The sequence below is a fragment of the Ignavibacteriota bacterium genome (genome assembly GCA_016707525.1).
Classification (GTDB): Bacteria; Bacteroidota; Ignavibacteria; order UBA10030; family UBA6906; genus JAGDMK01.
In genome coordinates, this window is record JADJHP010000011.1 from 173,014 (window position 1) to 225,151 (window position 52,138).

The 52,138-nt window shown below is 58.6% G+C and carries 54 protein-coding genes and 3 pseudogenes (1 of these 57 cut by a window edge); 51 read left to right on the forward strand and 6 right to left on the reverse strand.

The features are described from left to right. On the forward strand, positions 1 to 416 hold the final stretch of the coding sequence (locus IPI01_17260) for an EFR1 family ferrodoxin (GenBank protein MBK7259514.1). The gene continues 631 nt to the left of window position 1, outside the view; 416 of the gene's 1,047 nt are visible here — the last part of the coding sequence; its start codon lies off the left edge, out of view; its stop codon occupies positions 414 to 416. A 164-nt stretch (positions 417 to 580) separates the two neighbouring features. Here IPI01_17260 and IPI01_17265 read toward each other — a convergent pair whose 3' ends face one another. Beyond that, a complete protein-coding gene (locus IPI01_17265) occupies positions 581 to 1,141 on the reverse strand; it encodes a DUF4256 domain-containing protein (protein MBK7259515.1) in 561 nt (186 codons plus the stop codon). A 238-nt stretch (positions 1,142 to 1,379) separates the two neighbouring features. Here IPI01_17265 and IPI01_17270 point away from each other — a divergent pair, with 238 nt between their 5' ends. The 24 genes and pseudogenes from IPI01_17270 (at position 1,380) to IPI01_17385 (ending at position 30,160) form a co-directional block, all read left to right on the forward strand. Next, positions 1,380 to 3,914 (forward strand): T9SS type A sorting domain-containing protein, encoded by a 2,535-nt coding sequence (locus IPI01_17270; protein MBK7259516.1) that lies wholly within the window; start codon positions 1,380 to 1,382, stop codon positions 3,912 to 3,914. Between the two features lie 301 nt (positions 3,915 to 4,215). After that, on the forward strand, positions 4,216 to 4,953 hold the full coding sequence (locus IPI01_17275) for a hypothetical protein (protein ID MBK7259517.1): 738 nt from the start codon (positions 4,216 to 4,218) through the stop codon (positions 4,951 to 4,953). A 315-nt stretch (positions 4,954 to 5,268) separates the two neighbouring features. Next, positions 5,269 to 6,417, forward strand: a complete 1,149-nt coding sequence (locus tag IPI01_17280; GenBank protein MBK7259518.1) for a hypothetical protein — start codon at positions 5,269 to 5,271, stop codon at positions 6,415 to 6,417. 108 nt (positions 6,418 to 6,525) lie between these two features. Further along, entirely contained in the window at positions 6,526 to 7,683 is a 1,158-nt protein-coding gene (locus IPI01_17285; GenBank protein ID MBK7259519.1) for a hypothetical protein, read from the forward strand. Then, positions 7,680 to 8,840, forward strand: a complete 1,161-nt coding sequence (locus IPI01_17290) for an AAA family ATPase (GenBank protein MBK7259520.1) — start codon at positions 7,680 to 7,682, stop codon at positions 8,838 to 8,840. Before IPI01_17285 ends, IPI01_17290 begins: the two co-directional genes overlap by 4 nt. Continuing rightward, positions 8,837 to 10,144, forward strand: coding sequence for a hypothetical protein (locus tag IPI01_17295; GenBank protein ID MBK7259521.1), 1,308 nt, complete (start codon positions 8,837 to 8,839; stop codon positions 10,142 to 10,144). Before IPI01_17290 ends, IPI01_17295 begins: the two co-directional genes overlap by 4 nt. Before the next feature lie 85 nt (positions 10,145 to 10,229). Then, positions 10,230 to 10,817 (forward strand): hypothetical protein, encoded by a 588-nt coding sequence (locus IPI01_17300; GenBank protein MBK7259522.1) that lies wholly within the window; start codon positions 10,230 to 10,232, stop codon positions 10,815 to 10,817. Between the two features lie 179 nt (positions 10,818 to 10,996). Then, complete coding sequence (locus IPI01_17305) at positions 10,997 to 11,782, forward strand: hypothetical protein (GenBank protein MBK7259523.1); 786 nt, start codon at positions 10,997 to 10,999, stop codon at positions 11,780 to 11,782. A 183-nt stretch (positions 11,783 to 11,965) separates the two neighbouring features. Continuing rightward, positions 11,966 to 13,585: an SAM-dependent DNA methyltransferase gene (locus IPI01_17310; protein ID MBK7259524.1), complete on the forward strand. Its 1,620-nt coding sequence runs from the start codon at positions 11,966 to 11,968 to the stop codon at positions 13,583 to 13,585. Then, positions 13,582 to 14,853, forward strand: coding sequence for a restriction endonuclease subunit S (locus IPI01_17315; protein ID MBK7259525.1), 1,272 nt, complete (start codon positions 13,582 to 13,584; stop codon positions 14,851 to 14,853). The genes IPI01_17310 and IPI01_17315 overlap by 4 nt, the downstream gene beginning before the upstream one ends. Continuing rightward, complete coding sequence (locus IPI01_17320; GenBank protein ID MBK7259526.1) at positions 14,819 to 15,421, forward strand: hypothetical protein; 603 nt, start codon at positions 14,819 to 14,821, stop codon at positions 15,419 to 15,421. The genes IPI01_17315 and IPI01_17320 overlap by 35 nt, the downstream gene beginning before the upstream one ends. A gap of 113 nt (positions 15,422 to 15,534) precedes the next feature. Then, the gene (locus IPI01_17325; protein ID MBK7259527.1) at positions 15,535 to 17,505 is read left to right on the forward strand and encodes a hypothetical protein; all 1,971 of its coding nucleotides are present in this window, start codon (positions 15,535 to 15,537) and stop codon (positions 17,503 to 17,505) included. A 4-nt stretch (positions 17,506 to 17,509) separates the two neighbouring features. Then, the gene (locus IPI01_17330) at positions 17,510 to 18,259 is read left to right on the forward strand and encodes an ATP-binding protein (protein ID MBK7259528.1); all 750 of its coding nucleotides are present in this window, start codon (positions 17,510 to 17,512) and stop codon (positions 18,257 to 18,259) included. A 10-nt stretch (positions 18,260 to 18,269) separates the two neighbouring features. Continuing rightward, positions 18,270 to 21,476: pseudogene (locus tag IPI01_17335) on the forward strand (type I restriction endonuclease subunit R). A 959-nt stretch (positions 21,477 to 22,435) separates the two neighbouring features. Then, on the forward strand, positions 22,436 to 22,906 hold the full coding sequence (locus IPI01_17340) for a prolyl oligopeptidase family serine peptidase (protein ID MBK7259529.1): 471 nt from the start codon (positions 22,436 to 22,438) through the stop codon (positions 22,904 to 22,906). A gap of 190 nt (positions 22,907 to 23,096) precedes the next feature. After that, complete coding sequence (locus tag IPI01_17345) at positions 23,097 to 23,348, forward strand: hypothetical protein (GenBank protein MBK7259530.1); 252 nt, start codon at positions 23,097 to 23,099, stop codon at positions 23,346 to 23,348. A gap of 1 nt (position 23,349) precedes the next feature. Next, entirely contained in the window at positions 23,350 to 23,658 is a 309-nt protein-coding gene (locus tag IPI01_17350; protein ID MBK7259531.1) for a hypothetical protein, read from the forward strand. Positions 23,659 to 23,740: 82 nt separating this feature from the next. Continuing rightward, positions 23,741 to 24,136, forward strand: coding sequence for a DUF488 family protein (locus IPI01_17355; protein ID MBK7259532.1), 396 nt, complete (start codon positions 23,741 to 23,743; stop codon positions 24,134 to 24,136). A 118-nt stretch (positions 24,137 to 24,254) separates the two neighbouring features. After that, positions 24,255 to 25,229 (forward strand): ADP-ribosylglycohydrolase family protein, encoded by a 975-nt coding sequence (locus IPI01_17360; GenBank protein MBK7259533.1) that lies wholly within the window; start codon positions 24,255 to 24,257, stop codon positions 25,227 to 25,229. Then, positions 25,226 to 25,846, forward strand: a complete 621-nt coding sequence (locus tag IPI01_17365; GenBank protein ID MBK7259534.1) for a hypothetical protein — start codon at positions 25,226 to 25,228, stop codon at positions 25,844 to 25,846. The genes IPI01_17360 and IPI01_17365 overlap by 4 nt, the downstream gene beginning before the upstream one ends. A 231-nt stretch (positions 25,847 to 26,077) precedes the next feature. Continuing rightward, on the forward strand, positions 26,078 to 26,578 hold the full coding sequence (locus tag IPI01_17370) for a DinB family protein (GenBank protein ID MBK7259535.1): 501 nt from the start codon (positions 26,078 to 26,080) through the stop codon (positions 26,576 to 26,578). A 37-nt stretch (positions 26,579 to 26,615) separates the two neighbouring features. Beyond that, a complete protein-coding gene (locus IPI01_17375; protein ID MBK7259536.1) occupies positions 26,616 to 28,532 on the forward strand; it encodes a glycoside hydrolase family 97 catalytic domain-containing protein in 1,917 nt (638 codons plus the stop codon). 92 nt (positions 28,533 to 28,624) lie between these two features. Then, positions 28,625 to 29,173 carry a plasmid pRiA4b ORF-3 family protein gene (locus IPI01_17380; GenBank protein MBK7259537.1) on the forward strand — a complete coding sequence of 183 codons (549 nt, stop codon included), beginning with the start codon at positions 28,625 to 28,627 and terminating at the stop codon, positions 29,171 to 29,173. 759 nt (positions 29,174 to 29,932) lie between these two features. Next, positions 29,933 to 30,160, forward strand: a complete 228-nt coding sequence (locus IPI01_17385) for a hypothetical protein (protein MBK7259538.1) — start codon at positions 29,933 to 29,935, stop codon at positions 30,158 to 30,160. Between the two features lie 166 nt (positions 30,161 to 30,326). Here IPI01_17385 and IPI01_17390 read toward each other — a convergent pair whose 3' ends face one another. After that, complete coding sequence (locus IPI01_17390) at positions 30,327 to 31,613, reverse strand: serine hydrolase (protein MBK7259539.1); 1,287 nt, start codon at positions 31,611 to 31,613, stop codon at positions 30,327 to 30,329. Positions 31,614 to 32,003: 390 nt separating this feature from the next. Between IPI01_17390 and pabB the strand changes: the two genes are divergently transcribed. The 8 genes from pabB to IPI01_17430 all read left to right on the forward strand — a co-directional run bounded on the left by pabB (position 32,004) and on the right by IPI01_17430 (position 38,488). After that, positions 32,004 to 33,794, forward strand: coding sequence for an aminodeoxychorismate synthase component I (gene pabB, locus IPI01_17395; GenBank protein MBK7259540.1), 1,791 nt, complete (start codon positions 32,004 to 32,006; stop codon positions 33,792 to 33,794). Positions 33,795 to 34,060: 266 nt separating this feature from the next. Next, the gene (locus tag IPI01_17400) at positions 34,061 to 34,582 is read left to right on the forward strand and encodes an N-acetyltransferase (protein MBK7259541.1); all 522 of its coding nucleotides are present in this window, start codon (positions 34,061 to 34,063) and stop codon (positions 34,580 to 34,582) included. Between the two features lie 143 nt (positions 34,583 to 34,725). Then, positions 34,726 to 35,268: a GNAT family N-acetyltransferase gene (locus tag IPI01_17405; GenBank protein MBK7259542.1), complete on the forward strand. Its 543-nt coding sequence runs from the start codon at positions 34,726 to 34,728 to the stop codon at positions 35,266 to 35,268. A gap of 227 nt (positions 35,269 to 35,495) precedes the next feature. Continuing rightward, positions 35,496 to 35,714 (forward strand): helix-turn-helix transcriptional regulator, encoded by a 219-nt coding sequence (locus IPI01_17410; protein ID MBK7259543.1) that lies wholly within the window; start codon positions 35,496 to 35,498, stop codon positions 35,712 to 35,714. Next, complete coding sequence (locus IPI01_17415) at positions 35,707 to 36,033, forward strand: HipA N-terminal domain-containing protein (protein ID MBK7259544.1); 327 nt, start codon at positions 35,707 to 35,709, stop codon at positions 36,031 to 36,033. Before IPI01_17410 ends, IPI01_17415 begins: the two co-directional genes overlap by 8 nt. An 8-nt stretch (positions 36,034 to 36,041) precedes the next feature. After that, positions 36,042 to 36,986 carry a HipA domain-containing protein gene (locus IPI01_17420; GenBank protein MBK7259545.1) on the forward strand — a complete coding sequence of 315 codons (945 nt, stop codon included), beginning with the start codon at positions 36,042 to 36,044 and terminating at the stop codon, positions 36,984 to 36,986. 145 nt (positions 36,987 to 37,131) lie between these two features. Next, the gene (locus IPI01_17425; protein ID MBK7259546.1) at positions 37,132 to 37,584 is read left to right on the forward strand and encodes an SRPBCC family protein; all 453 of its coding nucleotides are present in this window, start codon (positions 37,132 to 37,134) and stop codon (positions 37,582 to 37,584) included. 88 nt (positions 37,585 to 37,672) lie between these two features. Beyond that, complete coding sequence (locus IPI01_17430; GenBank protein MBK7259547.1) at positions 37,673 to 38,488, forward strand: hypothetical protein; 816 nt, start codon at positions 37,673 to 37,675, stop codon at positions 38,486 to 38,488. Positions 38,489 to 38,548: 60 nt separating this feature from the next. Here IPI01_17430 and IPI01_17435 read toward each other — a convergent pair whose 3' ends face one another. Continuing rightward, positions 38,549 to 39,523 carry a T9SS type A sorting domain-containing protein gene (locus IPI01_17435; GenBank protein MBK7259548.1) on the reverse strand — a complete coding sequence of 325 codons (975 nt, stop codon included), beginning with the start codon at positions 39,521 to 39,523 and terminating at the stop codon, positions 38,549 to 38,551. Positions 39,524 to 39,788: 265 nt separating this feature from the next. Here IPI01_17435 and IPI01_17440 point away from each other — a divergent pair, with 265 nt between their 5' ends. The 6 genes and pseudogenes from IPI01_17440 to IPI01_17465 all read left to right on the forward strand — a co-directional run bounded on the left by IPI01_17440 (position 39,789) and on the right by IPI01_17465 (position 43,671). After that, positions 39,789 to 40,454: a TfoX/Sxy family protein gene (locus IPI01_17440; GenBank protein ID MBK7259549.1), complete on the forward strand. Its 666-nt coding sequence runs from the start codon at positions 39,789 to 39,791 to the stop codon at positions 40,452 to 40,454. Positions 40,455 to 40,516: 62 nt separating this feature from the next. Further along, a pseudogene (locus tag IPI01_17445) lies at positions 40,517 to 42,108 on the forward strand (glycoside hydrolase). Positions 42,109 to 42,113: 5 nt separating this feature from the next. Beyond that, complete coding sequence (locus IPI01_17450) at positions 42,114 to 42,377, forward strand: hypothetical protein (protein MBK7259550.1); 264 nt, start codon at positions 42,114 to 42,116, stop codon at positions 42,375 to 42,377. An 84-nt stretch (positions 42,378 to 42,461) separates the two neighbouring features. After that, positions 42,462 to 43,064: a sigma-70 family RNA polymerase sigma factor gene (locus IPI01_17455; protein MBK7259551.1), complete on the forward strand. Its 603-nt coding sequence runs from the start codon at positions 42,462 to 42,464 to the stop codon at positions 43,062 to 43,064. 18 nt (positions 43,065 to 43,082) lie between these two features. Next, positions 43,083 to 43,436 carry a hypothetical protein gene (locus IPI01_17460; protein ID MBK7259552.1) on the forward strand — a complete coding sequence of 118 codons (354 nt, stop codon included), beginning with the start codon at positions 43,083 to 43,085 and terminating at the stop codon, positions 43,434 to 43,436. Positions 43,437 to 43,458: 22 nt separating this feature from the next. Then, positions 43,459 to 43,671: a hypothetical protein gene (locus IPI01_17465; GenBank protein ID MBK7259553.1), complete on the forward strand. Its 213-nt coding sequence runs from the start codon at positions 43,459 to 43,461 to the stop codon at positions 43,669 to 43,671. A gap of 30 nt (positions 43,672 to 43,701) precedes the next feature. Here IPI01_17465 and IPI01_17470 read toward each other — a convergent pair whose 3' ends face one another. Further along, positions 43,702 to 43,851, reverse strand: coding sequence for a hypothetical protein (locus IPI01_17470; GenBank protein ID MBK7259554.1), 150 nt, complete (start codon positions 43,849 to 43,851; stop codon positions 43,702 to 43,704). A gap of 319 nt (positions 43,852 to 44,170) precedes the next feature. Here IPI01_17470 and IPI01_17475 point away from each other — a divergent pair, with 319 nt between their 5' ends. Next, positions 44,171 to 44,431, forward strand: a complete 261-nt coding sequence (locus IPI01_17475) for a hypothetical protein (GenBank protein ID MBK7259555.1) — start codon at positions 44,171 to 44,173, stop codon at positions 44,429 to 44,431. A 25-nt stretch (positions 44,432 to 44,456) separates the two neighbouring features. Here the strand turns inward: IPI01_17475 and IPI01_17480 are convergent, their stop codons facing one another. Next, positions 44,457 to 44,903 (reverse strand): nuclear transport factor 2 family protein, encoded by a 447-nt coding sequence (locus IPI01_17480; GenBank protein ID MBK7259556.1) that lies wholly within the window; start codon positions 44,901 to 44,903, stop codon positions 44,457 to 44,459. A gap of 380 nt (positions 44,904 to 45,283) precedes the next feature. Between IPI01_17480 and IPI01_17485 the strand changes: the two genes are divergently transcribed. From IPI01_17485 to IPI01_17495, 3 genes are all read left to right on the forward strand, one after another. Further along, on the forward strand, positions 45,284 to 45,466 hold the full coding sequence (locus tag IPI01_17485) for a hypothetical protein (GenBank protein MBK7259557.1): 183 nt from the start codon (positions 45,284 to 45,286) through the stop codon (positions 45,464 to 45,466). 167 nt (positions 45,467 to 45,633) lie between these two features. Continuing rightward, entirely contained in the window at positions 45,634 to 45,969 is a 336-nt protein-coding gene (locus tag IPI01_17490; GenBank protein MBK7259558.1) for a hypothetical protein, read from the forward strand. Between the two features lie 433 nt (positions 45,970 to 46,402). Then, the gene (locus IPI01_17495; protein MBK7259559.1) at positions 46,403 to 47,464 is read left to right on the forward strand and encodes a T9SS type A sorting domain-containing protein; all 1,062 of its coding nucleotides are present in this window, start codon (positions 46,403 to 46,405) and stop codon (positions 47,462 to 47,464) included. A 6-nt stretch (positions 47,465 to 47,470) separates the two neighbouring features. Here the strand turns inward: IPI01_17495 and IPI01_17500 are convergent, their stop codons facing one another. Beyond that, complete coding sequence (locus IPI01_17500) at positions 47,471 to 47,908, reverse strand: hypothetical protein (GenBank protein ID MBK7259560.1); 438 nt, start codon at positions 47,906 to 47,908, stop codon at positions 47,471 to 47,473. Positions 47,909 to 48,854: 946 nt separating this feature from the next. On the opposite strand from IPI01_17500, the pseudogene mraZ reads away from it, so the two are divergent. The 8 genes and pseudogenes from mraZ (at position 48,855) to IPI01_17540 (ending at position 52,123) form a co-directional block, all read left to right on the forward strand. Next, a pseudogene (gene mraZ / locus IPI01_17505) lies at positions 48,855 to 49,300 on the forward strand (division/cell wall cluster transcriptional repressor MraZ). Between the two features lie 3 nt (positions 49,301 to 49,303). Continuing rightward, positions 49,304 to 50,011 carry a 16S rRNA (cytosine(1402)-N(4))-methyltransferase RsmH gene (rsmH, locus tag IPI01_17510; protein MBK7259561.1) on the forward strand — a complete coding sequence of 236 codons (708 nt, stop codon included), beginning with the start codon at positions 49,304 to 49,306 and terminating at the stop codon, positions 50,009 to 50,011. Then, on the forward strand, positions 49,918 to 50,250 hold the full coding sequence (mraW, locus tag IPI01_17515; protein MBK7259562.1) for a 16S rRNA (cytosine(1402)-N(4))-methyltransferase: 333 nt from the start codon (positions 49,918 to 49,920) through the stop codon (positions 50,248 to 50,250). The genes rsmH and mraW overlap by 94 nt, the downstream gene beginning before the upstream one ends. 22 nt (positions 50,251 to 50,272) lie before the next feature. After that, the gene (locus tag IPI01_17520) at positions 50,273 to 50,719 is read left to right on the forward strand and encodes a hypothetical protein (GenBank protein MBK7259563.1); all 447 of its coding nucleotides are present in this window, start codon (positions 50,273 to 50,275) and stop codon (positions 50,717 to 50,719) included. Between the two features lie 318 nt (positions 50,720 to 51,037). Next, on the forward strand, positions 51,038 to 51,316 hold the full coding sequence (locus IPI01_17525; protein ID MBK7259564.1) for a hypothetical protein: 279 nt from the start codon (positions 51,038 to 51,040) through the stop codon (positions 51,314 to 51,316). A gap of 106 nt (positions 51,317 to 51,422) precedes the next feature. Continuing rightward, the gene (locus tag IPI01_17530; protein ID MBK7259565.1) at positions 51,423 to 51,704 is read left to right on the forward strand and encodes a hypothetical protein; all 282 of its coding nucleotides are present in this window, start codon (positions 51,423 to 51,425) and stop codon (positions 51,702 to 51,704) included. Between the two features lie 36 nt (positions 51,705 to 51,740). Then, positions 51,741 to 51,881: a hypothetical protein gene (locus tag IPI01_17535; GenBank protein ID MBK7259566.1), complete on the forward strand. Its 141-nt coding sequence runs from the start codon at positions 51,741 to 51,743 to the stop codon at positions 51,879 to 51,881. Then, positions 51,878 to 52,123, forward strand: coding sequence for a hypothetical protein (locus tag IPI01_17540; protein MBK7259567.1), 246 nt, complete (start codon positions 51,878 to 51,880; stop codon positions 52,121 to 52,123). Before IPI01_17535 ends, IPI01_17540 begins: the two co-directional genes overlap by 4 nt. Positions 52,124 to 52,138 lie beyond the last annotated feature (15 nt).

Consider the following 52,138-nt stretch of genomic DNA (forward strand, 5'->3'; position numbering starts at 1 on the left):
CCCGGGCGTGCGACGACTGCGGTGTGTGCATCAAGGGATGTCCCGTGCAGGCCATCAAGGAGATCGATGGCCGTCCATTCTGGACCTTCAGTTGTGAAAGCTGCATGAAGTGCATGAGCACATGTCCGAAGAAGGCGATCGAGACGGCACACGGATTCATCGGGGCCCAGCTGGTTCTGTTCTACGCGGTCCTTGTGGGAATCCTGTACGCGCTCGTGCCGGCGGGTGTAGGCGTTGCGCATGATACCGTTGCGGGGTTCATCGCCGAGACCCTCCTGATGCTGGGTTCGCTCGGGATCCTCTACTACCTGCTGCACCGTCTCCTGCGGATACCGGTCATAGAGAGGGTGATCGTGTTCACCTCTCTGACGTCCTACAGGTTCTGGGGCGGCAAGTACCGTGCCCCGCGGTCGTAACTGCCGCTCTACACCTTGAGCATGCCACGGAACCCGTTCGCCGCGGTCGTAACTGCCGCTCTACACGTTGAGCATGCCCCGGAACCCGCGCGCCGCGGTCGTAACTGCCGTTCTACACCCTGAGCATGCCCCGGAACCCGCGTGCCGCGGTCGTAACTGCCGCTCTACACCTTGAGCATGCCCCGGAACCCGCGTGCCGCGTAGTAGGATTCGGCCCCGTTATGATAGAGGAAGACCGTATCGTACCGGCGGTCGCAGAAGAGCGCGCCACCGAGTTTCCGGATCGCGGGAGGCGTGCGGATCCAGCTTGAGGTCTTCAGGTCGAAGGCGCCGAGCTTCTGGAGTTCGCGGTACTGCTCTTCCGTCAGGATCTCGATGCCCATGGCGGCGGCCACATCCATGGCATTGTTCGCCGGCTTGTTCTCCTTCCTCGACTGCAGCGCTTCGCGGTCGTAGCACAGGCTGCGGCGGCCTGCCGGGCTCTCCGCTGAACAATCATAGAAGATGAACTCGCCCGTCTTCGCGTCCAACCCCACGACATCAGGTTCGCCGCCGCTCTGTTCCATTTCATGGAGCGACCAGAGCCGTTCCTTGTTGGCCTCGAGCCGGGCCTGGACAGCGGCCCAATTGATAGCTTTATGACGGGACATGTTCTTTTCGAAGCGGATCCTCAGCACGTCAATCACGGAATCGCGTCGGTCTGCGGGCAGAGCTTTCCTGGGCATAGGATTGTGAAGTGTGGTTTGTGAAGTGAAGGTCGCTGTATGTTCTGGCAATGTGCGCGAACGCGCAGCGCAGGCTTGTTCACTAGAACACTCCACCAGGGGGATCGTGTTCCTGGCGTAGGACCGTTCCAGGACTTTCTTCAAAAAATACCGTGAACGACCTATTGCCGTTCGGGTGTCTCACGGGTATATTGCGGCACATTCCCTCTTTTCGCCCGCATACTCTCCGGGAGGCCTTATGCACTCTGCAGATGTGCACATGCTCTCCGGATGGCGCAGATCGTTCCTCGTGATGGTGTGCGCTCTCCTCGCCGTTCCCTTGTCCGCCCAGACCAACTCCAACTCAGCATATGATGCCACGAAAGGAAACATCCGGGTCGTCCACGATGCTGCCCTCGATGTTGCACCGCGTGTCACCATCGAGGCCTGGGTGAGGCCGTCTCCCCCTTTGCAGCCGTTCAGTGCCGTCATCGATATGGATCATCCGTGGGGATTCGGCTTTGGCGTGACAGCGATCGCGGGCCGGACCGACAGTGTCGATGCGACCGTCATCCTTGCTGGAAATGCGATCACGGGTCCGCGCCTCGCATCGAATGACACCGTCTGGACCCATCTGGCCGTGACCATCGACACGTTGCTCCATCAGCTTGTCTTCTATATCAACGGTGTTGCGACGGTCCCCCTTGTCGATGCCCGCGTGCGGTTCCCGAACACCACACAGGATCTGCGCATCGGGAGGAGCACATTGGGTGAAGTATACCGGGGGATGTGCGATGAGGTACGCGTCTGGAATGTGGTCCGGACCGCGCCCGAGATCGCCTCGTTGTGGGATCATGAAGCAAAAGGGAACGAGTCCGGCCTCGTTGCCGTGTATCACTTCGAAGATGTGCGCGACACCGTGGCGTGGAACCGTGCTGCAGGCGGTGGGTTGCATGGCATCTTCACCGGTAGCGGACTCATCGTTGCGGAGCCGCGTCCCGATGCGTTCATCGACGAGCAGGAAAGCAACGGATGCTATGCCACCGCAACGCCGGTCGGCTATGGGAGTTACCTGAAGAATGCCGCGATCGCGCCGGCGGACACGGACTGCTTCAAGATCTGGACGCGTGCTGGCGATACATTCAGGATCCAGAGCGCGGCGCGCAATGCCGGCGAGTCTGCGGACCTGATGATCAGCATCTACAGCGTTGATAGCGTCATGCACATCACCTCGTACCTGGGCGGATACCCTGGCCTGTGGTCGTCCGCAAGCGTCACGGGATACCGCTTCATCAGGGTCATCAACCGCGGGACTGCCGACGCTGCATACACACTGAACACCACGCGCCGGAATGAAGTGTTCGTGGCGGACGAATACGAGCCGAACCAGACGCCCATGCAGGCGATGGCGCGGCCGTGGGGTGTCACATCGTACGGCACGATCTTTCCGGGTTGCGATGCGGGCGTTGCCCCACGCGACTCCGACTATTACGCGTATACGGCGAAGGCGGGAGAGATCGGGGTCTTCGTCTATTCGCTTCAGGGCGTGGGCACCGGAAGTGGATACGCGAGGCTCAATGATGGGTCTGTGGATCTCACGAACACATTCCCAAGCCGGAATCTGAACTACAGGTTTCCGACGGACGGCACCTGTTATCTGAAGATCGTGCCCAATGAAGCGGCGTACCGCTACTACTTCGGCGGGTTCAAGGCCCTTGCCGACATCCACGACATGCTCTATGATATGGTTACCACGGGTGCCGGAGCAACGCTGCGGTCCGGGACCAGCTCTGCGTACATCAACGCGTATGTGCTCCTGATCAACGGCTCGCTATTCGAAGGTACACCCGACTATGCTTCAACGGAGGCGGACGGGAGGCAGATCGTGTTCGGGCCGGCAACGGTGAGCGGTCTCACCGTCACGCGGAAATTCTTCGTGCCGACCGCGGCGCAGGGCGACACGCTCGGGTACCTGCGGGTGCAGGATGTGTTCACGAACGCCACCGCGGCGCCGATCACGGTGACGGCGCGTGTGAGCGGGCGGCTTGGAGGGAACCCTGTCAAGATCATCGGATCGTCCAGCGGTGACACGTTGTTCACGGTGGCGGACACCTGGCTCTGGACCGATGATGTGTATCCTTCTTCGGCGATCCCGCACCTGGTGCACATCATGGATGGGATGGGCGGGAGGGACCGGGTGGATTCGGTATCGTTCGCCGGTAGTGATCTCTCCTGGGAGTGGCGGGACATCACCGTGCAGCCCGGGGAAACGAAGATCTATCTGTATTACCTTACACAGGACCTGACCCCCGAGGTTGCTGCGACAAAAGGTCCGGCGTTCTCCGTGGCATCGTTGCCGGCGGCTGCGAAGCTCGGGTTGGGCGGGGACGGTGCGCATGTCATGAACTGGCCGACCGATCTGCTCGTCTCCGTGGAGGAGGAGCGGCCTGTGCCGCGGGTGTATGCATTGGAGCAGAACTATCCGAATCCGTTCAACCCTGTGACCGTGCTGCGCTATCAGCTGGCGGAGGCCGGGCATGTGCGGCTCGTGGTGTACGATCTGCTCGGGCGGGAGGTGGCCGTGCTTGTGGATGAGGCAAGGATGGCGGGGGAACATGTGGCGCGGTTCGATGGATCGGGGTGTGCGAGCGGGGTGTACTTCTGCCGCATGCAGGTCCACGGTTTGGATCCCGCGGAAGGCGCGATGCGTCCTTCGGACTCCGTGCCCGGGCGCGAGGTCAGAGAGGGAGCCGCGAATTTTGTGGCGACGAAAGCCATGATGCTTCTAAGGTGAGGGGTATGATCTTCGAAGCCGGGATCTGACGGCTCGAACTTAAAATAGCCGTCCCGTTATTTTAGGTTGCCGTCATATCCTAAAATAGCGGTCAGAAACTGCAGCAATAGACCGCATTTTTCGACCCACCGGAACCCAATCCGATATAGGGGGCCGCTACTGGCCCCCTTTCGTTCATTTGTATCATTCCGTGATCCGGCGTCTGGATCCGTGGTCCGTACCTTTTGAAAGGAGGCGGGGCAGTTGACCGTCCCCGTGCCGGCGACGGCACCACAGGATCGAGCCACGACCAGGAGCGGCAATGGACAAGCGGAAGAGCACCGTACACAGGACCACGAAGGCGAGCAGCTTCACAGACAGTCTTCAGCCCGGGGACATCATCACCGGGGCGGACATGCTTGGCATCGATGACCGCGTGGCCGATGCATTACCGCCCGTGGGGTGGTTACGTGGCGATGCGAGTCCTTTCCCCATGGACGTATTCGATTGCCGGGCGGCGGCATTGACGCACGTGTCCATGACCGGGGATCCGGCGATCGCGGAGAGCTTCTCGCGTCTGCGGCAGTCCGACGGCACCGAGCACATCGGTACAACACCCGAAGATCCCGCGTACTTTGAGATCGCGTTGCAGATCCCGCTTCATGGTGAAGAACTCCGTGATGGGCCGCTCTTCAAGGCCGAGCAGATGGAGGACAAGTGGGACATCTACCGGTACGGGGACATCTACTACTTCGTGCGTAGTTGGACCGGCACGCTCATCCATCTTGCGCATGGTCATGTGCGCGAAGGTGTTCTGCACATCGACGGCATCATCACGGCATCGCAGATGGTCGATGAGCGGGACAGGACGTTCTTCGCGCGTGAAGTATTCTTCCTGCTCTTCAATCATGTGTTGGGGATTGAATATCCACATCCGATGCCATCCTATCGCGCCGGCGATGAGGACTCCATCGTGCAATTCTCGTTTGCGGAGTTCGGGAGGCGGGGGTGGTATGCCGCGGTACCGGAGGTGGTCAGCCCGGGCGCTACCGGGGGCTGAACTCATATCTTTGGCGCAATAGAGAATATGCGTATGCGATGGCGTGGATTGATTTTCTCAGAGATTCGCACAATATTACGGGTGGCACCTCTCCATTCCGCAGTTCCAGTTACGACCAGGGGGAACGCAAGACGACAGGTTCACAAATGGGCCCACACGACGTGGTTGGCGGCGACCTTCGAGCCCGCTTGAGCCTGACCTGAACCCACCTCACGACGACAGTCCGACACGATTCCCCGATGAGGTGCTCATCATCCATACGCACAACCGCCTCCGGTACACTTCAAGTCTCTGATCAAAGGAAACTGAATCCAGGTGAAACTCTTCCACATTTCGAACACCAACCAGATCGAAGTTATTGATCAAGCCTCCTATCGAGATGAGTCTGCGGGGGGCTTTGGAGAAGTGACATTGCAGGAACTCATCGCTGACCACCCCGAATTGATACCTGGCGACGACATCAACCCATCGGATCCTCCCCGATTCCTTGTGATACGCAGCGAGGCTGGGGTCACGGCGGGGTCAATGGACATTCTGCTCATCGATCACAAGGGTATTCCGACCGTCGTTGAGACGAAACTGATCGATAATCGTGAGATCAGACGGAGCGTGCTCGCCCAGGGGGTTGAATACCTGGCACACTTGAAGACTGAATGGAGCGCTCAGCGAATGATCGACGAAGGGAGAGCATATTGGAGTGATCGCAAAGGAAGTCTGGACAGTCAGGCAATGGATCGGCTCGGATTTGCGCTTGATGGCGATTTTCTTGAACGAATAGACAGCAACATCGGATCGAACAGGATGCGGTTGATCATCGCCTCCGATGAGATCCCTCCGGAGCTCAAACAGATCATTGAATTTCTAAACGACGCGTCTGATTTTGATATCTATGGCATCGAGGTCCAGCTCTTCAGCGGAAAGGATGGGAATCGAAAGATTCTTGCGCCCCGGCTTGTGGGATTGACCGAGGCAGCTCGGGAGCGCAAGGGTTCAAGCGCAGGGTCACGATGGACGTATGAACGGTTCACTGAAGAGCTTCAGAGAGAGACCTCGTCTGAAGCAGTTGCCTTTGCCGATGAGCTTCTTCGCTTTGGTGAACAAGTCAGTGGGCGCCCGGTAGAATGGGGGAACGGCAAAGGACGAGGTTCCTTCACCGCCCGGCTCCTTGCCGGGGGGGATCGCTTTAGCCTCTTCTCGGTGTATACCATCGGGGAACTCAGCATCAATTTCGGATGGTCATATCAAAAGTATCCGGATCTGGGGATCGATGTTTCGGAGAAATACCGTGCGAGGATCAAGAAAGACCTTGGCATCGATTTCGAGCAGTCGAGTTGGGAGCGAGGGTGGCCGATGACGGATCTTCTGCTCCTGGAGCCACACAAGGACGCGCTTTGTCAGATAGTGAGGGATTTCGTGGATGAAATACGCTCGGCCGTTGAGACCACTGCTCAAGGTGACGGGTAAGAAATTCACTCAAACGTCACCAATGATGAATACTCCTCAGAAGCAGGCACGAATCAACACTCAAGCGCCTTGTGCGCACGGAGAATATACCCAGAGAGGCTGCGTTCGATGATCAATCTCGATCCTCGTATTGAACAAGACCTTAAGAAGTTCCACGACGATCTCGCCCGTACTGGCAAGCTCCACTCTTCCGGAAGATTGCGGGCTGCATACAATGCCTTTCGGGATCGGTTCGGCCCGGAAAAGCTCGCCTCACTTGATGGAACCGCTTTGCTCCACTATATGCATCTGCATGGCAATAAGGAAAGTCTGGTGTATTGGCTCGAGTTCAAGGACGATGAGGAGTTCCCGGGGATCAGCTTTGGCAGTATCGCAGGAGGAAGCGCCCACAAGTTCGGACTCTTCCGGCACAAGGAAAGCGGCCAATGGGTAACTGGGGCACCCCAGGCTGAGATCCCTTTGACGGAAGCCGAAGCCATCGTCGTTGCACGAAAACATCGTGATCAACTTCTCGCCGGCGTGGCGCTGCTCGACAAGTTCCACACTAATTCCGATGACGAGGCCTACTTACGTCTCCAACACGATCTTGACGAATCCTGTCCGGATGTCAGTGGCCTCGCTTGGGGACATAAGTATTTCTCCATCCTCTTCCCGGACAAGTTGGACGACTATCAGAACCACAAGTGGCAACGGTTCCATCTCCTCAAGTTGCTTCAGTTACCTCCGGAGACAGAAGGATTGTACGTCTGTGGTGGCCGTTTCGTGAACCTGGCTGCACAATTGGGCTGGCCCATGCAACACCTGTCGTCGACATTGAACGCGCGGAATGGGCGGCCCACAAAGTACTGGCGCATCGACACGTCCCTGGAAGGGAAGACCAATATTTGGGGAGAGATGTACAAGGGCGGCTACATCGCGATAGGATGGGGTGGATTAGGGGACCTTTCTCACATTGTCGCTGGGGCGGAACAGAAAGCTGCTTTAGGGAAATTGCTGGAGCCATACTTTCCCGGGGATCCGAAGAAAGCCCTTCAGAAGGGTGGTGAAATAAGAAACTTTGTCGTTGGGATCAATGATGAGGAAAAAGAAGTTGTTGTCGCTGCGGACGGGGCGAAGATCCTTGGAATCGGGCGGGTGGTTGGGCCGTACCGCTTTGACGAGACTCCTCCCAAGGGCGCAGCCCACCGGAGAGAAGGTCGAATGAAATCGACCGAACAGTGGAAATTCCCAACTCCCGAGGGCAGAATACGACAGTCTTCTCGTTGAGAAAGGATGAACGCAACATCCTTGAGATCGAACAGAGATTGTTATCCTCACGTATAACTAAGCCTGGCACCGAATCCGTTGACTCGCCTGGAGAACCTCCCAAGACCAGTCGGCTGATTGGCATCCCTGGAAGATTGCAGGCGATTCTTGAACGGAAAGGGCAGGCGATACTGTACGGTCCACCGGGGACGGGGAAAACCCATTGGGCCCGATCCGCCGCGATTGATCTTGCAAGTCTTCGTGCTTTCAGCAGAACCTTTTCAGAACTCACCAAGCCGGAGAAAGCTGAAGTTACTGGAGAGAATTCCGCAGCCGGACTTGTTCGTTCGTGCACATTCCATCCGAATTACGGATACGAGGATTTCCTGGAAGGATTCCGTCCGGCGGCAAATTCCTCTGGCCAACTCATCTTCCATCCGAAGGATGGGATATTCAAACGCCTATGTGGTGACGCCCGGACAAGGTCTGATCGAACCTACATTCTGCTCATCGACGAGATCAATCGAGGTGACATTCCCCGGATCTTCGGTGAGTTGTTGACCCTGCTGGAATCTGACAAGCGTGGACTCACCGTCAGTCTTCCTGTTTCCGGAGAGGACTTCTCGGTTCCCCCGAATGTCTATGTGATCGGAACCATGAACACGGCAGATCGATCGATAGCTTTGCTCGATACAGCATTGCGCCGGCGTTTCGGTTTCGTTGAGCTCATGCCAGATATGACGGTGTTCGGCGGTGCATCAGTGGACGGGAAAATACCTTTGGGACCATGGCTGAGCGCCCTCAACGATCGGATCCGCGGGGAGCTGGGACGGGATGGACGGAATCTCCAGATCGGCCACGCATACCTCCTTGAAGGGAAGAAGCCCGTTACGGACCTTTCGAGATTTGTCCGTATCCTTTCTGAGGATATCATCCCGCTGATCGAGGAATACTGCTATGAAGATTATGATGCTCTTTCCAAGATCATCGGAGGAAAACTCGTTGACGCGGAGAAACAGCGCATCAGAGAAGAACTGTTTATCCCCGCGCATCGCGATGAACTCGTGCAAGCCCTGCTCGAGCCAACTCCAGACATCTCAACCGGTTCTGAGGCGGCTGTGGCAGTCGCGGCTCCAGAAGATGCAGAAGATGGAGAGCCGATAGACGGAAAGAAGTGACCACGGAAAACGTCATATTGAGTGAATGGGAAACGAGAGGTCCGGAGGCTGGCGCCCCCCTTGCCGGATGGCAATTCAGAGACAGAGCGAGTCATGATCTTGCTGAACGGCTGACCGCCCTTGGTTGGATCGAGATCCTTGAATTGGCTCAGGGGATCGAACTCCGCGCAACGTCGTTCGTTGGCAGGTTCAGCATTGGCGATCTGACCATCACGATCCAACCGAAGATTCAGGGAGCGCCATTCCTGAGTTTGCTTCGATACGCGTATGGATTTCGGCAGCTTAAGCTCCTCAAACCGACAGCATATGGCTCATCCGAGTGGGATCTCTGCGAGTTGCTTGTTCAGCAATTGATCGCGGAGGCGCGGGATCTGATAGGCCGTGGGGTACACAGGGACTATGAGCGAAGAACAGCTCGCCTATCCGACCTGCGTGGCAGAATCGATTTTGATAAGTACGTCCGAACGATGGGTACGGGCGGTGCGGAGGTACCGTGCACATATTATCCGCGGACTGACGACACCGTTCTCAATCAGGCAATGCTTGCAGGGCTTGAGTTCGCCGCTCAACAAACGATTGATGTTGACCTTCGATATCAGGTCAATCATCTGGTCAAGGATCTACGATCGTCGATCTCCCTCAGGAGGCTGAGTGGCAGCCTGATCGAAGATGCGAAGGGTGCGATTGACCGGCGTACTGTGGCGTACGGCCCGCTGCTATCTCTGATCGAGCTGCTCTATGCCGGACACGGGCTTTCCTTGGACGAGGGAGGGAATCACATCCGGCTTTCCGGATTTCTGTTCGATATGAACCGCTTCTTTCAGGCCCTGGTGTCACGCTTTCTCCATGAAAACCTGGAAGGCTATGTGATTCACGATGAACACAAGATGAAAGGATTCTTTGAATACGAACCGGCGCACAATCCCAGGGGATATCCCGATTCCGTTCTCCGGCCCGACTTTGCTGTGATGGACTCCTCTCGTCTGGTGACCATCGCGGATGCCAAGTACAGGGACTTATGGGACACCCGGTTACCGCGATCGATGCTGTACCAACTGGCATTGTATGCCATCGCCCAGGGAAATCACACACGAGAGAGTGTGATCCTGTATCCCACGCTTTTCAGGGGCGCACGGGAACAAAAGATCAATGTCCGGGAGCCGGTCGCAGGTCATCATCAAGCACGAGTCATTCTCAGGCCAATCAACTTGACGGATATGGAGAGGCTCATCCACCGCAGTGATCCAATGGGACAGGTTGAACGTAACCAAATGGCGTCTCAGCTTCTATTCGGCGAAGCATAACTTGCTTGTGCCTTGCGGCGATCGGTGTCTCGTTGTGGAGCGGCACAATGTGCAATAACCTACTGAGTGATCGCATCTGATACCTATGCAATCTGATCTTCTTCTGGAGTTTCAAGGTCCGTACTCTTGGTTTGCGGCGGGGCCTGTCGGCTCAATTCTGGATCCTCCTCAGGGCAAGGGCCATGGCATATACCTGTGGACGGTCCCCACTGAAAGTGGGGAATTGGTCTACTATGTCGGTGAAACCGGGCGTCAATTTTCTATTCGGTTCAGGGAACACCTGGTGGCCCAACTGTCAGGAATGTATCATGTCCATGACCCCGCAGCCTTCCAACTTGGAAAGAAATCCATGCTGTGGCCAGGTCTTTATGATAGATGCCATCGCGTCGACCTATGCGATTTTGTTCAAAGGCTGCCTGAATTGGCAGAACCAATCCAGAAATTCGTGAAAGTATTTCATTTCTTTATTGCTGAGATTGACGTAGACAATCGACTTCGTAAACGCATTGAAGGGGCCATAGCCGATCACCTTATCCGACAGCCCGGCATCGTGGGTTCATTCCAGGAAGCGGGAATCAAATATGTTCGCCGCCGCAAAGATGAGCCTTCCGTTCAGATAGGTCTACGTTCATCCAAAGAAATTTGTGGGCTCCCGGCGTGTTTGGAGGCATAGACTCCGAGCGATTCCATCGAACAGGAACCTCGAATCGCCCCCGCGGGAGCGGAGGGTTCCTTGCAAACTCGACGCGGGGATTTTAACAATGCAATGATCTATAGGTGGAATCTCCAGGATTTCGATTCGTGGACAGTTGTGAGGCATAGGGCCGACCCTGACAAGGAAGGGATACTGCGATGAAGAGCTTTCCATTTGGGAATCCAATTCTTCCGGTTCAACAATCCGATCGGACCCCGAAGAGGGTATTCGTCCTTGGTGTGTATGCGAGTGCCGTTCACGCACGGTGGCTTCGCGCCGATGGGTCGATTGCCGTGCGAGCTCTTGCGGTAGCATCGGAGCCAGAGATCTTCTGGAGGGGTGACGGAGAGGATGAGATAATTGCCAGCATTCCGGTTCCGGAAGGAGCCGGTCGTCTTGTTTCACCCGGGGAAGGATTGAACGGCCCCTCCGGCCAAACCCTTGATCAGGACTTTCTCCGACCAATGGGTCTGGATCGTAGTTCCGTTTGGCTTTGCGATCTGTTGCCCGAGAGCCGATGCAATCCCAATCAAGCGAATGCCATCAAGCGCGAGTACGATACGATGAAGACGGCCTATTCTTTGCCAGACTTTGACTTTCCGCCTCTGCCGAAAGTTCTGGCCGATGAGAATAGAGTACGCGCCATCGAAACGGAACTCGAAGAGGCGGGATCCCGTGTGTTGGTTACTCTCGGCGATCTGCCATTGCAGTGGTTTGCGAGTCGACATGGAGCTCCTTCACGGTTGGCAGACTATGGATTGACAAATGAGTCGTATGGCCGGCTACACGAGATTCGAATAGGAGACAAGCAGCTGCTCTTGTTGCCACTCGTCCATCCCCGACAGGCCGGCCAGCTTGGTGGTTACTCGGAGACGTGGTGGCAGCTCCACCAGCATTGGATGACTACTGTTGCTCCAGCGATTCTGCGTGATGTCCCGGCCTGATTACCTACGGTGCGTTGCCCCAGTGTTTGCCCGCTCTTGACTGACCCCGGGTGAGAGGGGTCGAGTCTTCAACAAGAGAATATGGATGTTGGGTTGTCGCAATCACGGTTTGTTGCCCAGCATGAGGAATGGCTTGAGTAGTCCTAACACAATGTCAGACAGCCTATTCTATAGAGAGATACCGTGAACTGGATCGCCGCCTCTGAAAAGACACCGCTGCCGCAACAGCTTGAAAAGCGCCTGTGGGACGCCGCCGATCAGTTCCGCGCAAACTCGGGGCTCAAGGCCCAGGAGTATTCCGGCCCCATTCTCGGACTGATCTTTCTGCGCTTTGCCGAGGTACGCTTCGCCGCCCAGCGGACCAAGCTGGAGAAAGCCGGTGCTTCCTCCCGCCGGGGCAGTCGCGTTGATGAGCCCGCCGCCTACCACGCCGACAACGTTCTGTATCTGGCCCCTGAGGCGCGCTTCGATTTTCTGCTGACACTGCCAGAGGCGGCCGACATCGGTGGCAAGGTCAACGCTGCCATGCGCGAGGTAGAGAAGCACAACCCGCAGCTCGCCGGCGTGTTGCCCAAGACCTTCAACCGCTTCACAGGCACCCTGCTCAAAGAGTTGCTGAAGAAGATCTCCGAGATCCCGGCCACGCTCGACTTCGACGCCTTCGGGCGCATCTACGAATACTTCCTCGGCGAGTTCGCCATGAGCGAAGGGCAGGGTGGCGGCGAGTTCTACACCCCGGCAAGCATCGTGCGGCTCCTGGCGCAGGTGATCGAGCCTTTCCACGGTCGCATCCTCGACCCCGCCTGCGGCTCGGGCGGTATGTTTGTGCAGTCGGCCCGCTTCGTGGCCGAGCACCACAAGAACCCTACCGCCGAGCTGTCCATCTGCGGGGTCGAGAAAACCGACGAGACCGGCCGCCTCGCCCGCCTGAACCTCGCCGTGCACGGGCTGGAGGGCGACATCCGCCACGGCGGCAACGTCAACAGCTACTACGACGACCCGCATGCCGCCACCGGCGCGTTCGACTTCGTCCTGGCCAATCCGCCCTTCAACGTCAACGCGGTGGACAAGGAGCGCCTCAAGGATCTGGTCGGCGCCGGTCGCCGCTACCCCTTCGGCCTGCCGCGCACCGACAATGCCAACTACCTGTGGATCCAGCTTTTCTATTCGGCGCTCAATGCCAAGGGCCGCGCTGGCTTCGTCATGGCCAACTCGGCCTCCGACGCCCGCTCCAGCGAGCAGGAGCTGCGGCAGAAGCTGATCGAGGCGCGGGCGGTGGATGTGATGGTCGCCGTCGGCCCCAACATGTTCTACACCGTCACGCTGCCCTGCACGCTGTGGTTCCTCGACCGGGGCAAGGCGAAGACGAAGCGCGCCGACACCGTGCTCTTCATCGACGCCCGCCACATCTACCGGCAGGTGGACCGCGCCCACCGCGACTGGACGCCCGCGCAGATCAGCTTTCTCGCCAACGTGGTACGACTGTATCGCAGCGAGGCGCCTGACCTGACCGTGGGCGGGGAGGAGACGGCGGCCATGTTGAAGGAGGTGTTCGGCAAGAAGACCGTCTATGCGGACATCCCCGGCCTGTGTAAGGCAGCGACGATCGCGGAGATCGAGGCGCAGGGCTGGTCGCTCAACCCCGGCCGCTATGTGGGCGTGGCCCCGGGCGAGGAAGTGAGCGACGAGGACTTCAAGGCGCAGCTCGAAACTCTGAACGAAGAACTGGAAACCCTCAACGCCCAGGCACGGACGCTGGAGCAAACCATCGCCGCCAATGTGGCGGGGATTTTGTCTGATTGAAGACCGTGAATTGGGACCGGAAGCCTTTGGGGGCTGTGGCAGACCTCTGTCTCGGCAAGATGCTTGACCAGAACAAGAATCGCGGGGACCTGTTTCCGTATCTTGCGAACGTCAATGTCCGCTGGGGCGAGTTTGATCTGAATGACCTGCGCACTATGCGCTTTGAAGCTCACGAAATGGAACGGTATGGCCTTAAGTTCGGTGACATCATGTGCGAAGGCGGCGAGCCTGGCCGCTGTGCCATCTGGAGAGACCAACTCCCAGGAATGATGATTCAAAAGGCTCTCCATAGAATCAGGCCGAAAGAACTTCTGGACTACCAATTTCTTTTCTATAACCTTCTGCATATTGGCAAGACCAAGCAATTTGATCAGTACTTCACAGGCGCGACCATCAAACACTTGCCGGGAGAAAAACTGGCAAAGGTCGAAGTTGACATTCCCCCCCTCCCGATCCAGCGACGGATCGCGGGCATCCTGTCGTCATACGACGAGCTGATCGAGAACAGCCAGCGGCGCATCAAGATTCTGGAGGCGATGGCCCGCGCCCTCTACCGCGAGTGGTTCGTCCACTTCCGCTTCCCCGGCCACGAATCCGTCCCGCGCGTCCCGTCCCCCCTCGGCGACATTCCGAAAGGTTGGGAGGTGAAAACAGTTGCCGATGCGTTTGAAATTTCCGGTGGGGGCACTCCATCTCGGAAGGTGGAGGCGTTCTGGGAAGGCGGCACCATCCAGTGGTATTCGCCAAGCGACCTGACTGGCGCAGGCACGATGTTCATGGACGATTCAAGCGATCACATCACCAATGAAGGACTTGCGCAGAGTTCTGCACGGATGTTCCCGGCGCGCAGCGTGATGCTGACCAGCCGCGCCACGATTGGTGCGATCGCGATCAATACTCAACCGGCCTGTACGAATCAGGGATTCATCACTTGCCTGCCAAATGACCGGGTGCCCCTGTACCTCCAATTCCACTGGCTGAAGGAAAACGTGCCGACGTATCAGCGCATGGCATCGGGCGCGACGTTCAAGGAAATCAGCCGGGGTGTGTTCAAGACCATCGAGTTTCTACAACCGACGGATGATTTGAGCGAGAAGTTCGAAGCCACGGCCGCACCAATGGCTGAGCAGATCCTGGCCCCTCCAACGCCAAATCCAAAAACCTCCGCCGCACCCGCGATCTGCTGCTGCCGCGGTTGCTGTTGGGGCAGGTGGACCTCGCAACGGAGGCCGCATGACCACGTTCCCCGCCTACGCCACCAACTTTGAGCTTCACCCGAAGGATGGTGTAGCAACGCGGCATCTTGCACCTCTCGTGTCTGGATTGGAAAGGATAGATTTCGAGTTCCGTGTGGCCAATCCGACGGTGAACCAAGGGCAGACGGATTCAGATTTCGACGCCAAGCTGGAGGCCGCTCTCCGATCCCGCGCCGTGACGCCAATGACATTGGCGCTGCCTGTCGGAGTGCCGCAAGAGTTGGATTTCGCATTTCAGTTCGCCGGGCGCAGTGTGGCAGTCGAGATTGAGAAGGCGAACCGCGAAAAGATTCTGCGCGACTTCCTAAAGTGCCACATCTACCTGCACGCTGGAGCAGATTTTGGCTTGGTCGTGCTCCCCAGAAATTACGCGCACAAACACGGAGAGTGGAATCTGTTCGAGTTCGGCATCGAGCGTTTCGACGAATGTCGCACCTTCGGTTTCGGATCGCCGGACAAGCTGGGGCGGATTGCGCTCCTCGGCTTTGACCAACATGAAGCAGGGACGAATCGGCTGTTAACCAGAACCATCCGGGAGCAATGGCGCACGAAAGCTTCCGGATCAGTAGAGGCGACCTGAAATGACCATGCGACGCCATGTCCATTGCTTGCGCCGCACCCGCGACCTGCTCCTGCCGCGCCTGCTGTCGAGGAGGGGGAAATTGCGTAACCAAACGGTAAGGAATCGATAGTATGAACGACCCGAGAGGCTCAGTTTGGCGAAAGTGGGACTTGCACGTCCACACACCTGCTTCATTCCACTGGAACGAGGGAATCAACATCGCGAAACGCACTCCCGAAGACCGAGACAAGGTGCTCGACGAGCTCATTGAAAAGGTCGTGGCAAGCGATGTCGCCGTCTTTGGCATTATGGACTACTGGACTTTCGACGGATACCTAGCAATCAGGGCGCGGCTCGCGGCGCGTAACCTCACGATTCCAAAGACGATCTTTCCCGGTATGGAACTGCGAATCGAAGCGCCGGTGGATTTTCGCCTGAACATTCAGGTTGTGCTCTCGGATGCGTTGACCGAGCAACAGTTGCAGGATTTCAAAGCTGCACTCCGTATTGGCGCGATTGACCGAGCCTTGTCCAATGAGTCGCTAATTGCATTCGCTCGAACCCTTGACCCGAGCAAAGCACAAGTTCACGGGTTTCAGGAAGCCGATCTGAAGGACGAGCAAAAATTGATTCAACTTGGAAGCATGACGGCGTTAGTGACACGCGAGTCGCTCCGTTCGGCAATTAAGCAAGTGCCACCAGACACGTGCTTGGTAATCCTACCCTACGATACTTCGATGGGTTGTCGAAGCTCGATTGGGAGAAGCACCCGCACGATGACAACTACTTCATGCAAACGGCGCACATGTTCGAGACCCGCGAACCAGAAAATGTTGACCTCTTTCACGGGCGCGAGACGGAAAAGAACCAGAAATTCTTGCGGGAATTTCCTCAAGACAATGGGAGGTAAACCAAAGCCTGCAATCTCAGGTAGCGATGCTCACAAAATCGCAGATTACGGGGCGTTTCCTAGCAATCGGATCACTTGGATCAAGGCTGACCCGACGTTCGAGGGTCTCCGGCAAACACTTTACGAACCTCTGAGTCGAGTCGCCATTTCTACCGACAGGCCGCTTGAACCCCTTCTCGCCATTCGCAAAGTCGTGCTGAACTTCCCCGCCGACACGAAGTTGGTGAGCGAGGTCCTGAACGACAATCAACCTGACCTCTTCTGCCTTCGCGGGACGACGGAGGTCGCATTTAGCCCCTACCTCACATGTCTGATAGGTGGCAGAGGCTCGGGGAAAAGCACACTGCTGAACCTGATCCACGAGAAGCTTGAGCCCGGGAAGACGAAGTTCTTTGCCGAAAACAGTCTGACATCTGCGGAAACCGTCACAATTGCCTCTTGTGTGTCCATTGACGGTGACGCTGAACAGAAGGTGGTAGAGTTTCTTCAGCAAAATGAAATTGAGCAGTTCGCCACCGCCCCGCTTGGCTTCACCGAGGCGATCTTCAACCGCCTAGCGAAGCGGGACAGGGAGGGGAAACTCGCCGCCGTCGAGGCCGAACTCCTCCCGGCGATGATCGATACCAGTGCCCAGGCTGACCGGATCAAGGCGCACGATGCCCTGGTTACGCAGATTGCGACCGCCGAAAAGGAACGCGCCACCGCACAGACTCTCATCGCTTCGTTTGAAAACGAAGAATACCGGAACATCAATACTGAGCTAGGAAACCTGAACAAGGAGCTCCAAGGCCTGCGTAACTGGCGCTTCCGTTTGGAGACACTGATCAGCGAGCTTGGCGTGCTGCGGGGGAAGCAGAACTTCCCACCTACTGAGAATCCGAACGCATACGAGGCCGAGTTCTTCGCTCTGCTGAAATCAATCGATGGCATATCTGTGCCAATTCAAGGACGCTCGCATCTTGCGGCTGCTGTGGCTCGTGAAGCGGAGCTTTCAGAGTCAGTGGCTAACTTGAGGCAGAAGTTGGAAGCATTTCTGAAGGGGCGCGGCCTCTCACAGGAGAACCTGGCAGACGTTGGCAAAGCCAACGAACGCGTCGCGCAGATTGAACAGGAGTTGCCGGGGCTGAAAGTGAAGGAGGCTGAACTGGCAGCTCAGATTGGAGCTTTCTCCACTAAGCGCGACCACGGCTAAGCGTGTGACTGCAGTGACGGGATTGCTCGAACCTCTGAACAAGACCTTGTCCGAACTTGGCAAAGAGGTTCAGGCGATTGAACTGCGCTATGAGTTCGACGAGATAAAGTTCGATCAGGCCATGACGAAGCACGTCCAGGAACTGCTGGGCACGAATGCTCCGCGCATCGACCACCTGGGAAGCATGTTGAATGACATCGATTTTTCGAATCTGACGACGCGAGAAGAGTTTGTATCGAAACTCCCAGAGAAGCAGGCGACTGCAAAGCTGCTGCATGACTATTTCTCTCTCCCACTGAACTTCGCACTGCTCAAGGTAGAGGCCGAGAATAAGCTGATGGACTATCGTGCATTCGGCAGAATCCGGGTGTCATACGATGGAAAACCAGTGGAAAGTTCCTCTTTTGGCCAACGATGCACGACCGCGATAGTAATCCTGATTCTCCTTGGAAATACGCCTATCGTGATCGATGAGCCGGAGGCTCATTTGGACAGCGCCTTGATTGCTAACTACCTCGTGGAATTAGTCAAGACGGCAAAGCTTAACAGGCAGATCATCTTTGCAACTCACAACGCCAACTTTGTAGTCAACGGTGACGCGGAGTTGATACTTGGTTTGGAAATGGGCAACGACAAACTGACCAAGATTCAGAGTATCACGATTGAAGATTTGCAGCATCGGGAAAAACTCCTGGCCTTGGAGGGTGGTCCTGAAGCGTTTCTGAAGCGCGAGCACAGATACGGTATCGCATAGAATCCACGCCATGTCACACGCCTACACCGAAGACCAACTCGTCGAGCAGCCCGCCATCGGGCTTTTTGCCGCGCTTGGCTGGCAGACGGTGTCGGCAATGGAAGAGATCTTCGGCCCCGGCGGCACGCTCGGTCGCGAGACCAAGAGCGAGGTGGTGCTGGTGGACCGCCTGCGCGCGGCGCTTACCACGCTCAACCCCGGACTGCCGCCGGAGGCGATCCAAACCGCGATCGACGAACTCGTCCGCGACCGCTCCGCCATGAGCCTGGAGGCCGCCAACCGCGAGGTCTACCGGCTGCTGAAGGATGGCATCCCGGTCTCCATTCCCGACCGCGAGCATGGTGGGCAAAAGACCGAACGCCTGCGCGCGGTGGATTGGGCACACCCGGAGAAGAACGACTTCCTGCTGGTCAGCCAGTTCAGCGTCGTCGGCAGCCTCTACACCTGCCGGCCTGACTTGGTGGGCTTCGTCAACGGTCTGCCCTGGGTGGTAATCGAACTCAAGAAACCCGGTGTGCCGGCGCGGTCGGCCTTCGACGAAAACCTGACGCATTACAAGAAGGAAATTCCGCAGCTCTTCTGGTTCAACGCCTTCCTCATCGCCAGCAACGGCACCGACAGCCGCGTAGGTTCTCTCACAGCCGACTGGGAACGCTTCTTCGAGTGGAAACGCATTGAGCGCGAGGACGAGCCGCGCCGCGTGTCGCTGGAAGTAATGCTCCGCGGTACCTGCGACCGCGCCCGTCTGCTCGACCTGGTGGAGAACTTCACCCTGTTCTCCGAGCACAAGGCCGGGTTGGTGAAGGTGCTCGGTCAGAACCACCAGTTCCTCGGCGTCAACAACGCCATCGCATCCATGCTGGAAGCCCGCAAGCTGGGCCACGGGCGCGGCGGCGTGTTCTGGCAGACCCAAGGCAGCGGCAAGAGTTTTTCCATGGTGTTCTTCGCGCAGAAAATATTGCGCAAGCTCGCCGGCAACTGGACCTTCGTGGTCGTCACCGATCGGGTGGAGCTAGACGAGCAGATCGCCAGGACCTTCAAGACCGTGGGCGCGGTGAGCGAGGCCGAGGGCGACCAGTGCCACGCCGTCAGCGGCGCACACCTGCGCGAGCTGCTGCGCGGAAATCACCGCTACGTGTTCACGCTGATCCATAAGTTCCAGTTGCTGGAGGTCCTGACAGAACGCACGGATGTTATCGTACTTCACCGATGAGGCGCACCGCAGCCAGTACGACACCCTTGCGTTGAACATGCGGCCGCCCTGCCGAATGCGATGTTCCTGGCCTTCACCGGCACACCGTTGATCGCACGCGAAGAACGTACCCGGGAGGTGTTCGGCGATTACGTGTCGATCTACGACTTCCAACAGTCGGTGGAGGACGGCGCTACGGTGCCGCTCTTCTACGAGAACCGTACGCCGGAGCTGCACCTGATCAACCCCGACCTCAACGAGGATATCTACCGACTGATCGAAGATGCAGCCCTCGATGAGGACCAGGAGACCGCCCTGGAACGGGTGCTGGGGCGGCAATATCACCTGATCACGCGCGACGACCGGCTGGAGACGGTGGCTCAGGATATCGTGCAGAACTACCTCGGTCGCAGTCCACTCGGCGGGACGGTTGGCAAGGCGATGGTGATCTCCATCGACAAGGCTACGGCGCTGAAGATGTACAACAAGGTACAGGCGTACTGGGCCGCGGAAACGGATCGGGTTCAGAAGGAACTTGGCGAGCTCGCATATCTCCCACGCAGCAAAGATCTGACCGTGGAACAAACGCGCCGCGATGCGCGCATTGCAGAACTGAAAGCGCGGCTGAAGGTGCTCACAACAACGGATATGGCGGTCGTCGTCTCGCCCGGACAGAACGAGATCGCCCAGATGAAGGCGCTTGGCCTCGATATCGAACCGCATCGCCGGCGGATGAACGAGTCGCAACCGGGACTCGACGAGAAGTTCAAGGACACCGAAGACCCGCTGCGCCTGGTGTTTGTCTGCGCAATGTGGCTCACGGGGTTCGATGCGCCGGGTTGCGCGGCGATCTACCTCGACAAGCCGATGCGCAACCACACGCTGATGCAGACGATCGCCCGCGCGAACCGGGTCTTCCCCGGCAAACACAGCGGCATGATCGTGGACTACGCGAATGTCTTCGCCTCGCTGGAGAAGGCGCTGGCGATCTATGGCGCGGGCAAGGGGGGTGCGAGTCCGATACAGGACAAAAAGCAATTGGTCGTGGCCCTGCGGGAAGCAATCAAGGAGACCACATCGTTCTGCGCACGGCAGAAGGTGGATCTTACCGCTCTTGAGGCGCTGCCCCCGGGTGGCATGGAACGGCTGGAGGCGGTGGAACGCGCCATCGATGTGCTGATTGCTCCCGAAGATGTGCGGCGTGATTTCTTCAGTCACGAGCGTTTGGTGAGCACGCTTTATCATGCCGTTAAGCCCGATCTGTCCGCACTGGAGTTCTCGCTCCGCGTGTGGCCGGGATCGTGACGCTGGCTGCGGCCATTCGGGCAAAACTCAGTCCTGACCCGCCTGATATTGCCGTGATCCTGAGGCAGATCTCCACGCTACTGGATGATTCCATCACCGGACTCACCATCCGTGATGGCGGAACACCGGCAATGGATCTCTCGAAGATCAACTTCGAGGCTCTTGCGAAGCGGTTCAAAGATTCGAAGCACAGGAACACGGACCTGGAAGCACTGAAGGCAGCGATCCGCGCCAGACTGGAAGTGCTCTTACAGCAAAACCGCACTCGTACCGACTTCTCGGAGATCTTTGAGGAACTGATCGAGAGCTACAATGCCGGCAGCCGGAATATCCAGGAACTGTTCGATGAATTGCTGAAGCTCTCGAACAGTCTGAATGAGGAGCAGGAGCGGCATGTGCGTGAGAACCTGACCGAAGAAGAATTGGTTATCTTCGACATCCTTACCCGTCCCACTCCCGAGCTGACGACCAAAAAGCGGAATGAGGTGAAGAAGGTTGCCCGGCAACTGCTCGCGCGACTCAAGGAACTGCTGGTTCCACTCGGCGGCTGAAGGCCGCGGCGCGTCCTCGCGTTGAAGCTCGCCATCGAAGATACCTGACTCAGGCCTCCCGCGGGCCTACGCGCCGGAGATCTATCGTCAGAAGTGTTCAGCGGTATTCGAGCACATCTATGAGAGCTACCCGGAGCGGAATGCCGGGATCTACGGCGGGATGTCATAGGAAAGAGATGGCATCTCTTTCCAGGCAATCTCAGACTCTCACACTCATTCGATTCGGCCTGGGTCCAACCCCTAACTAGCGATGCGGTTTCTTCAACCTGTTATGATGTTAGGGCGCTTGATGCACAGATGCACGTAGAGATCGAAGTCCGAAATCTCCGTAAAACACGACGGTCACCAACGGCGAGGGCTTCGGGCCGGACCAGGCTCCATCGCGTGGACGATGGCGATACACACGTCACCTCATTCAGCAGAGCCCACCTCGTGAGGTTCAGCTTGCCAGACATAAAGTGCGCACGGTCACTCTTCTCTCGATGTTGTTCTGCCTGGAGCTGATGCACGCTCAGGTACCCGACTCGTTGACATTGCGCCACGCCGTCTCAATTCGTGATACCATTGTATACACACGCGTTGTCCGTTTCGACGATCGGACGCATCTGTTCCACGTCCGGGACTACTTCGAAAGTGGACAGATCCAGATGAATGCCTTTATAGCTCCTTCGACAAACGGGTGAAGGAGGAGTATCAGTGCAACTACCACACGAATACCAAGGAAGGGCCGTACACGGAGTGGTACCGAAACGGCCACAAGAGATTTGAGGGCCGATTCGCGAGGGGGAGACGAAACGGCGCGAGCACGTCCTGGTATGAGAGTGGGCAGAAGGAAGCGGAGGAACACTGGCTCAAGGGACAATTGCACGGCCAGGTCACGTATTGGTCGCGCACTGGGGACGTACAGTTCGTTTCGACGTTCCGACACGGCATGAACAAGCATCCCAGGTCCGTCAGCTATCGATACCTGTCGTACCTCCCGGACGATTACGGGGCGGACACCCTTAAGAAGTGGCCGCTTGTCATTTACCTGCACGGAGGATCAGACCGGGGTGCCGATCTGAACAAGCTTTGTACTCATCCGGGATTCCTGATCAGGTATACAGGGGACGGAAGTTCACGTTCATCATGCTCGCCCCTCAGTGTCCCGAACACCTCAGATGGTCGACCGATGACTGGTTTGAGAACTTCTACAAGGAAGCAAATACCAGTTTCAGGATCGATGCAGACAGGGTCTATCTGACCGGGCCGAGCCTGGGAGGTTCGGGTACCTGGTACATTGCTGCCCGGTATCCAGAGAAATTTGCAGCCGTTGTCTCGATAAGCGGCTTCACGAGTACCCTCAGTTACATCGATGAGAACATTGACAAACTGCTTGACATGCCGGTGTGGGCCTTCCACGGGAGGCTGGACACCGTCGTCCCGTTCGAGGAGACGGAGCGAATCGTGAAGAGACTGGAGAGAAGGAACAGGAACCTGCGATTTTCGGCGGAACCTGATGTCGGCCACGAGATCCACTGGCAGGTCTATCCGGGTCAGGACATCTACGACTGGTTCCTACGACAGGACAAGGGATCGTCGGGTGCCTCCGCGCCCTAATCAGCGGCTGCAACCCGCCAAAATGCAGGCGGGATCTACGCCCTGGCGCGGCGTCGGGGGCACCGAGGTTGTGACTGACCCTGTAATAGGTTCTGGTTGTTTGCGATTACACAGCCGTTTCGCGGCGCAGGTGAGCCGCGAGCCGTGAGTCGATCACCGTCATCCGGCACGTACGTAGCGAAGGTTCACAATGGCAATTGACAAGATCCCGTATGCGTCACTCTCCGACCTCCTGGCCAATGAGCCTATGGCAGAGGAGGATATTCCGACCGCAAAGATCATCAAACGATTGAAACATGTCCGGGTTGACAAGGAGCTTTCACGGGGCGAGTTTCTGGACATCTGCTATTGGAAGAGCCCTCGTGGTATCCAGGCGATGCGAGAGGAATTCTGGAACAGTTGTCGAACAGACCACGCAAAAGGTCTTCGCAACAAGGAGTGAGATGCGAAAGATCGAACTCCTGACCAGTCTGGAGGGGGTCAGTATTCCGACAGCGTCAGCGATCATGACCCTGACCGATCCATTGAGGTACGGAGTGATCGACATCAGGGTCTGGCAATTGCTGCACACATTGGGGTCGGTACCATCGAATCCCAAAGGGCAGAAGTTCTCTTTTCAGCATTGGGATCAATTCCTCCAGATCTTACGCCACCATGCACGCCAACGCAAGATGCCGACGAGGCTGATCGAGTTGACACTCTTTGAATATCACCGCGATCACCAATTGGGAACACTCTATGGTGGCGGGTAGGGGGCAGAGGCCGTGCGAATAGTCTCATTTGTGAGCTTGGCAGTAATCCAGCAATTGCAGAAGTTCGGAAGGAGGTAACAGCATGATTCGAACAAAGAGCGTATTCTCTCCGATTGACAAAAAGCGAGATGGCCTTCGGCTTCTCGTGACCAGGTATCGTGGGAGGTATATGCCGACTTCTCGATACGACGTTTGGATGCCAAATCTTGCTCCGAGCGAGCGGCTTCTAAAACAGATGCAGACCGGACGGATGGCCTGGTCTTCGTTCGCAAAGAGATATCGCGCGGAGATCTTCGAAGGAGGCTCCTTCGATGGACGGAATGCAACCATCAAGAATCATGGACAAAAGTTCACCCTTCGTTTGCTGAAATCCCTTTCGATAAAGGGCTCCGTGACCCTCCTTTGTCATTGCGCTGAAGACCAGACGCAATGTCATCGGCACATTCTGGCAAAGATCATCGGAAGCAAGAAAGTCTGACGGATCTCTCACGCAGACCAATCATTAAGCAATACTTAAGAGTTCACGTTGAGAAATTCTTGCAGATGAACCACTGAAGTATGAAGCCCATTCCAATAGTTGATTCTGGAGGGGTGCAGTGATCTCCCGCGCTCAGGGCTGCCTCCTCGGCCAACTCGCCGGCGACGCGCTCGGCAGCCTTGTCGAGTTCCGTTCAGCCGCGGATATCCGCCGCGCATATCCGAACGGCGTGCGCGATCTCGCCGACGGCGGTACGTGGAACACGATCGCCGGCCAGCCGACGGACGATTCCGAGATGGCACTCCTTCTTGCCCGCATGCTGGTCGAGCGCGGAACGTACGATCCCCACGCGGCTCTCGAGGCATACAAGTTTTGGCTGAACTCTGGCCCATTCGACTGCGGCTCTACGATACGGTCCGCCCTCCACGGTCACCTGAATCCCGAGAGCCAGGCGAATGGGGCATTGATGCGGATCAGCCCCCTCGGGATCTTCGGCGCCAACCACCCCCTCGAATCAGTTGCAGAATGGGCGCGTCAGGATGCAGCGCTGACACACCAGCACCCGGTGTGCCTGCAGGTCAATGCACTCTATAGTATGGCGGTCGCGCACGCGATCAAGACCGGCCCCGAACCGGGCACGCTTTACGAGTGCATCGCAGGATGGGCCTCGGACCTCGATGTGGATCGATCCCTCCGCGACGTGATCAAGGCGGCTGCCGGAGATCCACACCCAGAATACACCCGCCAACAGGGCTGGGTGCTGATCGCTTTCCACAACGCCCTCTGGCAACTGCTCCACGCTCCCAATCTCGAAGAGGGTGTGGTGGATACGGTGATGCGCGGCGGTGATACCGATACGAATGCCGCGATCTGCGGCGCACTCCTGGGCGCGGTGTACGGCCTCGATGCCGTCCCCCAACGATGGGTGGAACGCCTCCTCCATTGCCGCCCGGAAGCAGGCCAACCCGGCGTACACCACCCGCGGCCAGCATGCTTCTGGCCTGTGGATGCTCTGGATCTCGCGATGCACCTGGTCTCAGGTCAGGGTACGGTACGAACCGCTACTGCAAATGTGGAGAGAACTCTCTCATGAACCATCTGCTGACCACATTCGAAATACTCGTCACCGTCGTTGCTCCTCTCCTCGTGCTCTACCTGAGGGGAAGGTGGAAACAACAAACGATGTTGGCGTGCGTGTCGACGATTCCGGTCTTGTGGTATTTCGTCTACGCGCCTATACATGAGCTGAGTCACCTGCTCGCCGCGTACCTCGTTGGTGCCCGGATCCTCGATGTCAAACTCATTCCCAGCTTCTGGCTCGGAGAAACTGCCGTGGCATGGATCAGAGCAGAGGGCTTCACGAGCGAATGGACCCGGTTGATCATGACCGCCTCGCCCTACGTTCTCGATCTCGTGAGTATTGCTGTTGGCATGTACATCCTTCAACGGAAACTCTCCCGAAACGCGTTTCTTATCGGGTTCCTGTTCATGGTGCTGTGTCTGAGACCCGCCTTTGACCTTGTATGCGAAACCATTGGATATGCCTCAGGCTTCCGGGGCGATCTGTATCATATCGCTCTCTCAATCGGTGGCCCCGCTACGTGGACCCTCCTGACACTCTCAATTGTGTTTTCAGCGTATGCTATTGTCATCGTTCTGGAGAGGTTCAAGGGATTTCCACCGGCTGACGCACCGGTGGTGGCAACCTGATCGGCGATCGTTCCCGCCACCAGGTTGGCTGGCTCGATGGCGCCGCTATTAAAATTTAGCCACGAACTCTGAATAGCACGTTCCGCTATTCACGTGAGTTAAGTACTGTTCTCAGTCCCCCGAATTCGCTACGTTTATGTGATTCCGGCATCGGCCGGGACCAAAGAAGAATGCCGCCACCGCTTCCCTCCCCGAAGGCATTCGGACATCCACCATGGACGGAGGAAACATATGATCGCCTTGACCGAACTGCTTGCCTACGACCGCTGGGCCAATCACAAGATCCTCGAGGCGGTCACGAAACTCGACACCGTCCAGTTCACAAAACCGATGGGTGGGAGCTTCGGCTCGGTGCGCGATACACTCGTGCATCTGGTCTGGGCGGAATGGATATGGACGAAACGCTGGAAGGGGACATCACCCCAGGAACGCGCCGATCCACGGGATTTCCCGACCGCCGAGTCCATTGCGAAATACATGGAAGAGATCGAAGCCGTCCAGGCAAAGATCTTCGTTAACGGCGATCCGTATATGCGCGGCATACACGTCCGGTACACCAATCTGAAACAGGAGATCTGGGAATACAGCCTCGAGGATATGGTCCACCACCTCACGTTCCATTCCGCATACCACCGCGGACAGATCGCCACGTTGCTCCGCCAACTCGGCGAGGTGCCGCCAACAACGGACTACCTCGTCTATCTGGATGAGACACGCGGCCCGAAACAGTAACGACAATCGATTCCAGACACCACTGCCCCCGAGGGACATGAAGACGACCGCGCTCCTCCTTCTTACAGCATTGACAATTGCGCCGCTGTTTGCGCAGACCACGACGATCGATTCCCCCGATCATCACATCGGGATATCCCTGCAGAACGGACACGATGCTGACGCCGGGTCCTGGTTCATGACGGTGAGCGCCAAACGATCTGACAGATCAACCGTCATCATCCCCCGCATTGCGCTCGGCCTCTCACGCAGCGATCTGGACTTCTCCAAAGACCTTCGCCTCGTTTCCACGAGTGCGCCGACAACGATCACCGAAGACTACACCGCCCTCCACGGGAAGCGCTCGCACTGCACGAACTCCGCGACGGAGATCGTGGCGACGTTCGAGAATGTGAAGAGGTCGCGCATGGACGTCCGCATCCGCGTCTACAACGATGGTATCACATTCCGGTATGAGTTCCTGCGGGGCAAGGGTTCGCAGACCGTCCTCGATGAACTCACGTCCTACGAGATCCCCCACAACGCCCTCCGCTGGCTTGAACGCTGGACGCCCGGGAACGAGAATCTCTACTCCGCGCTGACAAGCGATTCGCTCCAGCAGGACTGGGGGCTGCCGGCACTCTTCTGCACCGCCGACACGTCCGTCTGGTTCCTCATCCACGAAGCGGATCTGGATCGTAACTACTGCGGCACAAAGCTGAGCAACAGGAACGAACGGTCGCGCTACAAGGTGACGTTCCCCGATCAGCAGGATGGCCCGGGCCCTTCCACCCCAACGATCACACTCCCATGGCACTCGCCCTGGCGTACGGTGATCATGGGCTCACTCGCGGATGTGACCGCCTCGACGCTCATCGATGACGTATCGAGGCCGTCTATACTAAGGAAGACGGACTGGATCCGTCCGGGCCTTGCGTCCTGGAACTACTGGTCGCATAACCACGGCACGCGCGACTTCAAAACAGTGTGCGAGTTCACCGATCTCGCCGTGACGATGGGCTGGCCCTATACGCTCTTCGACTGGGAATGGGATGCGATGACGAACGGCGGTGATCTGGAAGACGCGGTGAAGTACGCCCGTGACCGCGGCATCACCCCTCTGATGTGGTACAACGGCGGCGTGGAACCGTGGGCAACGATGACGCCCATCGATCGCATGCGCACGCACGAGAACCGCATAAAGGAGTTCGCCTGGCTCCGGAAGCTGGGCGTGGCAGGCGTGAAGGTGGATTTCATCATGAGCGAAAAGCAGGAGATGATCCGCTACTACCTGGATATCCTCGAGGATGCGGCGCAATTCGAGATCATGGTGTATTTCCACGGCTGCCTGGTGCCGCGCGGATGGACGCGCACGTATCCGCACCTGATGACGTACGAAGGGGTGCGCGGCGCGGAATGGTACAACAACGGCCCGGACCTCACGACGGCCGCTCCGCAACACAACGCGATCCTGCCGTTCACACGCAACGTGATCGGTCCGATGGACTATACGCCGGTGACGTTCACGAATTCCCAATACCCGCACACGACGTCGTTCGGCCATGAGCTCGCGCTCGGTGTGGTCTTCGAATCCGGGATCCAGCATATGGCGGACCGCCCGGCGGGCTACCTGGCCCTCCCCGATACGGTGCGCGACTTCCTGAAGACGCTCCCCTGCGCATGGGACGATACACAACTGCTCGACGCCTTCCCCGGCCGCGACCTCATCATGGCCCGGCGCCATGGTGACGATTGGTACATCGGCGGACTCAATGCGGAACAGGTGGAGAAATCGAAGACGCTGACATTCCCGTTCCTCCCGGCAAACACGTGCTACACGCTGACCCTCATCGCAGATGGTGCATATGATTCGGTGTTCGATGTTCGTACATTGACGGTCGAGCGATCCAGCCTCGTGGATGTGCGCCTGCTGCGCCGGGGCGGCTTCGCGGCGCGGCTCACCCCGCTGAAGTGATGATCTCTCCGGAGAATGACACGATGGCCACGAAAGTGACAGACGGTTTGTCTGATACCAGACTCCCGAAGACGAGACAGGAGATCCATCTGATGATCACCCTCGCAGAGATCGATCCCCTGATCTGGAGGCGGGTGATCGTCGATGCGTCCATGACCCTCGATGATCTCCATCGTGTCATCCAACTGATGTTCGAATGGTACGACTACCACCTCTATATGTTCACGATCGGTGGAAAGCGGTATGAGGCTCCCGGCGAGGAGGCTGATGGCGTGGATGCCAAACGGACACGGCTTTCATCGCTGCACCTTACGGCGGGCTCGACATTCACGTACGAGTATGACTTCGGGGATGACTGGCATCACCATGTCACGGTTGAATCCATCGGGCCGGCAAAGGAAGGTGCGATCCTTCCATACGTTGTGTCGGGAGAGCGCCGGGGCCCGCCGGAAGACTGCGGTGGAACAGGTGGCTTCGAAGAGCTTCGCGACGCACTGCGGAACCCGCGGCATCCGGAGCACGAGGACATGAAGACGTGGGCCGGCAAAGAATATGATCCAGACCGCCTTGATATCCTGACCGTGCGTCACGCGGTCGCTCTCCATTTTGCATGGGCGCAGTGGGATCGTCAGCGGAAGTAGTCACTATCGATCACCCAGGCACTGTGGATACTGAGCATACCGATCTGTCATGCGACATCGAAACTTGACCATGCACCCCAACCCTCCGACTGGGCCGGAAGAGGCCCTGAGAAGATCGCTTCTCGGATTTGCCGGCTACCATGATGACCTGCCGCCTGCTGCATCTCCTGCCCATGCGCTTTCGCGTTTCAAGAGGGGACTTGCCGGTGCGAAACGTCGAAAGCGTTTCGTGCGGTACGCCGAATCAGGACCGTACGCAGATGAAATTGCGGAACTCCTGGTCTGCCTCTTTGATGCACGGCTTCCTGGCCCGGAGGGTGTTGAAGAAACGTGCCTGTTCTTCGAAGCGGATGCAGCGATCATGAATGCCTGCGATGATTCCGACGGGAGCGTGGGCAATGTGTTCACGATCGCTGCCTGCGGGCGGGGGGGGGCGGGGGGCGGGCGCCAAGGGGGCCGGGGCCCGGGTCTCGGGGGGTCCGGCGCTGGGGCGATTCCGGAAGAGATCCTTCGTGGATACGCATCGGCGTTGCCCTTGATATTCATAAGCGGGCCCGGGGCACGGGGGGGGGGGGCGCGGCCGGGGGGGGGGGGCGGGGGGGGGGCCTTCTCGGGGGGGGGGGGGACACTCCCCCCCCCCGGGGGGGGGGCCGCCGGGGGGGGGGGGGCCCCGGGGGGGGGGGGGGGGGGGGGGGGGGGGGGGAGGACACAAGCCTTCTGAGACTCGCCGACGCCATGGAAACAGCGGAGATGTTTCTTGTGACGAACCTGCTGTACCGGGCACTCCTGGATGCCATCCTCACCAGAGGCATTTCGAAGTATTACGTCTATGGCGTTCGATATCTTCGGAAACTCGACAAGCTCGCAGCATCCGTTCAAACCTGGCAAGGCTTTGAGCCGCACCCGAAGTACGTGAAAGAACTGGAAATCGCCCATGCGCGGAAATCGGCGTTTTGGGGGCGGTATGCTGGTACAGGAAGAAGATAGGTTCATCTCAGATACGTTTCAGAAAGAATGCAGAGGGTTCCAATGACGATGCGGATCCTCCCGTGATCCCGTCGCCCCGAATCGCCGTCCCTCCAGTACATGATCCCGAGCTACTCCAAAGAGATGAACAAGCCTTTGTGTTCGCGAATGGAAGGGTGTCCCCTCTTCATTTCCATGCCTCCGATGGCCAGCGATATTCCGCGCAATACGTGTATGTCTGATCCAATGCCCCTTTGATCACACCCTGCGAGGTGTTGGCGAGGATCACAATGCCGATACGCGTTGACGGGTCGAAGTACATGGCAGCATGGACTCCGGGATCCGAGCCGCCATGCCCCCACAGTACCCGTCCTGCTCCGATCGAACGCGCATTCCACGCCAACCCCTGACCCGGAGACCCGTCTAGCCCCTGTTCCGTCAGGATCGACTTCACCGTCTCCTCGCGCAAAATGCGTTCCCTTCCGATGTGTCCACCGTTCACGTAGGCCGTCAGGAATCTCGCCAGATCGATCGCCGTCGTGCGCAAGCCGCCATCAGGATACGTGGCGAACTCATACGCGCAGTGAGCGAATTGTGAACCCGTGGGCGGTGGCCAGGCCGTGGAAACGCCGGCTGCGGGCAGCATATCCGACGCGGACCAGCCTTCCGGCAGTTTGGTGAAACTGCTATCGACAAAAGAATACGGCACAGCATGGCGCGCAGCAGGAACGTTCGTCAAACGCCAATGGGTGTCGCGCATGCCGAGTGAAGCAAAGATACGCTCGGTACAGTAGTCAGGAAACGGCCGCCCTGATACATGTTCCACCAGGTAACCCAGGACACCGAAACCGATGTTCGAGTAGCTGCGTGGCCTCGGTGGAATGCGACTCTGTCCCGGGGCCCAGGTGTGGAAATTGTCATCCGGATTGTATCGTTCCCCGCCAGGACAGAGATAGGACCTCAGCCATTCGCCGAGGTCGTGACGCGTCGGCCCGCATCCATAGGAGCGTCCATACGCCATACCATCTTTGATCGATGAGCGATGGACAAGAAGTTGCCATATCGTGATCGGCGTTTCCGGATGAAGGGGGTTGCGTAACGGAAAGGGCAACCACGTGTTGACGTCTTCCGTAAGGGACAGCTTCCCCTGCTCACATAACTGAAGCACCGCCGTGGCAGTGATGGTCTTGGACACAGATCCGATGTTGATGATGGTCTTCTCCGGGCTCATTTCCGTCCGTAGCGCCAGGTCGGCATATCCATATCCCCGGGACCACGCGGTCCCATGCTGTCCGATGATCGCCACGGCAATGCCCGGAACATGCTGCTCCCGAAGGAGGTCCTCAAAGTAGTTGTCGATCGGCGGATCCGCCGTTGATACGGCCCAGGCAGCCGGCATGACAAGCGATTGTAGGGCGAAGCCGCCCGTCAGTTCAAGAAACCTCCTCCGGTCGAGGCGATGATCCGAGTACATGCACCTTCTCCTTCTACAATAGACAGATCGTGAGTTGCATTGGCCTGAGTTGCGAGACCTGCTTCGGCGCCCTCGATAGGCCGCGGGATGGTCTGAGTGCGGGCGTCTTCGTATAGTATTCGACGCGGAATTCACCCGACATGTTGCACTTTCGGCAGGGTGGATCTTGGGTCGGCCTCCCTAAGGGCAAGGCTGTGGCACCCGAACCAGGTACGCATGGCGGACAAGGCCGGTGGTGCGCATTGCGATCACTCGAAGAGGCGATCTCAGTGTGTTGTTCACTCTCCCATTTGATTGTGGAGTTCGGATTCGTTTATTATGTTGGTGGTCGCCGGATGAGGTGGTCCGGTATGCCGCGAATACAATGAAAGTCTCATTGAAAGTAGTGCGTTGACGGAAGCGCAGAGGGATCCATATCCGGCGCGGGTCGTTGTACGCGACGAAGCCAGCGGCACGTGGCTGGAGTTCGCATCGCCGCGCCGCATCCTTGTGACCCATCGTATCGCGGAGGTGCTCCCTCTCATCCGCGACATCGAGGAGACCGTGCGGCGTGAGGGGTCGTATGCCGCCGGTTTCATCTCCTATGAGGCATCCCCCGCGTTCGATCCGTCGTTGCCTGTGCGCGAAGATGGCGCGTTCCCGCTCCTCTGGTTCGGACTCTTCGATAAAGTGAACGAGCTCTCGCTTCCCATTGTACCTGCGAAGTCCGGCCCCTCGATAGCATGGCATCCGTCTGTCTCCCGCGAGGAATACGAACGATGCATCCACGCCATCCGCGAGCATATCCGGAATGGCGACACCTACCAGGTCAATTTCACGTACCGTCTCCGCGCGGCGGCGGAACCTGACCCCTGGGAGTTGTTCCTCCGGATCGCCGGCGACGGACAGGCGCCGTACGCAGCGTTCGTGGATACCGGTGAGTGGGCCATCTGCAGCGCATCGCCCGAACTCTTTCTCCGGATCGACGGCACGCGGATCGAGTCGCGCCCGATGAAGGGGACATCGGCCCGCGGGCTGTGGTACGAGGACGACCAGGCGAAGAAGGATGAGCTCATCAGTTCGGAGAAGCAGCGCGCGGAGAATGTGATGATCGTTGACATGGTCCGCAACGACCTCGGACGGGTGGCGCAGTATGGCACCGTACAGGTCCCTCACCTGTTCACTCCCGAACAGTATCCGACGGTATGGCAGTTGACGTCGACCGTGGTTGCGCGGACGGACGAGCCGCTGGACCGGATACTGCAGGCAACGTTCCCTCCTGCCTCCATCACGGGCGCGCCAAAGCGTCGCACGATGGAGATCATCACGGATCTTGAATCCGATCCGAGGCGCATCTACACAGGCACGATCGGATTCATCGCTCCCGACAGGCAGGCGCAATTGAATGTCGCCATTCGTACGGTGCTGATGCACCGGCCCACCGGTCACGTGGAGTACGGTGTGGGAGGCGGAGTGGTGTGGGACTCCACGGCGGCGGGCGAGTACGAAGAGAGTCTGACAAAGACAAAAGCGCTTGCGTCCCTCCCGCGGGACTTCGATCTTCTGGAGACCATGCTGTGGTCACCCGGTACCGGCTATGCGCTTCTGGAGTATCACCTGACCCGCCTTTCCCACTCGGCGGCGTTCTTCAACTTCGCGTTCGATCCCCGAAAAGTGCGGGATGAGCTGGCAGTGTTCGCTGCAGGACTCGCAGCCAGGTCTCACAGGGTCCGCCTGCTGGTCTCACGCCTGGGGCATGCCCGTTGCGAAGCGGTGCCGGTGGATGCGGCGGCGTTGCGGTTCCGGGACATCGTGCTGGCGGCGGGCCCGATCGACAGGAACGACGTCTTTCTCTATCATAAGACCACGCGGCGCGTAGTGTATGAGGCGGCGGTCAAAGCCTGTCCGGGCAACGACGACGTTCTCCTGTTCAACGAAGCCGGAGAGGTGACCGAGACAACGGTCGCGAACATCGCCGTGGAGATCGGTGGCATACTGTATACGCCGCCTGTGCGAAGCGGACTCTTGCAGGGAACACAGCGTGCAATGATGCTCGAGCAGGGGCTTCTGCGGGAGAGGGTCCTGACGATCGACGAGGTGCTCAGAAGTCCGGACATTCACCTTCTGAACTCTGTACGGGGGATGCAACGGGTGCGCATCCGCAGGGCAGGAAATGGGCCCGGACGGGATCGGGGTGTGTAACCGGCGAAACGCGGATGCGGCCGGCACCCAGGAGCATCCGGGCATGTGCCGCGACCGGCGGTGCGTAGCGGAACGGCGGCAATGGATCCTTGTGGCATATACAAAATGCAACTGATACATTCAATATGTATAACGCAAGGGTGTACTGCGGAGATGTTCAACGCGTCGTGCATCCAGGCGTATCTGGATCATAGCATGATGTCGTTCGCGACAGGTATCTGTTGCAGTCGCTTCCCCCCACAGTTCTTCAATTCAAACCAGAGATCATGAACACAACGACAACTATCCGACCCGAGTCCACCACCGACCATGCCGCCATCACCGACGTGACCATCGCCGCATTTAAAACAATGGAGGTCAGTCAACAGACGGAGCACTTCATCGTTGACGCGCTGCGCGCCGCCGGTGCGCTCACCATCTCCCTCGTTGCCGAGCAGGATGGCCGCGTGGTCGGACATATCGCCTTCTCGCCCATCACTACTTCCGATGGCACGGCCGGTTGGTACGGGCTCGGACCTGTGTCCGTGCTGCCGGAACTCCAGCGACAGGGGATCGGCAAGGCGCTGATCAATGATGGGCTCGCACGGCTCCGGAAGATCGGTGCGAAAGGGTGCTGTCTCGTCGGACATCCGGAGTACTATCGCCAGTTCGGGTTCGAGAATACGCCGGATCTCTCGCACGAAGGCGTTCCGCCGGAGGTTTTCTTCGCACTTGCATTCGAAGGCCCGGTGCCACAGGGGACTGTACGGTTCCACGATGCCTTCGCTGTCACAGGTCCGCAGTCATGAATGACGGGATGACATTCGATGCAACATCTGGCCCAACGTCTGACTCAACGTCCAGGCCGGCATCAAGCACGGCGCCCGGCGCAATGTCCGGTCAATCATCCAGCCCTGCGTCCGATGCAAGGCCCGATCCAGCCTCCGGCCTCATGCGTATCACGTCGCCACGGTTGGAGCTGATCGCGTCGACGACAGCACTTCTGGAGATGGAGTTGGTGTCTCCGCAACAACTCGGTGTAGCTCTTGGTGCGCAGGTTCCCGACGGATGGCCGCCGGGGGAGTACGATGAGAACGCCATCCGCTGGCTCCTCGACCGGTTGAAGGCGCAGCCCGAGGCCGCCGGATGGTTCGCATGGTACGCGTTGTTGAAGGGTGAACCTGCGCCCGGTGCGATGCCGCATCTTGTTGCCGCGGGAGGGTATACGGGTCCGCCTGATGAAGAGAACAAGGTGGAGATCGGCTACTCGGTTGTTCCCGCGTTCGGCAAGAGGGGGATCGCCACCGAGATGGTGGCCGCGCTCGTGCAACATGCCTTTACCGATGTCCGCACTACTCGCGTCATCGCTCATACGTATCCGTCCAATGTGGGTTCGATCAGGGTGTTGGAGAAGAATGGGTTTATGTTGGAAGGTCCCGGGAGTGAAGAGGGGACGGTTCGGTATGGGAGGGAACGGAATGCTACTGCTCCTTGAACTGGAAGAGACAAGGATGGAGCACCAACTGGTCTTTTGATTAACCGGCGGACTATTCGGCGCAGGAGTCCTTCATACGCTGATGATTTTTCTTGTCGTGTATTGTGCTTAAGAATATACCTTATAGGGTATAATAATTACTTCCGTATTCTATATTATACCCTTTAGGGTATTGTCTTCTATACAAACTTGACTTTTATACCCTTAAGGGTATATATTGCTTTCACATGGATAACCCGCTTATCACATTCGTAAAATCGCGTCGCAAGACGTTAGGTATGACACAGGAGGACCTTGCGCTCCGCGCAGGCGTTGGACTCCGTTTCGTGCGCGACCTGGAGCAAGGGAAGAAGACCCTGCGCGTGGACAAGGTTAATCAGGTGCTCGCCCTCTTCGGTCACGAGTTGGGTCCAGTACGGTCAATGCAGGAACCGAGCGATGAGTAGGACCGGGATCGTCTATTTCAGAGAAGCGCGTGCCGGACAGATCGTCGAAGACGAGCGTGGGTATCACTTCGTGTATGATCCAGGCTATGTGAAGGCCCCGGATTCGAAACCAGTAAGCCTGACACTTCCGTTGCGTGAAGAAGAATATCTCAGCCGTACGATGCTTCCATTCTTCGATGGTCTGATCCCGGAAGGATGGCTCCTCGATGTCGCACAGAAGAACTGGAAACTCGATTCCCGGGACAGGATGGGACTCCTCCTTGCCTGCTGCAAGGATTGCATCGGCGCGGTGAGCGTTCAGCGCAATGAGGAAGCATGACCGCATCCATGACCGATCGGAGGTGTTTGGCGTGTTATGAGCCGATACCGGAAGGGGACTTCCATCCTGCATGCAGCCGGAGATTTTTTGGGACGCCTGATCCGCCGGAGTTCCCGTATGAACTGCAGCAGATGCACGAGCTTGCACAAGAGGTTATCAGGAGCAGTGTGAGCATCACAGGGGTCCAGGCGAAACTCTCGGTGGATCTGACGGCAGCTGCCGGGGCGCACAAGAGAAAACGACTTACGATCGTTGGCATGTGGGGGCGGTACGTTTTGAAGCCTCCGACTACGGACTATTCCTCGTTGCCGGAGATCGAAGACCTGAGCATGCACATCGCGGGCGCGTTCAAACTGCGGACGGTCCCCCACACGCTTATCCGTATCGCTACGGGGGAACTTGCCTATCTGACCCGGCGCGTTGACCGTCATGGCGGTCTGAAGCTGCACATGGAAGACATGTGTCAACTCACGGAACGGCTCACCGAAGACAAGTACAAGGGATCGCTTGAACAGGTCGGAAAGAGAATACAGCGGTACTCCGACAATCCGGGCTTCGATCTGGTGGAGCTTCTCCGTCTCAGTCTCGCCTGCTTCCTTACCGGCAACGCAGATATGCACCTGAAGAATTTCTCTCTCCTGCATGCAGCCGACGGCACTGTCGGTCTTGCTCCTGCCTACGATGTGGTCTCAACAACGCTTGTCTTACCCGAAGACACAGAGGAGTCCGCACTCGCGATCAACGGAAAGAAGAGTAGACTTCGTAGCGACGACTTTGCCGCCCTGGCAAACACCCTGAACATTCCGGCGAATGTGTATGGCAACACGCTCCAGGAACTTCACGATCTCATGCCGGAGGCTCATGCCTTGATCGACACAAGTTTTCTGAACAGGGAGGACAAGTCCCGATACCGCAGCCTTCTGGCAGAGCGCAGCTCCCGGCTTGGGATCTGAACACATTGTTCAACCCTGCCGGCACATGGATATGCCCATCACCCGGCGTTCCTAGACCTGCAGCGGTACCAGGGCGCGATCGGCAAAGACTCCGGGCCACATCGCAGCACACCACAGAACGATGCCTAACTTCTGAGGCGAAAGCATGGAGATATTGGAGGGTGGAGAGGGGAAAGACATCGTCACGACGCGAGTGCTGCACGCTCCGCGTGAACGCGTGTTCCGCGCATGGACCGAGCCGGAGCACCTCGCACGGTGGTGGGGTCCCAAAGGCTTCACGAACACGTTCTCCGAGTACGATCTGCGTCCGGGCGGCAAGTGGCGCTTCGTGATGCATGGCCCCGAAGGTGGCAACTACAATAACGAATGCACCTTCATCCGGATCGAACCACCCGGCTTCATCGCATGGGAACATGTCTCGCCACCGTACTTTCATATCATTGCTCGCTTCGATGAGGCACCCGGCGGAAACACTGATCTGACGTGGACGATGCGCTTTCGTACCACGGAGGAACGTGCAAAGATCATCGCGTTCGTCCAGGGTAAGAATGAAGAGAACCTGGACCGCCTGGAAGCTGAGCTGGCGGTGATCCAGTGAAGTTCACCTCCAAACCACCTTTCACGCCCCGGGAGAATGGAATACAATCGCACCCGCAAAGGCGGCAGCACATCCTATGAACGCTCGAATGCTCCGTAGAACGCTCCCCGCAGGAGTCCTGCTGGTTCTGCTGCTGGTCATCTCCTACCAGCTCGTGTGGGGAAAGCTGTTTCCGTACTCTCCCGTCAGGCCAGGTTTCACACGCCACGACCTGGCACGGGCCGTTGTTTCTGTGGAGGAGGGGTCTCCGTTCGCCAGGTTCGCGGAGATCGACTCCCTCATCGTCGGCGTTGAACAGGCACATGGCCTCACCTTCACTGCGCGACCCCATATCCTGATCTTCGCAGACTCGTCGTCCTACCTCCGCCGGTCGACGACCCGGGCAAGGTTCTGTGCGTATCCGAATGGCTCGCTTGTCGTCTCGCCGTGGGCAGTGCGGGAGGCACACGAAGGGACCATTTCGATGGAGATCTACCTCAGCCATGAGCTGTCGCACACCCTTCTGTACCAGCACATGGACGCAGTGAATGCCTACTGCTGCTTCCCCTCCTGGTTCATGGAGGGCGTTGCGGTGTACAACGCCCGACAGATGGGAACATCCTGGTATCCATCCAGGGAAGAAACATACAGACTTATCCGGAAGGGGAATTTCGTGCCGCCGGACTGGTTCGGAACCTCCCGGGAGGATGGCCTGCAGCTCACGGTGCCGTACCGGAGCACGTTCGCCTACTCGGAATTCGCCTGTCTCGTCGATCATCTCATCGAACAGCATGGGAAGGAGAAGTTCGGCCGGTACATGAGCGGACTCCTGAGCACCTATCGGCACGATGCATTGTTCCAGGACGTCTATGGGATGGAATTCGAGGCGTTCATTGAAGAGTTCAAGGCACACGTGAATCACTGAGATCGATCCACGACGCTGGCCGGGTTCGAAGCGGAAGCTTTCCTCACCGCCGCGGAGTGATCACCGCACCATCACCATCGTCCGCGCGAGCTGTACTCTCCCTGCGCTCATACGATAGATGTACACCCCCGACGCAAGTCCCGTCGCATTGAAGGGTACGTCTCTTCTTCCCGCCGCCATCATGCCATCGATCAGCACCGCCACTTCTCTCCCGATCATATCGTACACGCGCAGGTCCACATGCTCGTCGGCGGCAAGATCGATGGGGATCATGGTCAGCGGGTTGAATGGGTTGGGATAGTTGTATCCAAGTCGATGATCCGCCGGGAGACCACGGGGGTCCTTCACATCCGTGGCTGCGTCGAAGATCACGGTGATGCGATCGAAGTACAACGTCGTCGTTGCCTCGAACCCCGAGTCGGTGCCGATGCAGATCCAGACCGCGCCGGAGGCATCGGCGGTGACCGTGCATGGATGCGCGGCGTTGGTCCGCCGGATCATCGTGTACGCGGTCGTGGTGTCGGTCACACCCGCATGGCCAATGGTGTCCATGTCAGCGCCGCGCTGCGACTGGTCGCCCTTATCGATGTTCATCCTGTAGTTGCCACCATCCTGGACCTTCATAGGTTCATCCATCACCGCACCGGCCTTGAATACCACCCCCTCCCCGGGGGCGCCTCCCACGCCGGCAGCATTGGTTGGGTAGCGCGAGGCAACATCCACCGTGATCGTGACCCGATACGCATGGTGCGGGGTGAGTCCCGTGATCCTCTTCTTGAGGAACATGAACAGATCGTCACTGTGATTGTTCCCCGAGATCCTGATGGTGGAATCCGCAGTGCTCAAGGGCCAGGGAAGCGCCGCATGCCCCCACGACAACTCATAGAAAAGCGAGTCGGTCACGGGATAGTCTGCAAAGTCACAGGTCCATCCGTCCAGCCCGCTTTCAAAAGTGAAAAGATGGGTCTGCGCACCAGCAGGGACCGCCGATAGCGATACAATGGCCACCAACACCATCCACATTCTTATAGACATCGTTCCGTCCTCCCCTCGCTTTCTTTTGAATAGAAATGATCTGCACGGGTCCGGGCAGTACGCCCCCGCGCCCTCCGATCTGGCCGTGACAGGCGCATATAGAGGAGAACGGATGAGACGGCGAATCCCCCCATTCCGCCGGAGATCCCCCTCGTGGCAACCGGCATGATCCGGAGGCATTGTCCGGTTGACTTTCTCGTGCATCCGCATATCATGTAGAGGTACTTCCCCCCGGAACCCCATTCATAGGATAAGGAGCGCTTCGATGGCATCCGATGCCAGCTTCGTCCAGTTCGTCGTCGATCAGGTCAATGGCGCCGGCGCGATCACCTCGCGCTACATGTTCGGCGAATACGCACTCTATTGTAATGAGAAAGTGGTCGGACTCATCTGCGACAACAAGCTGTTCGTGAAGCCGACGGATGCCGGCAGGGCATTCATCGGCACGCCCGTGGAAGCTCCGGCCTATACCGGCGCGAAGCCGAGCTTCCTCATCGAGGACAAGCTGGAAGACCGCGCGTGGCTGACGGAACTCATCCGCATCACGGAGCGGGAAGTGTCGATGCCCACAAGGAAAAGCAAGAACAAGGATGCTACGCAGCCTGCTGGTGCGAAGCCGCCCGCAGCCAGACCGGCGACGAAGAGCAGCCCCCAAAACGCGAAGAAAAAGGCGGCAACAGGCGCGAAGAAAGCCCCAAAGCAGAGCGCAGTGAAGACCACGAAGAAGAGTTCAAAGAGCACTTCAAAGAACTCTTCAAAGACAACTTCGAAGAAGACTCCAAAGAAGACCACAAAGAAAACCCCCCCAAAGAAGACCCTGAAGAAGACCCCAAAGAAGACACTGAAGAAGACCACAACGAAGGCTGGTGGGAAAATCGCGACCACCACCACGAAGAAGAACGTGAAGACAAAGAAGTCCTCCCGCCGATGACGGAACCTGTCGATATCACACAGGCGAAGCACCATCGATACTCTGACAGAGAGAATACGAACATGCACCTGACCACCGGTCACCTCCTCGCTGTGACGCTCTGCTGCCTCGTCGCTGCGACCGTTTCCGTACACGCACAGAAGAAGCCCCCCTCTGCCGACCGCGTGATCGCGGTGGACTACAATGCCGTGCGCGGCCCCCTCAATACGATGTTCAATGCCTGCGTCGGCGCAGGTCGCGCCAATGAAGGACTGCGTGCCGACTGGCAACAGCAGCTCGCGCGGGCGCACACAGAATGCGGCTTCCGCTACATCCGCTTCCACGGCCTCCTCGCGGACGATATGGGGATCTACTTCGAAGACGCGAAGGGGAACCCCATCTACAACTTCCAGTACATGGACGTCCTCTTCGACTACATCCTGAGCATCGGGATGAAACCGTTCGTCGAACTGGGATTCATGCCGAACGCGCTGGCCAGCGGCACGAAGACGATCTTCTGGTGGCGCGGGAATGTGACGCCCCCGAAGGACTATTCGAAATGGGCGGGACTCGTCCGCGCACTGACGCAGCACGTGACCGACCGCTATGGCGCCGAAGAGGTGAAGAGCTGGTACTTCGAAGTCTGGAACGAGCCGAACCTGGACATCTTCTGGGCGGGAACACAGCAGGAGTACTTCACCCTGTACCGGCACAGCGCGGAAGCGATCAAGAGCGTGAATAGGGCCTACCGCGTGGGTGGACCCGCGACCGCAGGCGCTGCATGGGTGCCGGAGATGATCACCTTCGCGCACACCACCAGGCTCCCGCTGGATTTCGTGAGCACGCATTCCTATGGCGTGAAGGCGGGGTACGTGGATGAGTACGGACAGAATGGCACGGTCCTGGACAAGGACCCGTGGAGCGTGAGCCGCGACATCCTCCGCTCGCGTACCGAGATCACTGCGTCGCCCATGCCGGACCTCGAACTGCACTACACCGAATGGAGTTCATCGTACACGCCCGCCGACCCGATCCACGATTCATACCACGAGGCGGCGTATATCCTCGACCGCATCAGGAAAGCCAGACGGCCATGCAGTCGATGTCCTACTGGACCTTCACCGATATCTTCGAGGAACCCGGCCCGCGTACGACGCCGTTCCATGGAGGCTTCGGACTGCTCAACTACCAGGGGATCGCCAAGCCTGCGTATCACGCGTTCGCCTTCATGAACAAACTCGGCGGGACCGAACTCGCCACCACGGACAGCACGTCCTGGGTTACGCGGAGCGCGGATGGCGGCGTGCAACTGCTCCTCTGGGACTTCACGAACACCCATCCGGGCGACTCGGTGAATGATCAGGTGTACTATCTGCGCGATCTTCCGGCAAAGCCGAAGGGGAAGGTCCGCATCGAGCTCACCGGCGTCCCCGCGGGATCGTATACGCTCGAACTCTCGCAGATCGGGTACCGCGTGAACGATGCCTACTCCACCTATCTGTCCATGGGCCGTCCGGCACAGCTCACGCGCGCGCAGGTGGAGACCATCACGGCCCTGAACGACGGTGCGCCGTTGAAGCGCGAGTTGGTGACCATCGGAGCGAACGGCGTGCTATCGAAGCAGCTCGAACTCCGCGAGAACGATGTGTTCCTCCTGCGGCTCATCAGGTCCTGAGTGCCTTGGCGATCTTCTTCATTCTGATCATGCCCGCGTTCTTCATCACCGCGGTGATGGCCCTGCGGAAGTTTCCCCTGGGTATCCTGATGGGTCCGGCCCTGATGATCCTCGGGTTCTTCGTGATCTTCCCGCTCGGGTTGAATGAACTCGGGAAGCCTGCATTCGGCATGGCGGTCGAGGTTGGCCCGATGGTGATGTCGTTCGCGTTCGCGTCGTTCATGCTTGCCGTGGCGTATGTCCACTTGCGGAAGTTGCGGGTGGGATGAACCCCCGGACGGGTTCTTGATATCTGAAGTTCTTCCGATCCGCACAATATCCTATCGGCATATACGTCTACCACAATACCAACGCTGGCGAACAAGGCCACTTCCCGGGCAGAGGCGAACGCGGAAACAGCACTTCCACATACAGGTACGGCAGCACAGCTCGGCAGCACGGTTGAGGCGCATCGCCCGCGGCTGCTGGAGTTCATCCGCCGGCGCGTGCGCACCGATGAGGATGCGGAGGATATCCTCCAGGATGTCTTCATGCAGCTTGTGGCAAGCTGGAGTGTGACCGAACCGATCGACAAGATGGCGGCATGGCTCTTCACTGTTGCCCGGAACCGTATCACCGATTGGTACCGGAAGAAGCGGCATGTTTCCATGCCACGCGACCCGAACGATGAACTCCTCCCGCTGAATCTGGAGGATGTGCTGCCCGACCCGGCCGGGACGCCGGAGAATGAACTGGTTCGCTCGCTCATCCGCGACGCGCTGGAGGAGGCCCTGGAGGAGATGCCGCAAAAACAACGCGACGTCTTTGTGTGGCACGAACTCGAAGGACGACCGTTCAAAGAGATCGCCGCGCTGACGGGCGAACCGGTGAATACCCTGATCTCCCGCAAGCGCTATGCGGTGCTCTATCTGCGCGAGCGGTTACAGGATGTCTACGACGATATTGACATGGCGTAATACCAAACGAGGGATGATATGAAAACATGGTGGGCGGTACGCATACTCAAAGGACTTATGATCGGAGCGGTGATCGGTCTCGTGGTGGGGTTCGTGGTGATGGGACTGTGGAATGCATTGATACCCGAACTGTTCCATGGGCCGGTGATCACATTCTGGCAGGCGGTGGGACTTCTTGTGCTTTCGCATATCCTGTTCCGCGGGCCGGGCGCCAGGTTCGGCGGGTGGCGGCATGACAACTGGCGTAAGAAGTTCGAGGCGAAGCTGGCAGCGATGACGCCCGAGGAGCGTGAGAAGTTCAGGGGCCAGTGGCACCACCGGTGCTACCCCTGGGACGATGGCGGCAAGGAACAGCCTGCCGCCGGCGAGTGATCAGCAGAACATGGGGAATAGTATGGACATCTTCGTATTCCGAACGAACATTTTCTCGGCACAGACCGCGCACCCGGTGGCCAAGCGCCTGGACCATCACCAGAGTGTAGCTCGTTGGACCATCGACTACGGCGACCGGGACAAGGTGCTGCGTGTGGAAGCGGAGGGGACAGACCCTGCGGAGATCACGGAGCTCGTGGCCTCCGTGGGATTTGAATGCGAAGAATTGCTCTAGCCATGTCAGTTCAGAAGGTCCGGAGTTCCGTCAGGATACAAGAGGGATCGCATCCGCACTTGGATGGAACTGGAAGGACTCGCCTCCGGCATGCACGACGATCACGCGGTGTAACCGGAGGTTGCTCGTCGCACCGCGCATCGATGGAGTGAGCCGTGGCGACCCAAGCATCAGGGTCACCGCAGGGGCATCCGTGCGGCCGGGTCGGGGTGTTTGACAATGCAGAATCGCTGGCAGCTCCTTCTGCGGGAAGGCTTGACTCAGTAGCGAAAAAATTCTATAGTATATACATGAAACACGTCCGACATCAGATCCTGTGTCATCTGCAGCGCGCGCAGCAGCATCAACCCCAGCAGCAGTGCGTGGTGGCAGGCCACGTTTTCGCACAGGACGGGACGGCATGATCTAAGATCATAACGAATGTTGTACCACCGAACCCTCCGGCGAAAACGCCGGAGGGTTTTTCTATTATGACCATAGACGACGGGATACGAGAGCGATGGAACATGACAGGTGCGGGGTACACGAGTGCGAGAGCGATGTGATCGCGCGGGGGATGTGCTGGAAACATTATCAGAGGCACCGGCGCCATGGGAGCCCGGAAACCGCTCACCGGCGGTTCGCCGACACGCATGAATGCAGGTATTGCGGGACGCGGAACCCGGAGGACTTCTATGCCTCGTACAAGGGGATCTGCAAGACCTGCCGGAAGATCCGGCGCATCCAGGGTGTGCAGCGCGTCCAGCGCAAGGCCGCCTGATCCGTATTCCCCGTCAGCGGGGAGGTCAATCGACGCGGTTGAAGATATCGACGGTCAGCCGGTAGACCCCGGCGGCGTCGCGCTTCCAGACGTTGGTATACTTCGCTTTGTGCACGACCACCGAGTCCGGTGTGTCGGTTCTGATCACGTTCCGGACGACACCGATCTCGTACAGAACGTCCGGTGTGCCACTGATCTCAAGGGATTCCGAATGCAGAGAAACGATCTTCTCGAGTCCATCGCCCCAGAGAGCGATGATGCTGTCGCGTCCGTGGACGGGTGCGAGGCCGGGTGCCATGAACCATGCATCCTCAGCGTACACCTCGCGCAGGAGCGCGAGGTTCTTCGTCGCGGCAACAGTATGGAGTTTCTCGTTCTGCAGGTGAATAAGGGCCTTTGCCTCTTCCAGGGAGGGCGTGTGTGTACAGCCTGTGAGGGCGAGCAATAGGCACGTGGCTGTCAGGAACCTCATGGGGCAACTCCTTCTGTAAGGGAGGGAACCGTCCAATGTAACCGCCATTGTGGAAGGATGCAAGCAAGCGGTTTGAGACGTTCATTTCTCACCACTCCGCGTGGATCGCGTCCGCCGGCGTCAAAACGCAAGCGCAGGTCGCCGGAAGAATCTGAAGTAACCACCCATCGACGTGGGCTTCGGGCCCTGCACTGTGCACGCTCGCTGGCTTCAACGCATGCGAACCCGCGAACGCCATAGTTGCCGCCTGAACTCCCCTTGCATCCAATGGACCACGGGTGTACATTGCGATACGGCAGGCTGCCATGTGCAGCTGTGCCATCGCTCCTCATCACCCGAGCAACCAGGCATCAGGACACAGCGTATTCCGGGGACACTGCATGGACTCACAGATCCTCATTCCGACCAGCCGGTTGAAGGTCCCCGACCTGGAACGCTTCAGAAACGCTCCGTTTGAGAACATGATCAAGTTCACCGTGGACGTCAGTCTGCGGAAGATCGCCCTGGGCGGAGAAATGTACGCCGATTCGGAAGAGGTACTCCTGAGCACAGGATCAAGTTAGGTTGACATTTGGGGGGGGAACCTCTGGCCCTGGGCACAGCCGCCGCGGATCGAATACATCTCGCTGATCAATATCCGCCCGGCCCTTGAGAACCGTGGAATGGAGATCCAACTGGAAAGTGTGCGCGATGCGGTCCATGCGATCGTCCGTGCATGGGTGGAGATCGCATGACCATCTGGCACAAGTCCATGGATCCCGAAAAATGGGGTCGCTACCCGGTCGAACGACAGATCCTGATGATCGGCAGCGAATTCGCCCGTGCGAAGAATCTCCTGCATGCCGGACTCCCTGATGAAGTGCAGCAGTGTTTTGAGCGTGCGTTCGAACTTCTGGATCTCTGCACAACGGACCCGAAGTGGAAGTCCCGGACCAAGGAACTGCTCCGGTTCAGGGAGATGCTCGGCGAGCTCTATTTGGGCTGTCCCCCGGGAGACACGCGGTTCATGATGATGTATCGGACCCTCATGTCATGGACGGGAAGCACATCGCAAGTGGAGATCTAACGGCGTGATCGTACCCACTCACCGCACGCTGCTCCCTCACCGCAGACAGGCGGGATGAGAGATGGAAAAAGGCGCCCTCACGCACTTTGCTACAAACAAAGCTCCGAATTCGTTTTGGATCCGCACATGCGGACTTGGGTAATGTCTTTGACGAGGGACGCGTATATGAAAACTCCGATCTCCCGGCCGCTCGCAACGATCCTCCTCCTCTTCCTGGCGCCTTTCGCGGGTATCGAAGCACAGACAGGCACCGGCGTCTGGAGACAGCTTGCCGTTCCGGCATCGCCGGGGATGGCCTACTCGTTCATTGACTTCTCTGACTCGTTGCACGGATGGTTGATGTCGCCGGACCGGTACTTCTCGCTGACCACGGACGGAGGGCAGACCTGGCGGGGTCCGCACATGGTGGGAGACTCCGGGAGCCGTACGTTCGATGAAATGGCTCGGAGGAGACACCGGGGTGGTAGCGGTCGATGCGGGGTCAGGGCTGAATGGCGTGTCGCAGCTCCTGCGCACAACGGACCGCGGGCAGAGCTGGATCTCCTCGTTGGCAGCTGCGGGCAAGCGATTCAACAGTCTGGTCTCGCTGCTCAACAGATCCCTGATCGGATATGTTGCGTTGGGGCGTGAATGGGGTGAGGTGTGGCTGTGCACATCGACCGATCTGGGCACCACGTGGCGGGTGGATAGTCTTCCGGATGGCAGACTCCGAAAAACGAAGGACTTCGGCATCCTCTCGGCGGACCGGATGATCTTCTGTTCGGGTTTTGGAGGGATGGTAGGAGACGGCATGATCGTCCGCAGCGCGGACTTCGGGAAGACCTGTTCGACCATGGTCTCGCCGCCCGACCTGACCTTCAGCGAGGGCCAGTTCATGAGCGCCGAGTTGAGCTATTTTAGCTATAGTCGGGGGGACGAATATCCGAGGCCCGAATCGTTCGCATACAATGCTGTCCTCGATAGGGCGGTCTCCATTCCTGTATGGAGCATGGGTGCGCTGTTCCGTGACCTGACCGTATTCTCGGTGCCGCAAAGTGCGAGCATGACCGCGCGGACCCTGGATCCTTTGGATTCGACGTACACGGTCGGTCCGTACATCTCCATAAACGATTGCCTGGTGGATCTCTGCATGATATCCCCGACGTGCGGATGGCTGTTGGATGGTCGGGGGCGGGTCTTCCGGCGCGTGGACCTGCTCACTGCGGTCCCGGGCCACCGGTTCATTGTGCCGGAGAGGTTCATTCTCTTGCAGAACTATCCCAACCCATTCAACCCGAGCACGACGGTCCGGTATGAGTTGCCCTCGGCAGGTGAGGTGGATCTCCGTGTGACGGATGTGCTGGGGAGGGAGGTGTACCGTGCCGTGGGGAGACAGGCCGCCGGGGAGCACGCCGAGACGATCGAACTTCCGGGCCACGCATCGGGCGTCTACTATTGTATCGTGCAGTTCAACAGCGGTGCGCGGCAAACGGTGAAGATGGCGTTGGTGCGGTGACGCCCTCTAGTGCCGGGACACGAACGAAAGTCGTTCGCTCTTGATGTACATGAAAGAGGAATGGGCGTAGAAGTACTTGATCAATCCATTCCGGTGCTGGTACACCGCGTAGGGCGCGACGTATCCATCACCGCCGACGCGGACTGAATCCGGCAGTTGCTGGTACGCCCGACGGAATATCCCGTACGAGCTCTGGCCGGTCTTGAAGAGTGCCGCCAGATCGACCCTCATCGTGTCCGCGGTATACGAGGTGATGAACGTCGTGGATACCGTAACGATGGCCGTATCAATTGCTCCCGGATGGACCATATCCGGGGTGTTCTTCTGTGTGATCACGGTGTCCCTGCCGGTCACCAGGACAGTCACCGTGCCGGCCGTAGAGTCACCCGTGACACCCGTGACCTGCCATGAGCGCGTCCCCCGCGATTCCGTCCTTGCGGTCATGGTCCCCCAATACATATTTCCTTCCTCATACCAATAGGTGTAATCAATAACGGTCCCCACGGTCGAAGGGAACTCCATTCTGGCGACAGAGGGCGAGGGGGGCTCAGGAGTACCTCCGGTTGGCGCTGCCGGGTCATCTTTGCAGCCGGCGGAAAGGACCAGGATCCCCAGGGATGCAAGGCGGAACAGCGGGACCAGGGAGTGAAGCAGATGAGTTGTGGACGAGGCCATGTCATTTTCCCCCATATCATTAGTGGTACACACCGCCTTCAATATAGAGCAGCAGTGATGGATTGTCAATGCCGCTTGCTGGCGCTATGAATGGCGGTGCCGGCCGGTGCAGGGCGGTGCATGCACCGCCCCTACAAATGGATACACGATCCCCGACGGCCGTTGATCTCCGATCCACCAGTCCTGGCTAAAACAGGTACTCGAGATGGCATGATGTATGAACGACACGATGGACCTCGATGTGCGCCTGCCGAACGATGGAGAACACGAGGTGCGGACCGTGGCAGGGGCGGTCCCGGTAGTCGCACCGGCGGTGCCGGTCATCGTGGGGGGCGGTGCATGCACCGCCCCTACACATGGATACGGAATCGCGGGGGCCCGGCGATCGCCGATCGTGAATTCGGGTTTCCCCCACCCCCGCAAGCAGGTTCCAGCGCTTCTCATTATCCGTTGTCCATGGATCATGGATAATCAAAGTGGGGAATCTACCCTTTTTGCATCCGTTATGGCGAAACCACCCACCCGCAGAATCCCCCAAAACAGCGCGTATCGCGCAAGTATCACTTGACTTTCAGCCTCAATTCCGTATCTTAGGTTCCTAGCGTGGGTAAAAGTGGGTAATCGTTGGGAACCGTAGCTTCCCTCTCGCGGGTGACGAGTCGCGCCCGCACCACTATCCCATTCTCCAACTGTTCCACTCCGAACGGAGCATCAGGTGTCGTCCTTCAAAGGATCGTACGCATACTCTGCCGACAGCAAAGGGCGCGTGAACATCCCCGCCCGGCTGCGCAAGTACGTCTCGAGCGAGGCGAATGATACATTCGTCATCACACGGGGCTTCGAGCAATGCCTGTTCGTGTATCCGCTCGATGAGTGGAACAAACTCGAGGAAAGCATCCGTCAATTGTCGCCGACGAATGCGCAACACCGTTTCTTCATGCGTGTGCTGCTCGAGCGTGCGACAGAGTCGCAGCTCGACGGCCAGTTCCGCATTTCCATTCCGAAAGAACTCCTTCAGTTCGCAGGATAGAGAACGAGGTTCTGATCATCGGTGTGCTCGAGCACATCGAGATCTGGAACCCGCAGCAGTACGAACAGTACCTGAAGACTCAGGCCCAGAGCTACGAGTCCGTCGCACAAACCGTTCTGCAAAAAACATAGCGAGTGAACGGAACGGCCTATCACACCCCGGCCCTGTGCCGGGAAGCAGTTGACCTGCTGATGGCCGATACCGGGGGATCATTTGTCGACGGAACGGTCGGAGGAGGAGGACACGCGTGGGAGATCTGCTCCCACCTCCAGGGCCCCGGCCGTCTGCTCTGTCTCGATGCGGACGACGAAGCACTTGCCTCTGCCCGGTCCCGGCTTGCGGGATTCGCGGACCGCACGACGTTCGTCCGGACCAACTTCCGGTTCCTCCGCGCAGCGATGCAGGAAGCGGGGTGGACCGGCGCCAGCGGGATACTCCTGGATCTGGGCATCTCGTCGCATCAGATCGATGCTGTGGAACGCGGGTTCACGTTCCGCGGCGATGAGCGTTTGGATATGCGCATGGACCGGCGTCAGCCGCTCAGCGCGTGGGATATTGTGAACACGTACGACGAGCGCAGACTCGCCGATGTGATCTATCAGTACGGCGAGGAACAGAATGCGCGCCGCATCGCACGGTCGATCGTGGGCCACCGCCCGGTGCATACCACCGGCGAGCTCCGCGATGTGGTGGCGGCGTTCACGCCGGACCGATTTTTGAACAAGTCACTTGCGCGCGTCTTCAGGCGCTGCGCATCGAAAGTGAATGGGAACTCGACAGCCCCAGGGCTGTCCTCGCAGATGCCCGCGACCTGCTCGCACCGGGTGGCCGGATCGTGGTGATCTCGTACCATTCTCTCGAAGACCGTATCGTGAAGGAATTCTTCCGTGCGGTGTCCACGGTTCCGTTCGACCGTGATGTGCCGGTGATGCCGGGAGAGGAACCCGAGCCGGAGTTCCGCCTCATCACCCGCAAGCCGGTCGTACCGACAGAGCAGGAGATCAGCGACAATCCGAGGGCACGCAGCGCAAAGATGCGTGCCGCCGAACGACGATATGTGGGAACGCAGGCATCACATTAAGCGGAATGCACCGCCGCCGCCGATGGAACCGACCCGGGAGAACCGGTACGTGTACGGAGGCGGACAGCAGGGCACCGGCTCCGGCACGGGAAGCAGCAGCGGCACGGGCACCGGCAATGTGTCCGGCTACGCAGTGCGCCAGAACAAGCACGGCGTGCGCAAGCGGATGTCGACGTTCAATTTCATCGTCGGCTCTTCGCCCTCGCGGATCCTGGTCGTCCTCTATATCAACACGATCGCGGTGGATGAGCTGACGGGTGAGCAACGGACTGCGGCGCAGAGGCAGCGGCAGCTGGATCTCAATGCTGCGCTGCAGGCCGAAGTGAACAAGTCGTCGCTCGAACGTGTCGGACGCATCGCCGTCGAGAAGCTCGGGATGCAATACCCCCGCGAGCAACCACAGGTGTTCGAAGTACCGTCGGATCTGAAAGACCGCGCCGAGGAAGTGCGTGGGGAGTTCCAGCAGTGATCGGCCAGCCTGCCGGGCTTAAGACAGGCCTGGTGCCGCTCGAGCGTCACCGCCGGCGGCCGCTCGGCATCAAGATCGGTCTGCTCCTGCTCTTTGTCATACGTGCCCTGCGCCTGCTACATATCCAGCTGGTCCGGGCGTCGGAGTTCCGGGAGATCGCCCGGAAGCAATACGAAGCACCCATCGTGCTTCGCGGCACGCGAGCCATCATGGACCGCAACGCCAAGGTGTGGTCTCGAACGCCACGTCCGTGTCGTTCTGCGCCGACCCGAAGGTCGCCGGAAGTGAACAGGATGATATCGCGATCGCCCTTGCGCGGTGTTCAAGCGGCCGAAGCAGGTGTATCTCGACCTGATGCGCGATCCGGCAGAAGCGGTTCGTCGTCCTCGAACGGCAATGTCGAGGCCCTCGCGTGCAGCGAAGGTGCCGGTCGCCGAACTGCGCGGGCTGATCGTGATGAACGAACCACGGCGCATCTATCATTACGAGCATGTCGCCGGACAGCTCCTGGGTGTGACCGGTGTGGAGCACACGGGCCTCAAAGGACTCGAGATGCAGTACGACCGGTGGCTCGGGGCGAGCCTGGCAGCGTCATGATGCAGCGCGACGCACCCAACCGCACGCGCGCTTCGGCCGAGTATCCGCGCATCGATCCGGAGGACGGGCTCAATCTCGAACTGACGATCGACGCCAGTATCAGCAGGTGGCAGAAGAAGAACTCGCCAGGGGCGTGGCGAAGATGCGGGCCGAGGCCGGGCTCGTGGTGATGGTGGACCCGTCCACCGGCGAGATCCTTGCGCTGGCGCATGTACCGCGTGTGGACCCGAACAATACGGCGACACTCGACCAGGCGACGCTGCGCAACCGGTCGATCACGGACATGTTCGAACCGGGCTCCGTCTTCAAGATCGTTACGGCCACCGCGGCGCTCGAAAAAGGTGTTGTGAAGCCGGAGGAACTCTTCAACGGAGAGAAGGGACGGTAGGCTAACGCCCTGACCGGTGCCGGACGAACGATCCCGGTGACGGACACGCATCCGCTCGGCACCGTGACGTTCCGCCAGGCCGTGGAGCAGTCCAGCAATGTCGTGATGGCCAAGCTCGCCGCGGATCGACGCACAGACGATGTTCGAGACGGCGGCGCTTCGGGTTCGGGACCCTGAGCGGCATCGAACTCCCCGGGCAGGAAACCCCGGCGCGCTGCCAAGGCCGGTCGATTGGTCCGGTGCAACGCTCCGGACGATGGCCTGCCGGGTATGGCGTCGTGACGCCGCTGCAATTGGTGATGGCGTATGCAGCCCTCGCCAACAAGGGCGTCCTGTTGAAGCCCTTCGTGGTGCGGAAGGTCCCGGATGAACGGCGAGATGAATACCCATCGTGCAACCATCGGTCGTGCGGCGTGTGATGTCCGAGGAAACGG

Bases quoted from the DNA above. Each gene is read 5' to 3' on its own strand.
- IPI01_17265 (MBK7259515.1), bottom strand. From the start codon at position 1,141: ATGCCCAGGAAAGCTCTGCCCGCAGACCGACGCGATTCCGTGATTGAC.
- IPI01_17270 (MBK7259516.1), top strand. From the start codon at position 1,380: ATGCACTCTGCAGATGTGCACATGCTCTCCGGATGGCGCAGATCGTTC.
- IPI01_17275 (MBK7259517.1), top strand. From the start codon at position 4,216: ATGGACAAGCGGAAGAGCACCGTACACAGGACCACGAAGGCGAGCAGC.
- IPI01_17285 (MBK7259519.1), top strand. From the start codon at position 6,526: ATGATCAATCTCGATCCTCGTATTGAACAAGACCTTAAGAAGTTCCAC.
- IPI01_17300 (MBK7259522.1), top strand. From the start codon at position 10,230: ATGCAATCTGATCTTCTTCTGGAGTTTCAAGGTCCGTACTCTTGGTTT.
- IPI01_17305 (MBK7259523.1), top strand. From the start codon at position 10,997: ATGAAGAGCTTTCCATTTGGGAATCCAATTCTTCCGGTTCAACAATCC.
- IPI01_17320 (MBK7259526.1), top strand. From the start codon at position 14,819: ATGACCACGTTCCCCGCCTACGCCACCAACTTTGAGCTTCACCCGAAG.
- IPI01_17325 (MBK7259527.1), top strand. From the start codon at position 15,535: ATGAACGACCCGAGAGGCTCAGTTTGGCGAAAGTGGGACTTGCACGTC.
- IPI01_17340 (MBK7259529.1), top strand. From the start codon at position 22,436: ATGCTCGCCCCTCAGTGTCCCGAACACCTCAGATGGTCGACCGATGAC.
- IPI01_17345 (MBK7259530.1), top strand. From the start codon at position 23,097: ATGGCAATTGACAAGATCCCGTATGCGTCACTCTCCGACCTCCTGGCC.
- IPI01_17350 (MBK7259531.1), top strand. From the start codon at position 23,350: ATGCGAAAGATCGAACTCCTGACCAGTCTGGAGGGGGTCAGTATTCCG.
- IPI01_17355 (MBK7259532.1), top strand. From the start codon at position 23,741: ATGATTCGAACAAAGAGCGTATTCTCTCCGATTGACAAAAAGCGAGAT.
- IPI01_17365 (MBK7259534.1), top strand. From the start codon at position 25,226: ATGAACCATCTGCTGACCACATTCGAAATACTCGTCACCGTCGTTGCT.
- IPI01_17370 (MBK7259535.1), top strand. From the start codon at position 26,078: ATGATCGCCTTGACCGAACTGCTTGCCTACGACCGCTGGGCCAATCAC.
- IPI01_17375 (MBK7259536.1), top strand. From the start codon at position 26,616: ATGAAGACGACCGCGCTCCTCCTTCTTACAGCATTGACAATTGCGCCG.
- IPI01_17380 (MBK7259537.1), top strand. From the start codon at position 28,625: ATGATCACCCTCGCAGAGATCGATCCCCTGATCTGGAGGCGGGTGATC.
- IPI01_17390 (MBK7259539.1), bottom strand. From the start codon at position 31,613: ATGTACTCGGATCATCGCCTCGACCGGAGGAGGTTTCTTGAACTGACG.
- IPI01_17400 (MBK7259541.1), top strand. From the start codon at position 34,061: ATGAACACAACGACAACTATCCGACCCGAGTCCACCACCGACCATGCC.
- IPI01_17405 (MBK7259542.1), top strand. From the start codon at position 34,726: ATGCGTATCACGTCGCCACGGTTGGAGCTGATCGCGTCGACGACAGCA.
- IPI01_17410 (MBK7259543.1), top strand. From the start codon at position 35,496: ATGGATAACCCGCTTATCACATTCGTAAAATCGCGTCGCAAGACGTTA.
- IPI01_17415 (MBK7259544.1), top strand. From the start codon at position 35,707: ATGAGTAGGACCGGGATCGTCTATTTCAGAGAAGCGCGTGCCGGACAG.
- IPI01_17420 (MBK7259545.1), top strand. From the start codon at position 36,042: ATGACCGATCGGAGGTGTTTGGCGTGTTATGAGCCGATACCGGAAGGG.
- IPI01_17425 (MBK7259546.1), top strand. From the start codon at position 37,132: ATGGAGATATTGGAGGGTGGAGAGGGGAAAGACATCGTCACGACGCGA.
- IPI01_17430 (MBK7259547.1), top strand. From the start codon at position 37,673: ATGCTCCGTAGAACGCTCCCCGCAGGAGTCCTGCTGGTTCTGCTGCTG.
- IPI01_17435 (MBK7259548.1), bottom strand. From the start codon at position 39,523: ATGTCTATAAGAATGTGGATGGTGTTGGTGGCCATTGTATCGCTATCG.
- IPI01_17440 (MBK7259549.1), top strand. From the start codon at position 39,789: ATGGCATCCGATGCCAGCTTCGTCCAGTTCGTCGTCGATCAGGTCAAT.
- IPI01_17460 (MBK7259552.1), top strand. From the start codon at position 43,083: ATGAAAACATGGTGGGCGGTACGCATACTCAAAGGACTTATGATCGGA.
- IPI01_17465 (MBK7259553.1), top strand. From the start codon at position 43,459: ATGGACATCTTCGTATTCCGAACGAACATTTTCTCGGCACAGACCGCG.
- IPI01_17475 (MBK7259555.1), top strand. From the start codon at position 44,171: ATGGAACATGACAGGTGCGGGGTACACGAGTGCGAGAGCGATGTGATC.
- IPI01_17480 (MBK7259556.1), bottom strand. From the start codon at position 44,903: ATGAGGTTCCTGACAGCCACGTGCCTATTGCTCGCCCTCACAGGCTGT.
- IPI01_17485 (MBK7259557.1), top strand. From the start codon at position 45,284: ATGGACTCACAGATCCTCATTCCGACCAGCCGGTTGAAGGTCCCCGAC.
- IPI01_17490 (MBK7259558.1), top strand. From the start codon at position 45,634: ATGACCATCTGGCACAAGTCCATGGATCCCGAAAAATGGGGTCGCTAC.
- IPI01_17495 (MBK7259559.1), top strand. From the start codon at position 46,403: ATGAAATGGCTCGGAGGAGACACCGGGGTGGTAGCGGTCGATGCGGGG.
- IPI01_17500 (MBK7259560.1), bottom strand. From the start codon at position 47,908: ATGACCGCAAGGACGGAATCGCGGGGGACGCGCTCATGGCAGGTCACG.
- IPI01_17520 (MBK7259563.1), top strand. From the start codon at position 50,273: ATGGAACCGACCCGGGAGAACCGGTACGTGTACGGAGGCGGACAGCAG.